Annotated in this window: 62 protein-coding genes and 1 pseudogene; 31 read left to right on the forward strand and 32 right to left on the reverse strand. The window is 39.7% G+C overall.

What is annotated here, in order from left to right:
* Window positions 1-498: 498 nt before the first annotated feature.
* The 7 genes from IEY42_RS13425 to IEY42_RS13455 form a co-directional block, all read right to left on the reverse strand.
* Window positions 499-3612: an HsdR family type I site-specific deoxyribonuclease gene (locus tag IEY42_RS13425; RefSeq protein ID WP_188925713.1), complete on the reverse strand. Its 3114-nt coding sequence runs from the start codon at window positions 3610-3612 to the stop codon at window positions 499-501.
* A gap of 63 nt (window positions 3613-3675) precedes the next feature.
* The gene (locus IEY42_RS13430; protein ID WP_188925714.1) at window positions 3676-4677 is read right to left on the reverse strand and encodes a Fic family protein; all 1002 of its coding nucleotides are present in this window, start codon (window positions 4675-4677) and stop codon (window positions 3676-3678) included.
* An 88-nt stretch (window positions 4678-4765) separates the two neighbouring features.
* Window positions 4766-5974, reverse strand: coding sequence for a restriction endonuclease subunit S (locus IEY42_RS13435; protein ID WP_188925715.1), 1209 nt, complete (start codon window positions 5972-5974; stop codon window positions 4766-4768).
* Window positions 5971-7545: a type I restriction-modification system subunit M gene (locus tag IEY42_RS13440; protein WP_188925716.1), complete on the reverse strand. Its 1575-nt coding sequence runs from the start codon at window positions 7543-7545 to the stop codon at window positions 5971-5973. Before IEY42_RS13440 ends, IEY42_RS13435 begins: the two co-directional genes overlap by 4 nt.
* A 55-nt stretch (window positions 7546-7600) precedes the next feature.
* Window positions 7601-8095, reverse strand: coding sequence for a PIN domain-containing protein (locus IEY42_RS13445; protein ID WP_011637413.1), 495 nt, complete (start codon window positions 8093-8095; stop codon window positions 7601-7603).
* On the reverse strand, window positions 8076-9179 hold the full coding sequence (locus IEY42_RS13450) for a helix-turn-helix domain-containing protein (protein WP_188925717.1): 1104 nt from the start codon (window positions 9177-9179) through the stop codon (window positions 8076-8078). Before IEY42_RS13450 ends, IEY42_RS13445 begins: the two co-directional genes overlap by 20 nt.
* A 162-nt stretch (window positions 9180-9341) precedes the next feature.
* Window positions 9342-9935 carry a tyrosine-type recombinase/integrase gene (locus tag IEY42_RS13455; protein ID WP_188925718.1) on the reverse strand — a complete coding sequence of 198 codons (594 nt, stop codon included), beginning with the start codon at window positions 9933-9935 and terminating at the stop codon, window positions 9342-9344.
* 383 nt (window positions 9936-10318) lie between these two features.
* Here IEY42_RS13455 and dnaN point away from each other — a divergent pair, with 383 nt between their 5' ends.
* Entirely contained in the window at window positions 10319-11407 is a 1089-nt protein-coding gene (gene dnaN, locus IEY42_RS13460; protein WP_188925719.1) for a DNA polymerase III subunit beta, read from the forward strand.
* Between the two features lie 60 nt (window positions 11408-11467).
* Here dnaN and IEY42_RS13465 read toward each other — a convergent pair whose 3' ends face one another.
* The 4 genes from IEY42_RS13465 to IEY42_RS13475 all read right to left on the reverse strand — a co-directional run bounded on the left by IEY42_RS13465 (window position 11468) and on the right by IEY42_RS13475 (window position 15661).
* The gene (locus tag IEY42_RS13465) at window positions 11468-12988 is read right to left on the reverse strand and encodes an EAL domain-containing protein (RefSeq protein ID WP_188925720.1); all 1521 of its coding nucleotides are present in this window, start codon (window positions 12986-12988) and stop codon (window positions 11468-11470) included.
* Window positions 12989-13306: 318 nt separating this feature from the next.
* Window positions 13307-13441, reverse strand: coding sequence for a hypothetical protein (locus IEY42_RS22600; RefSeq protein ID WP_268244272.1), 135 nt, complete (start codon window positions 13439-13441; stop codon window positions 13307-13309).
* Between the two features lie 85 nt (window positions 13442-13526).
* Window positions 13527-14462 (reverse strand): ParB/RepB/Spo0J family partition protein, encoded by a 936-nt coding sequence (locus IEY42_RS13470; protein WP_188925721.1) that lies wholly within the window; start codon window positions 14460-14462, stop codon window positions 13527-13529.
* 2 nt (window positions 14463-14464) lie between these two features.
* On the reverse strand, window positions 14465-15661 hold the full coding sequence (locus IEY42_RS13475; protein ID WP_188925722.1) for an AAA family ATPase: 1197 nt from the start codon (window positions 15659-15661) through the stop codon (window positions 14465-14467).
* A gap of 297 nt (window positions 15662-15958) precedes the next feature.
* Here IEY42_RS13475 and IEY42_RS13480 point away from each other — a divergent pair, with 297 nt between their 5' ends.
* The 9 genes from IEY42_RS13480 (at window position 15959) to IEY42_RS13520 (ending at window position 21865) form a co-directional block, all read left to right on the forward strand.
* Window positions 15959-16183: a hypothetical protein gene (locus tag IEY42_RS13480; protein ID WP_188925723.1), complete on the forward strand. Its 225-nt coding sequence runs from the start codon at window positions 15959-15961 to the stop codon at window positions 16181-16183.
* A gap of 334 nt (window positions 16184-16517) precedes the next feature.
* Window positions 16518-18227: a PRTRC system ParB family protein gene (locus tag IEY42_RS13485; RefSeq protein ID WP_188925724.1), complete on the forward strand. Its 1710-nt coding sequence runs from the start codon at window positions 16518-16520 to the stop codon at window positions 18225-18227.
* Between the two features lie 88 nt (window positions 18228-18315).
* Window positions 18316-18660, forward strand: coding sequence for a hypothetical protein (locus IEY42_RS13490; RefSeq protein ID WP_188925725.1), 345 nt, complete (start codon window positions 18316-18318; stop codon window positions 18658-18660).
* 11 nt (window positions 18661-18671) lie between these two features.
* Window positions 18672-18893, forward strand: a complete 222-nt coding sequence (locus IEY42_RS13495; RefSeq protein ID WP_188925726.1) for a PRTRC system protein C — start codon at window positions 18672-18674, stop codon at window positions 18891-18893.
* 2 nt (window positions 18894-18895) lie between these two features.
* Window positions 18896-19045, forward strand: a complete 150-nt coding sequence (locus tag IEY42_RS13500) for a hypothetical protein (RefSeq protein WP_188925727.1) — start codon at window positions 18896-18898, stop codon at window positions 19043-19045.
* 121 nt (window positions 19046-19166) lie between these two features.
* Window positions 19167-20381: a hypothetical protein gene (locus IEY42_RS13505; protein ID WP_188925728.1), complete on the forward strand. Its 1215-nt coding sequence runs from the start codon at window positions 19167-19169 to the stop codon at window positions 20379-20381.
* Window positions 20382-20431: 50 nt separating this feature from the next.
* Window positions 20432-21172 (forward strand): hypothetical protein, encoded by a 741-nt coding sequence (locus IEY42_RS13510; protein WP_188925729.1) that lies wholly within the window; start codon window positions 20432-20434, stop codon window positions 21170-21172.
* 4 nt (window positions 21173-21176) lie between these two features.
* Window positions 21177-21488: a hypothetical protein gene (locus IEY42_RS13515; RefSeq protein ID WP_188925730.1), complete on the forward strand. Its 312-nt coding sequence runs from the start codon at window positions 21177-21179 to the stop codon at window positions 21486-21488.
* Window positions 21485-21865 carry a hypothetical protein gene (locus tag IEY42_RS13520; protein WP_188925731.1) on the forward strand — a complete coding sequence of 127 codons (381 nt, stop codon included), beginning with the start codon at window positions 21485-21487 and terminating at the stop codon, window positions 21863-21865. Before IEY42_RS13515 ends, IEY42_RS13520 begins: the two co-directional genes overlap by 4 nt.
* Before the next feature lie 5 nt (window positions 21866-21870).
* On the opposite strand, the gene IEY42_RS13525 is transcribed toward IEY42_RS13520, so the two are convergent.
* Window positions 21871-22122 (reverse strand): hypothetical protein, encoded by a 252-nt coding sequence (locus IEY42_RS13525; RefSeq protein WP_188925732.1) that lies wholly within the window; start codon window positions 22120-22122, stop codon window positions 21871-21873.
* A 275-nt stretch (window positions 22123-22397) separates the two neighbouring features.
* Here IEY42_RS13525 and IEY42_RS13530 point away from each other — a divergent pair, with 275 nt between their 5' ends.
* From IEY42_RS13530 to IEY42_RS13595, 14 genes are all read left to right on the forward strand, one after another.
* Window positions 22398-24266 (forward strand): BRCT domain-containing protein, encoded by a 1869-nt coding sequence (locus tag IEY42_RS13530; RefSeq protein WP_188925733.1) that lies wholly within the window; start codon window positions 22398-22400, stop codon window positions 24264-24266.
* A gap of 56 nt (window positions 24267-24322) precedes the next feature.
* On the forward strand, window positions 24323-25090 hold the full coding sequence (locus tag IEY42_RS13535; RefSeq protein ID WP_188925734.1) for a hypothetical protein: 768 nt from the start codon (window positions 24323-24325) through the stop codon (window positions 25088-25090).
* A gap of 252 nt (window positions 25091-25342) precedes the next feature.
* Complete coding sequence (locus tag IEY42_RS13540) at window positions 25343-26128, forward strand: PRTRC system ThiF family protein (RefSeq protein WP_188925735.1); 786 nt, start codon at window positions 25343-25345, stop codon at window positions 26126-26128.
* On the forward strand, window positions 26125-26313 hold the full coding sequence (locus IEY42_RS13545; RefSeq protein ID WP_188925736.1) for a hypothetical protein: 189 nt from the start codon (window positions 26125-26127) through the stop codon (window positions 26311-26313). Before IEY42_RS13540 ends, IEY42_RS13545 begins: the two co-directional genes overlap by 4 nt.
* Complete coding sequence (locus tag IEY42_RS13550) at window positions 26310-26534, forward strand: hypothetical protein (protein WP_188925737.1); 225 nt, start codon at window positions 26310-26312, stop codon at window positions 26532-26534. Before IEY42_RS13545 ends, IEY42_RS13550 begins: the two co-directional genes overlap by 4 nt.
* 81 nt (window positions 26535-26615) lie before the next feature.
* Window positions 26616-27170, forward strand: coding sequence for a hypothetical protein (locus IEY42_RS13555; RefSeq protein WP_188925738.1), 555 nt, complete (start codon window positions 26616-26618; stop codon window positions 27168-27170).
* A gap of 93 nt (window positions 27171-27263) precedes the next feature.
* The gene (locus tag IEY42_RS13560) at window positions 27264-27626 is read left to right on the forward strand and encodes a DUF3085 domain-containing protein (RefSeq protein WP_188925739.1); all 363 of its coding nucleotides are present in this window, start codon (window positions 27264-27266) and stop codon (window positions 27624-27626) included.
* Between the two features lie 99 nt (window positions 27627-27725).
* Entirely contained in the window at window positions 27726-28040 is a 315-nt protein-coding gene (locus IEY42_RS13565; protein WP_188925740.1) for a hypothetical protein, read from the forward strand.
* A gap of 62 nt (window positions 28041-28102) precedes the next feature.
* Window positions 28103-28357 carry a hypothetical protein gene (locus IEY42_RS13570; RefSeq protein ID WP_188925741.1) on the forward strand — a complete coding sequence of 85 codons (255 nt, stop codon included), beginning with the start codon at window positions 28103-28105 and terminating at the stop codon, window positions 28355-28357.
* A 66-nt stretch (window positions 28358-28423) separates the two neighbouring features.
* The gene (locus IEY42_RS13575; protein ID WP_188925742.1) at window positions 28424-28798 is read left to right on the forward strand and encodes a hypothetical protein; all 375 of its coding nucleotides are present in this window, start codon (window positions 28424-28426) and stop codon (window positions 28796-28798) included.
* A 230-nt stretch (window positions 28799-29028) separates the two neighbouring features.
* Window positions 29029-29598, forward strand: coding sequence for an adenine nucleotide alpha hydrolase family protein (locus IEY42_RS13580; protein ID WP_188925743.1), 570 nt, complete (start codon window positions 29029-29031; stop codon window positions 29596-29598).
* Window positions 29576-29884, forward strand: coding sequence for a hypothetical protein (locus IEY42_RS13585; RefSeq protein ID WP_188925744.1), 309 nt, complete (start codon window positions 29576-29578; stop codon window positions 29882-29884). Before IEY42_RS13580 ends, IEY42_RS13585 begins: the two co-directional genes overlap by 23 nt.
* A 38-nt stretch (window positions 29885-29922) precedes the next feature.
* The gene (locus IEY42_RS13590; RefSeq protein WP_188925745.1) at window positions 29923-30147 is read left to right on the forward strand and encodes a hypothetical protein; all 225 of its coding nucleotides are present in this window, start codon (window positions 29923-29925) and stop codon (window positions 30145-30147) included.
* Window positions 30148-30211: 64 nt separating this feature from the next.
* On the forward strand, window positions 30212-30691 hold the full coding sequence (locus IEY42_RS13595) for a hypothetical protein (RefSeq protein WP_188925746.1): 480 nt from the start codon (window positions 30212-30214) through the stop codon (window positions 30689-30691).
* 52 nt (window positions 30692-30743) lie between these two features.
* Here IEY42_RS13595 and IEY42_RS13600 read toward each other — a convergent pair whose 3' ends face one another.
* The gene (locus tag IEY42_RS13600; protein WP_188925747.1) at window positions 30744-31826 is read right to left on the reverse strand and encodes a coiled-coil domain-containing protein; all 1083 of its coding nucleotides are present in this window, start codon (window positions 31824-31826) and stop codon (window positions 30744-30746) included.
* A 252-nt stretch (window positions 31827-32078) separates the two neighbouring features.
* Between IEY42_RS13600 and IEY42_RS13605 the strand changes: the two genes are divergently transcribed.
* From IEY42_RS13605 to IEY42_RS13635, 7 genes and pseudogenes are all read left to right on the forward strand, one after another.
* Window positions 32079-32366, forward strand: coding sequence for a hypothetical protein (locus tag IEY42_RS13605; RefSeq protein WP_188925748.1), 288 nt, complete (start codon window positions 32079-32081; stop codon window positions 32364-32366).
* Between the two features lie 198 nt (window positions 32367-32564).
* Window positions 32565-33034 (forward strand): annotated as a pseudogene (locus IEY42_RS22390) (transposase); the annotation flags it as partial.
* A 59-nt stretch (window positions 33035-33093) separates the two neighbouring features.
* Window positions 33094-33471 (forward strand): hypothetical protein, encoded by a 378-nt coding sequence (locus IEY42_RS13615; protein ID WP_188925750.1) that lies wholly within the window; start codon window positions 33094-33096, stop codon window positions 33469-33471.
* 17 nt (window positions 33472-33488) lie between these two features.
* The gene (locus IEY42_RS13620; RefSeq protein ID WP_188925751.1) at window positions 33489-33896 is read left to right on the forward strand and encodes a hypothetical protein; all 408 of its coding nucleotides are present in this window, start codon (window positions 33489-33491) and stop codon (window positions 33894-33896) included.
* A 128-nt stretch (window positions 33897-34024) separates the two neighbouring features.
* The gene (locus IEY42_RS13625) at window positions 34025-34420 is read left to right on the forward strand and encodes a hypothetical protein (RefSeq protein WP_188925752.1); all 396 of its coding nucleotides are present in this window, start codon (window positions 34025-34027) and stop codon (window positions 34418-34420) included.
* A 271-nt stretch (window positions 34421-34691) separates the two neighbouring features.
* Window positions 34692-35042 carry a hypothetical protein gene (locus tag IEY42_RS13630; protein ID WP_188925753.1) on the forward strand — a complete coding sequence of 117 codons (351 nt, stop codon included), beginning with the start codon at window positions 34692-34694 and terminating at the stop codon, window positions 35040-35042.
* Between the two features lie 302 nt (window positions 35043-35344).
* Window positions 35345-35596: a hypothetical protein gene (locus IEY42_RS13635; protein WP_188925754.1), complete on the forward strand. Its 252-nt coding sequence runs from the start codon at window positions 35345-35347 to the stop codon at window positions 35594-35596.
* A gap of 764 nt (window positions 35597-36360) precedes the next feature.
* Here the strand turns inward: IEY42_RS13635 and IEY42_RS13640 are convergent.
* From IEY42_RS13640 to mobI, 19 genes are all read right to left on the reverse strand, one after another.
* Complete coding sequence (locus IEY42_RS13640) at window positions 36361-37443, reverse strand: replication initiation protein (protein WP_188925755.1); 1083 nt, start codon at window positions 37441-37443, stop codon at window positions 36361-36363.
* Window positions 37444-38345: 902 nt separating this feature from the next.
* A complete protein-coding gene (locus IEY42_RS22605; RefSeq protein ID WP_188925756.1) occupies window positions 38346-40616 on the reverse strand; it encodes a TraC family protein in 2271 nt (756 codons plus the stop codon).
* Window positions 40601-40945 carry a TraC family protein gene (locus tag IEY42_RS22610; RefSeq protein ID WP_188925757.1) on the reverse strand — a complete coding sequence of 115 codons (345 nt, stop codon included), beginning with the start codon at window positions 40943-40945 and terminating at the stop codon, window positions 40601-40603. Before IEY42_RS22610 ends, IEY42_RS22605 begins: the two co-directional genes overlap by 16 nt.
* Window positions 40946-40947: 2 nt before the next feature.
* A complete protein-coding gene (locus IEY42_RS13655) occupies window positions 40948-41721 on the reverse strand; it encodes a TraV family lipoprotein (protein WP_188925758.1) in 774 nt (257 codons plus the stop codon).
* Window positions 41722-42627 carry a hypothetical protein gene (locus IEY42_RS13660; protein WP_188925759.1) on the reverse strand — a complete coding sequence of 302 codons (906 nt, stop codon included), beginning with the start codon at window positions 42625-42627 and terminating at the stop codon, window positions 41722-41724.
* Window positions 42624-43346 carry a thioredoxin fold domain-containing protein gene (locus IEY42_RS13665; protein WP_188925760.1) on the reverse strand — a complete coding sequence of 241 codons (723 nt, stop codon included), beginning with the start codon at window positions 43344-43346 and terminating at the stop codon, window positions 42624-42626. The genes IEY42_RS13660 and IEY42_RS13665 overlap by 4 nt, the downstream gene beginning before the upstream one ends.
* Before the next feature lie 531 nt (window positions 43347-43877).
* Window positions 43878-44396 (reverse strand): hypothetical protein, encoded by a 519-nt coding sequence (locus IEY42_RS13670; RefSeq protein WP_188925761.1) that lies wholly within the window; start codon window positions 44394-44396, stop codon window positions 43878-43880.
* A gap of 2 nt (window positions 44397-44398) precedes the next feature.
* Window positions 44399-45727 (reverse strand): TraB/VirB10 family protein, encoded by a 1329-nt coding sequence (locus tag IEY42_RS13675; RefSeq protein WP_188925762.1) that lies wholly within the window; start codon window positions 45725-45727, stop codon window positions 44399-44401.
* Window positions 45727-46821 (reverse strand): TraK domain-containing protein, encoded by a 1095-nt coding sequence (locus tag IEY42_RS13680; protein ID WP_188925763.1) that lies wholly within the window; start codon window positions 46819-46821, stop codon window positions 45727-45729. Before IEY42_RS13680 ends, IEY42_RS13675 begins: the two co-directional genes overlap by 1 nt.
* Window positions 46818-47498 carry a TraE/TraK family type IV conjugative transfer system protein gene (locus tag IEY42_RS13685; protein WP_188925764.1) on the reverse strand — a complete coding sequence of 227 codons (681 nt, stop codon included), beginning with the start codon at window positions 47496-47498 and terminating at the stop codon, window positions 46818-46820. Before IEY42_RS13685 ends, IEY42_RS13680 begins: the two co-directional genes overlap by 4 nt.
* Window positions 47498-47782, reverse strand: a complete 285-nt coding sequence (gene traL / locus IEY42_RS13690; RefSeq protein WP_188925765.1) for a type IV conjugative transfer system protein TraL — start codon at window positions 47780-47782, stop codon at window positions 47498-47500. Before traL ends, IEY42_RS13685 begins: the two co-directional genes overlap by 1 nt.
* Window positions 47783-47917: 135 nt before the next feature.
* The gene (locus IEY42_RS13695; protein WP_188925766.1) at window positions 47918-48253 is read right to left on the reverse strand and encodes a hypothetical protein; all 336 of its coding nucleotides are present in this window, start codon (window positions 48251-48253) and stop codon (window positions 47918-47920) included.
* A gap of 129 nt (window positions 48254-48382) precedes the next feature.
* On the reverse strand, window positions 48383-49294 hold the full coding sequence (locus IEY42_RS13700) for a S49 family peptidase (protein ID WP_188925767.1): 912 nt from the start codon (window positions 49292-49294) through the stop codon (window positions 48383-48385).
* A gap of 127 nt (window positions 49295-49421) precedes the next feature.
* Window positions 49422-50078, reverse strand: coding sequence for an IncC plasmid conjugative DNA transfer DtrJ family protein (locus tag IEY42_RS13705; RefSeq protein ID WP_188925768.1), 657 nt, complete (start codon window positions 50076-50078; stop codon window positions 49422-49424).
* Between the two features lie 9 nt (window positions 50079-50087).
* Window positions 50088-50648: a hypothetical protein gene (locus IEY42_RS13710; protein WP_188925769.1), complete on the reverse strand. Its 561-nt coding sequence runs from the start codon at window positions 50646-50648 to the stop codon at window positions 50088-50090.
* The gene (gene traD, locus IEY42_RS13715; RefSeq protein WP_188925770.1) at window positions 50648-52552 is read right to left on the reverse strand and encodes a conjugative transfer system coupling protein TraD; all 1905 of its coding nucleotides are present in this window, start codon (window positions 52550-52552) and stop codon (window positions 50648-50650) included. The genes IEY42_RS13710 and traD overlap by 1 nt, the downstream gene beginning before the upstream one ends.
* Window positions 52545-55085 carry a MobH family relaxase gene (mobH, locus tag IEY42_RS13720; protein WP_188925771.1) on the reverse strand — a complete coding sequence of 847 codons (2541 nt, stop codon included), beginning with the start codon at window positions 55083-55085 and terminating at the stop codon, window positions 52545-52547. The genes traD and mobH overlap by 8 nt, the downstream gene beginning before the upstream one ends.
* On the reverse strand, window positions 55086-55793 hold the full coding sequence (locus tag IEY42_RS13725) for a hypothetical protein (RefSeq protein WP_188925772.1): 708 nt from the start codon (window positions 55791-55793) through the stop codon (window positions 55086-55088). It lies immediately after the preceding gene.
* Between the two features lie 12 nt (window positions 55794-55805).
* Window positions 55806-56276 carry a conjugative transfer protein MobI(A/C) gene (gene mobI, locus IEY42_RS13730; RefSeq protein WP_188925773.1) on the reverse strand — a complete coding sequence of 157 codons (471 nt, stop codon included), beginning with the start codon at window positions 56274-56276 and terminating at the stop codon, window positions 55806-55808.
* Window positions 56277-57189: the final 913 nt, after the last annotated feature.

Consider the following 57189-nt stretch of genomic DNA (forward strand, 5'->3'; position numbering starts at 1 on the left):
AGATAGAATTGTGAAACATATTAACTAAATTGCAGTTACACAGAATCTGTTACACCCTCTTAATGATTACATTTTCTAGTAACATAACGCAGAAAATTTTGCATGTTTATAACTGTTAAAGTGCATTTTTCGCGTGTTTTAGCGCTTAATCAACGTGTTTTGTGCATGATCGTAACAGATTCATGCAAAACTAAGTTTATGCAGCACAATATGCATAAATAGTCACATATCTATCAGTCTTTAATGTTTCACTCTTAATCAGCAAAGAAAACGCAATAGTATGGCTAAAGAGTAAGTAACTCGCTTTTGGACAGAAATCATTTAGTAGCTTTATTTATTAGCTCCATTTGTGGGCCAATGACCTATCCAGAAAATGCATAATAATTAAACTAATTTGAATATTCATATCTGCTATCTCGAAAAAAAAACAGCACTAATTTAAAAATATCGAGCTCTTTTCATCAAGCATTAACTACGTGAAAAGAGCTCTTCATATCACTACAACTGCCCACCCACACCTTTGAATTTTTCAACAAAAGCGGCAATTTTCTGAAAAACCGTTTGCTTCTGGGTTCGGTACTGTGGGTTCAATGGGCTAAGTTTGGGCAGTGCCTCATTAAGTGCTGTGCCATTTTCAGAGGCGTACTCACGTTTGAGTGATGACGCAATATAGCGTTTGGCAGCATCGATATTGAGCTTTTCAGAGGCAATAATGGCATCGGCTTCGCGCTTCTGCTCCGCCTGGGCGAATTTGAAGAAAGCGTCGATAATGCTGGCTTTGTCATTGATCTCATCTAGGTTTGTCTGGTTAATAAAATCAACCACCAAGCTCTCTTTCGCTCTATTGCCAAGGCTACCGCGGATCATACGACGAACTTCTTCAATCAAGCCTTCTTTGCTCTTGTTCTTCTTATTGTGATCAAAAATCAGTTCAAGAATGTAATCGAGGTTGATTTCTTGCGATTTAAGCAAATCAATTTCAAAGACCACATCGTCCCAGTCTACCGTTGACTTATCTTTATCCTGACCTTCTTTATCGCGTCGCAACCAGTCGCGGGTATCGTTGTAGGTAGAGCGATAATCTTGGATAGCACGTTCGCTCGGCATATCGATTGTTTGCATTGCCTCGATGTCAGCATCGTCCAGATAGTACTTTGACTTAAACTCTTCAACCGCTTGTTCATCACTGGTATCAAGGCTTTGCAGTGCTTTCAAGCCAGCAAATTCATCGTAGTTTTGTAAAATATTTTCTGCTTTGAGGTATTCACCAAATAGCTTGGCAAACTCCTTTTTATCTTGTTCTTTTTCAATATTTTCTGGGTTTGGAAAGCGTTCTTGCAGCTCTTTGACGATATCAACAAAACCTCGACGCGCCTGCCCAGTCGCAATATCGTTAAAACCTTCCATGTATTCTTTGTAGCTCTTCTCCAACACCACGTTTTTGGTGTTTTTGTCACCAAACAAAGTAATGGCATCAATGGTTGCCTGCTCCAAATCACGGAAGGTAACAATATTGCCAAAGGTCTTCGTCGCATCATAAATGCGGTTAGTGCGAGAAAATGCCTGCATCAAGCCGTGATAGCGCAAATTCTTATCAACAAACAGGGTATTAAGCGTAGGCGCATCAAAGCCCGTTAAAAACATACCAACCACTATGAGCAGATCTATTTCTTGATTCTTCACTCGTTGGGCAAGGTCACGGTAGTAGTTCTGAAAGCCATTACTGTCCACGCCATAGTTAGATTTAAACATGGCGTTGTAATCCGTAATCGCGGCGCTCAAAAACTCTTTTGCGCTGCTGTTCAGGCTACTTACTTCAAAGCTCTCATCTAAAATATCACCAATGGCATCCTGCTCTTCATTGGCAGCAAATGAGAAGATAGTTGCAATGCGCAGAGGTTTACTTGTGGGTCCATTTTCGGCCTCGGCCTGCAATGTTTTAAAGGTTTCATAGTAGGCTTTCGCCGCATCAACACTACTGACCGCAAACATGGCGTTAAACCCTTTGGCGCCAGAATAGGCTCGATGCGTTTTCTGGTTAAAATGGCTCAGAATATACTGCGAGATTTCACCAATGCGCATTGGATGTAAGAAGGCTTTCTTATTCTCGGCGGCACTAAGCTTCTTATCATCCTGCTCAGTCTCAATGCTCTTAAATTGCGGACGAACATCGTTATAGTCCACTTTGAACTTGAGTACTTTTTCATCACGAATGGCATCGGTGATCACATACGTGTGCAACTGCTGGCCAAACACGCTGCCCGTGGTTTCAGCACCCAAGGCGTTTTCAGGGAAAATTGGCGTACCGGTAAAGCCAAACTGGTAGTACTTTTTGAATTTCTTCTTCAGGTTTTTCTGCGCTTCACCGAACTGGCTTCGATGACACTCATCAAAAATAAAGACAACCTGCTTGTTGTATATAGCTAAATCGCTTTCGCTTTTGATTAAGTTGTTGAGCTTTTGGATTGTGGTGACGACAATCTTGTTATCGTCTTTATCTAGGTTACTCTTAAGCCCTGCGGTACTGTCTGAACCGTTCACACTATCAGGCGAGAAGCGCTGATACTCTTTCATGGTCTGATAGTCGAGGTCTTTTCGGTCCACCACAAAGAAGACTTTATCGATACAGTCTAAATCGGTGGCCAAACGTGCCGCTTTAAAGCTGGTGAGTGTTTTTCCTGAGCCTGTGGTGTGCCAAATGTATCCACCGCTCTCGGTGTTGCTCCAGTTCTTAGCGTTAAAGGCGCTCTTAATCTTCCATAAAATGCGCTCAGTAGCCGCAATTTGGTAAGGGCGCATTACAAGTAAGGTATTGCTGACGTCAAACACCGAGTAACGCAAGATCACTTCAAGCAAGGTCTCTTTCTGGAAAAAAGTGGCGGTAAAGTCTTTTAAATCCTTGATCAGCGTATTGTCTGACTTCGCCCAGTTCATCGTAAAATCGAAGCTGTTTTTGTCGCGCTTGGTGGTATTGGCAAAATAGCGCGTGTCGGTGCCATTAGAGATCACAAAAAGCTGCAAGAACTTGTACAAAGAGTTCTCAGTATTAAAGCTTTCTTTGCTGTAGCGATGTATTTGGTTAAACGCCTCACGGATTGCCACACCACGCTTTTTCAGCTCGATTTGCACCAAAGGCAAACCATTAACCAAAATCGTCACATCGTAACGGTTGGCATGGCTTCCCGTTTGCTCAAACTGCTTAATGACCTGCACTTTGTTACGAGCAATGGTTTTCTTGTCGAACAGGTAGATGTTTTCTATATGGCCATCATCAAAGACAAAATCGAAGATATAGTCGCTGTGCACCTTACGGGTTTTATCAAGAATAGTATCGCTTGGGGTGTTTAAGTATTGCTCGCAAAAGCGCGCCCACTCGCCATCAGTAAACTGGACCTTATTAAGGGCTTGTAGCTGCTTGCGCACATTCGCCAGCATGGCATCGGGTGTCGTTAGCGCAGGTAAATACTCATAGCCCTGGTTGCTTAGGTCCTGAATCAGCTCACGTTCTAAATCACCTTCACTTTGAAAGCTTTCTGCGACTTGCCAATTTTTGACGTATTTATCTAACACAATAAAGTTGTTCGATTCTGCCACCGCTTTATAAGTCGTCATTCGTTTACATCCTTTTTTGTTAGCCGTGGTGTGTTCCAATATGGAAATAGCCACGGCGTCGCATTATTCAGTGACTTGCCAATGGCCGGTTTTATCTGAACCTACCCGAGTTAACCTGCCTTCTTTTTGTAGTTTGCTAATGGCGCGACCAATGGTTCTAACGTCTTTATTCAAGGTATCAGCGAGTTGTTGTCGGGTTAGCTCGGGCGTGTTACTGAGCAATGCTAAAATAGCTTCAGGCGTTTTAAGGCCCGTTACATTGATAAGGGTATTTACAGGGGCGTTTTTACCTTCCTTTAGAGGGGCGTTCACAGCGGCGTTTTGTGCTAGCGTTTGCTGAATAACCGACAACATAAAATGAATAAACGGCGTACTGTCTGCTTGGTTATCGGCCTGCTCAAGGGCGTGATAATAGGCTTGCTGATGGTCTTTAATCACACTTTCTAGCGGCAAAGATAAAAACAACGGATGCCACTTGGATAAAATCAGTGTTTGCCATAACCGCCCCATTCGGCCGTTACCATCGGCAAAGGGGTGAATAAACTCAAATTCGTAATGGAATACACAACTGGCGATCAATGGATGATCTTTTGTTTGCTTGAGCCATTGGAGTAAATCTGCCATTAAACCGGATACCTGATGCGCAGGCGGCGCAACATGGTGCACCACACCACCTTTATGGATACCCACGCCTTTACTGCGAAATTCACCGGCATTTACAAGAATATCTGACAGCATTAAACCGTGAGCCGTGAGTAAATCGGAAATCTCGCTGGGTGTGAATGCAGGCAGTGCATCATAAGCGGCAATCGCGCCTTTTACCTCGGCCAGCTCACGCACGCTGCCCAACACAGGCTTACCCTCAACAATGGCGGTAATTTGTTCTTCAGTTAAGCTATTGCCTTCAATCGCCAGCGTGCCGGTGATGGTTTTGATGCGGTTTTGCTTGCGCAGTTGCGGCGAGGCATTGAGCTGGCTGGCATTTAATTCACCCACCTGCTGGCTGATTTGCGCCACCAAGTTCAAAATATCGGTGGTGATGGTAAAAGGTGGTTGATAGGCCATTAGGCTGCCTCCTTATACTTACCTTCGTTGACAGTTATCCGGAATTTCCGGATAACTGACTCTGCTATTTCCGTTAGCGTGTTACTCATTAAGCTGCCTCATCTGAATGAGATTTCGGGAAGCTCAACAACAGGTCACGATAATACTCGTATTGCTTTTGACGTAACTCAATTTCGCGGGGGAGACCTTCTTGAATTGACGTTGTTAAGGTTTCGAATTTTTCTAAAATCTCTACAATTCGACTTTGCTCTGAATGAGGTGGAACTGGTATAGGGAATTTAAGAAACATAGGTCTGCGAAGCGATGTTACCGATGAACTCACGGAAGCTTTTTGAATATAGTCGTTAAAATAAGCCGAGATATAATGGTATACGAATCTTGGGTGCATAGAATCATCAGGTACAATGCGATAAGCTCTTTGATGCAAAGCATATTTTCCTTGAGCATAATGATAAACTTTACCAACACCTGCGCCATCACCAGCGGTAATAATTGCTGTTTCGTCAAAGTTAAAAGTATTTAGTTTTAAAGGCTCACGACCACGGGCATAAAATATATACTCTCCATCTTCGATTGCATCTCTGGTATCATGCTTTCCCGTTCCAATTTCAGCAATATCGCCTAACGTCTTCCACTCAACATCACCTTCATCAAAACTTAATAAGTGTTCGCGGTAGTAGTTGTATTGTTTTTTCCGCATGTTAAGCTCGGCGGTCAGCTCGGCGGTCAGCTCGGCGGTCATGGCGGTAAATGCGTCCAGAATGCACACTATTTCAGCTTGTATTGCCAGCGATTTTTCTGGGTTATCTGGGCATGGGATGGGGACAACTATTTTTGACAAATCACCGCTAGAAACTCTGCGAACCTTAGCCCCTGTAATGTATTTTCTCTTCTGAGCTTGAAATGCTTCCGTTAAAAAATAGTGAGCTAAATACTTAACATTTTGCTCGTGTCGGAATAGCATCATATCGCCAGAAATTGCGGATTGATTCCCTAGCCATGCAAGAGGTTTCACAACGTCATCGTCATTTTCTGAAGTTGTGGCAAGCAAGAGGTCGTTCCTTTCCGCTTTTCTTAATTTTTTCGCTAGCTCTTCTGATATATAGGTAAAAGTTTCATCAGCCGACAAACCGTATTTAGTATAAATCTGGCCGTAATGAATGGCTGGAAATCCCGTTTCGATGAAGTCCTTTTTTTGCAAACCATTACCGCGTATGAATTGGCCAATCTCACCTAGTGGCAGCCACACCACCTCAACTCCATCTAGCAGTTTTTCCATATAACTCAAATGGCTCATGCCTCAACCTCCTCACCGTCAATCTCCGCCCCTTCTATTTCTAAAACGATGGCGTCAATATCACTGCGAAGTGCATCAATTTTAGCAACGGTAGTTTTAAGTTCGGCATTAAGCTCTGCAATATCCACTAACTCGCGATTATCTTTCGCTTCCACATAACTGCTCACCGATAGGTTATAGCTATTGGCTGCGATAACATCCAAATCAACGGATTTAGCAAAGTGATCTACGTTTTCTTTGTTGGCAAACACCTTGATGATCTGCTCAATGTGCTCATTGCTTAGGGTGTTGTTATTGGTTTCTTTTTTAAACAAACCGCTGGCGTCAATAAACTGGGTGGTGGTGTCGGTTTTATGTTTAGACAGCACCAAAATATTTACCGCAATGGTGGTGCCAAAGAACAGGTTAGGTGCCAGTGAAATCACGGTTTCGACATAGTTGTTATCAACCAGATATTGGCGAATTTTTTGCTCAGCACCACCACGGTAAAAAATTCCGGGGAAGCAGACAATGGCTGCACGGCCTTTGCTTGATAGGTAACTGAGCGCATGTAATACAAAGGCAAAGTCGGCTTTTGATTTAGGCGCGAGCACACCAGCGGGCGCAAAGCGGTCATCGTTGATTAGGGTTGGGTCGTCGCTACCCATCCATTTCACTGAATAAGGCGGGTTAGAGACAATCGCATCAAAGGGTTTGTCATCTAAAAAGTGCGGTTCGGTTAAGGTATCACCCAACTGAATATTAAACTTGTCGTAGTTAATGTTGTGCAAAAACATATTCATACGCGCCAAGTTATAGGTGGTGTGGTTGAGCTCTTGACCAAAAAAACCATCCTCAATGATATGTGCATCAAAGTGCTTTTTGGCTTGTAATAGCAACGAGCCCGAACCCGCCGCAGGGTCATAGATTTTATTGACACTGGTTTGGCCGTGCATGGCCAGTTGCGCAATGAGTTTTGAAACGTGCTGAGGCGTAAAAAATTCGCCACCGGATTTACCCGCATTGGCAGCATAGTTTGAAATCAGGAACTCGTAAGCATCACCAAACAGATCGTTTTCGTTATCTTCAAATTGGGTGATGTTCAGCCCAGCTACCCCTTTTAATACCGCCGCTAACCGTTTGTTTTTTGCCTCTACCGTATTACCTAAGCGATTACTGGTGGTATCAAAATCCGCAAACAAGCCTTTGATGTCTTTTTCTGAATCATAGCCATTGGCTGAGTTTTCGATTGCAGCAAAAATAGTAGCTAAATCGGTATTTAAGTTTTCGTTTTTGTGTGCATTAGCCGCCACATTGCTGAACAGCTGGCTAGGAAGAATAAAATAGCCTTTTGTACGAATAGCATCATCTTTTGCCGCTATGATATTTTCATCGCTGTCGTCCATTGCTGTATAGTTAACGCTTTCGTCACCACCAGTAATGTAGACTTCAAAGTTCTCACTGATAAAGCGGTAGAACAGCGTACCCAATACATACTGCTTAAAATCCCAGCCATCCACTGAGCCTCGCACATCGTTGGCAATCGCCCATATTTGGCGTTGAAGTTCGGCACGTTGTTGTAAACTTGTCATTATTAGAATTCCTGATCGTTCTAAATTGCACTTTATGAGGGCAACCTATTAATTATTAATTTACTTGCTCTAGTTCTACTAAAGCTTGTTCTGCGATATGCCAAGGTAGACGCCTGCCATTGGCTTGCATCTGCTTATAGGCTGCTCGCGCTTGTTCGGTATTGATTTGCTGATGAACCACCAGTTGGCTTACTAGCCAAACTGTGCCTTTAACAATGGCAGCTTCTTTTTCTGCTGCTTTTCTCAGTGCCATATCACCGGTCAGTAAAGGACACTGTTCTTGCTTTGCTAAAGCAAGGGCAAAACAATCGTTTCGGCTCGCTTGGGTATAGGTCCCCGTTAGCTGCATGGCATACATCATTGATTCTGCAGAAACCTCTTTTAGCGCTAACCCTAAATCCAGAAGGTGGGGATGATCTTCTTCAAGTTCTTCAACAAAAAGAATATCTGGCGTTGCAAAGTCATAGGGCAACTGAAACATTGCTTCCAGTAAACCACCTTCTTCCATGTCAATGAGGATATTGGCATCACTAATTAGCAGCTGCTGCACGGCTAGCCTCCTGAGCTAACTGTGCTTGAGTCGGCACCTCCAACTTTCGTTCTTTACGAAAGCTAGAAACAGACATGCCAAGTAACTCTGCAGCTTTTGACTCCCCTATGTATTCTTCACCTAAAGCACGATATACCAACTGCTTATGTAGATAAGTCGATTCATGAGGGTATGCTTTTCCTGGCTCCTCCGTTCGCCAGCCATTTTTGCTAAACAGCATAAATAGGTTTTTCTGAGTCGCAGGCGTAATTATTCCACATTGGCCAGCTCGAAACAGTGCCGCTAGCATGCTAATACCGTATTCGTGCTTTAGCATCAGTAATTCACGCGGTTCAATATGACGGCGCTTTTCACCCAAGTGTTCAATAAGTGATTGGGTAGGTAAAAGAAATGCACCAGCAAAGGCATTACAAGCCTTCTCCTCATCAATCCCTTCAGCTAAACGACCATGCACGACTAAGTGCCCAAGTTCATGGGCCAAGGTGAAGCGCTGACGGTCACCACTTTGGGCGGTAGAGATCACCACTACAGGAGTGCTACCAATCTTGCCCGCTAAACCGTCAAACTTCTTATCTGTTTCCACATCCGTGGTAATAATCATCACGCCCTTAGCTTCGAGGGTATCGATCATATCGTGAATAGGGTTTAGCCCTAGCTCCCAAGCATGGCGCATCTGAATAGCCAAGTCTTCCGCTTGTTCTAAGCTAAAGATTTGTTCTGGAAGTTCATCAGGTAGAGCAAACTCAGGGATCGGTTTTACCGAGTCCGGATAAAGCTCTAAGAGCTCCTGCCAGCGTTCAGCTTGGTCTAATACGTCACCATTGATTCGGTCTAACACTTTCTTTGGTGTGCTCGCACGCTTGCGGTACTCAACACCCTCTAACTTCACCTTGGTCGGCCGAAAGAAGTACTCGCTGCGCACATCTAGCGCTTTTGCAAGCTTAAGTAGATTTGAAGAAGAGGGCATAGTCGTGCCATGTTCGTACTTTTTAATGGCGTTAGCGGATAGGCCAACTTCGCTGGCTAATGCATTCATTGATAGCCCGGCAGCCTTGCGGGCTCGTTCTAGGCGCTCTGCAAACATGGTATCCTCTCAGCAATGGCTTGGTTTATAAAATTGAAAAAACTGTGATTAATATAAACCGAATTGCCTTAATTTGCTATCTAATTTGCAGTCCCGAACTCTCCATTTTGCTCATTATCCAATCTACCACCTGCTCGTGCGCATGGCTTTAACACAATAATGTTACAACTCTATATCCTCAGATATATTAAGGGCATCTTCCATCTCTACCCCTAAATAACGAATTGTGTTATCCAACTTGGCGTGACCAAGCAATAGCTGTACGGCTCGGATGTTTTTCGTTCGTGCATAGATCAAGGTTGCCTTTGTTCTTCGCATAGAGTGAGTACCATACAGGTAATAGTCATAACCAAGTTGTGACGCCCAGCGACGAATTATAGTTGCATAGCAGCTATAGCTCATAGGTCTCCCGTTCTTACGAGGGCTAGGGAATATATAACTTGATGACGATAAGCCACTTTGCATTAAATACTGTGTTAATGATTGAGCTGTACGAGAAGTTATTTCAAATTGAACCTCACGTTCCGTTTTACTCTGTTGATAAAGAATTCTATTTTGAATAACACCACCCGATGAAATATCTCGAACTTTCATTCTGAGCAAATCACATGAACGTAATTTACAATCGATGGCGAGGTTGAGCAGAGCCAACTCCATAATATTACCTTCGATTTCGAGCCTAGTGCGAATACGCCAGATATCTTCGAGCTTGAAGGGCTTTTTCTGCCCAGTTAGGTGACCTTTCTTCGTCCACATAATTGACCTCCAGAATAATATGTCTTTAGAAATAGCCTTATTAATTGTAGCTGGGAATTAGAAAGGATAGGTTGAATGGTTATGCAGTTAATGGGTGAGGAAACATTGAAAGCTTGAAGATATTAGTGCATTTGTTCTAGCTGATTTTGGGGCAGAAATGTGTTAGTCCTTAACCGACTTCCTCACCAAAATAGCCAAAAAATATCAAACTATATTATAAATGATCAAACATTATTAAGAATTACCCAATCCCAAACTAAACATTCAATCTTAACTTGAATGTATTTCTGTAACGCGCTTCAAGACCATCCAATTATCGGAGGTTGCCAGTCCAACAACTTGTGCAACGATTAATGTATACCAAGCAATAAAAGGTTTGCCACATGTTCACAATGAGTTTAGATAACAAAAGTCGTATTCAAACAATCTGCAATCACGCTAACAGTAAAATAAATCCAATATTTGAGTTAGTTCTGATTGAAGCTAAGAATGATGAAGTGACATTCAGCGCCTCCAATGGCGCTCAGTACAACTCTCTCACCCTACCAGCACAAGTGACAACTCAAACTTCGTTTACTCTCTCAGGAAAGCGTTTAAGCGCTGTATTGAATGCATTGTCTGCTAATAACGCAAAACTCGAAGTTAAAAACCAAAGTCTATTCATGAAAAGTGGCAGAAGTAACTTAAAATCACCTATTTTTAACGCTTCTGACTACCCATCTGCCCCAGTGATAGCTAAACCCATAGCCTCAATCAAATGCACTATTGCACAACTAGCAGCCCTGTTTAATTCCGCTTCTTATGCTGTAGCCAAAAATGACGTTCGAAATTATTTGTGTCATGTTAATCTGTCGATTGATAATCAAATCGTTACTGTATGCGCAACAGACGGACACAGGCTCAGTCGCCTTGAGCACACTAATTTAACCTGTAAAGGCAGTGGCAACTACTTAGTTCCAACCTCATTAATGTCTGCCGTGTTATCTCAAAATCTTGATGATAAAGAAGTCGTGCTCATTGAATTTGATGAACAAAAAGCAGCCATCACCAGCCGAGACACATCAATAATATCGGTCTTAGGTGACGGCCAATATCCAGATATTGCTCGTGTCATTCCAAGCAGCAAGCAACATGGCGTTACATTTGATCTACAGGAGTTACGCGCCACCGTAAAACGTTTTCAAGCTGTAGCATCGTTAGAGAAAGCGCCAATAATTCGATTTGATATCGACTCAGAAGTGAATATGTCGGTATTTAGCTCAGACAAGACAAATGAATTTTCAGAGATTATCGAAGCTCAACTGGAAGATGGTGAACCGATTTCAGTTGGTGTGAATCCCATATATTTAGCCGATGCCTTAGCAAAACAAACAAGTGAAACGGTCACAATTTACTTTAATCAAAAATCCGCAATTTTAATCACTTGCGACATTATTGAGTTGGTCACGTTAGTCATGCCAATCCGAGTCTAAACATACCTTTTCTAAAGAGTGATAGTGACAACAAGTCGCTATCATTGCCTCATTACAATGTCAGAGAACTTTTTGGGTTAGGAAGGATATTAATGGTTCTGGCCGATGAAATAGATATCCTTGGAGGTTTTGCACACCATTCATCACCAGTTGGTCTGCTTGATGTTGAGTTTCAACACCTTCTGCAATGATTGGAATATTGAGTCTCTTTGAAAGATCGAGGATATTGGAAACGAGATTAAAACAATGTTCATTCTCTGGGTAGCCATCGATAAACCGCTTATCAATTTTGAGCGCATTTGCATTCAAGTCTCGTAAGTGCTCTAAACATGAATATCCCGTACCAAAATCGTCAATAGAAAACTTAACACCCAATTTTTCTAGCTCAGAAATTGCATTCAACGTATCTTCATCATTCGTGATAATTTGTCGTTCTGTTATCTCTAATACAAGCGTTATGTGGCTTAATTGTGGGTCTTCGGTAAAACGAGCACATGATTCAATGAGTTTGGCCGAATATTTTCTGGATAATTGAATCGGGCAAATATTAACACTGAGATAAAAGTTCTTTTTGTTAGCTATCAGGCACGTTTCGACACATTCTTGATAGATCTTATCCATTAACATCAACGTCATTGGGACGATATATCTTGATTCTTCAGCAGTTGGAATGAACACATCGGGATTTATTAGTGCCTTACCATATTGCCAACGCATTAAAACCTCACAGCCTGATAGCTCACCATTTGTGTCAACAATGGCCTGTGCGTAAGGGATGAACTGTTTTTTCTTTAAACCCATTCGTAACGCGCTTTTTAGCACGATTTTCTTGCTGTGAAGGTAAAAACAAAAAGGCACAACCAGTGCAAGAGAAAACAAGAACAAAATTAACAGTGAATTACTCTCTAAAATGTCAATAAATGGACCTGTTCGGTTTATATACGCACTCACTGTAAAGGGATATGAATTTGAGCTACGGTGTAAATTAACTTCATTTTGCGGTGGTTGCGAATCCATATTTAAATTCACATCAATCTTTGATGTAGGAAAATCGACAGTAAAATACGTCTGTTCATTGAAGAGCTTGATAACTGAGAAGAGTGTCGGCCCATGCAACGTTGAGATAACCGTAAAATCGCCGCGTTGAGACTTCGTTATCAAAATTGGTTTACCTGGCACAATAGTCCGTGACATCAAGAGATCTACCGGCAAATACTCTCCTGGATTTGCAGGCTCGCCAACATTAATAGCCGATGAAGAACAAATAACCTTATTATCCGCTATCAAATTCACTGTCTGAATGCTTGGCACTTCTAAAATGACTTTGTTGAATAAGGGCTCAGACGAATGACAATCCATAGAGGCTGAGGATAAAATAAATTCGTTAGCCGTAAACGAATCGTTTATTTTTGAATTTATGAAATTAACGGCTATTTCTAAACTGTCTTCAGTTTTAACTATATGTGCCGCATACGCTTGGTAAGCGTAAATAATTAATCCACCGAAAAATAGGAGCATAAATAGCAACACACAGTGAACTATTTTTAGGAATAAAAATGGATCTGTAACACGTAGAGTCATATTTTTTTGAGTTTATCTATCCAGAATCAAAAACTATCACGAAGAGAATTGATTTCAAACATATCAATACAGTATGCAACATACTAAACACCATCTACAGTTCAACAGGTTAAGCGTATTGAACACTATACGAAGAAATAAATAGGTAGTCACAAACCCTACAATCCCTACAATCCCTAAATCTGTCACCATCACTGCCCCACAATGACACTGACAGTATAAAATCAGTTTGTAACGTTGCCTAATAGACTGTATAACGACACCCCTAACGATTTGAAAAAAAAAGCGATCATCACGACCGCTTTTCATTCTAATTAACTAGTGTTTTGCTAGTTCAGCTTCCCTTAAACAACGACAAAATAAACTCCAATCTGAAAATTTCATCGCGGGCATTTTCACTTTCTGCCCCTTTGCAATCGCGTCTGCAACTGATAGCATTGTCTTAATTGACATTATAACTCTCCTTAAATATTTATAGTGTTGGTTAGGCGGCGAACATGGGCTTCTTGGCGGTTGAACATGTTCGTCGCTCAGTTTTTTAAGCTTTCACTTCCTCACCCTTCATCACTTTCATAATGTAGGCTTCAATCAACGCATACTCTTCATCAGTCGCGCGACTTAATGTAATCGTTGTTTTATCTTTAACCTTCTTACTTTTAGCCCACTTCTTGGAATTAACAGCAAGAAACTTAGAATCTTTCTCAGATGTCTTTTTAATTTTTTTAAACTCTGCTGCGTCTTTCAGAAATTCAATCACTTCCTCGTTCAATGTTCCCGGCAACACTTCAGTTAATTCGATCACATCGTCTAATGGCATTTTGCTATCAAGAACATGATTATAAATTTTTGATATTTCAGCAAATTGCGGCAATGTTAAATCGCTGGGGTACTCGAATAAATTAATGATTTCTTGCGGGATAGACCAAGCATTTAATGCCTTTGAAACATAACCTTGGGTGAACCCCTCTTGCTCTGCAATATCAGCTTGGGTTTTACTAGGATCTTCCTTTAAAAGAAGCTCAAAGGCTCGGCCATTGTCTCTGATTGAATGCTCTTTCGCTGTCTGTAGCTCTTTAGATAGTGCTTTGACTTCGGCCCGAGTTAATTCTTCTTCGCAATATAAAACGTTCAAACCTACACCAGCATAAATAGCTGATTGACGACGGCGTGTGCCATCCAAGGTCGCGTACTTTCCATCGACCAACTGGGCTATGACAGGTTGGTATTGCTGTCTTGAAATTGAGCTGATTACATCAGCAAGTGACGCTTGAGTTAATTCCTCAGCAATTCGCTTATTCATCGAATGAGCATAGGTCAACACCTCAACCTGGTCGGCTGGTACATTTTTTCGTTTAAACGTGACCTTACGGCCATTGTGCAAAGTGTACTCTTCAGCATCGTTTGCCGCACTCTGATGAGTAAGAGGCCCAAGGCTGCGTCCGATAGGGGCTTTACGTTTTTTATTAACGTCCATAATTAATTAGCTCTTAAATATAATTGAACATGTTGAAACACGGATAAAGCAAAATCTTCAATCGCTTCTTTAGCAACCTTCAAAGATTTTAGATCGCCAGCGTATTCCTTCGGGTTGACTGAAATGACGGTATCGAATGTTTCAGCACAACGTTGAAATGCGATTGAGTTTGGAATACTGCAATCTAGCATTTCTTCTCTAAATACCGCCTTTGCTATCGATAAAGCATCTTTATCTTGAACTGATTTCGAAAATTTTGTCATGAATGCAAAGTGATGCTCGGGTAAATGCGTTACGCCACTGGCAATGAGCTGTTCCATAATCGATGGCAAGCGACCTATATATTGTAAGGTCGAATGAAGATCGACTTGAGCGGGAGGTAATGGAGTGGCTAATACATCTGATGCGACGATGCCATTACTCAAAAATGCGTCAAGATGTGGGCCAGTATCAATGATGATCCAGCTGAAATCCTTTTTTAGCTTATCAATCACATTTTCTTTTAATACCATATTAGGGTTTTGACCAGGCAGATGTTCTGCACATAACGCTTCCCAATTAGATGCAATAAACCCGTCTGCTATTGAGGCTGGCATAACGAATACATTTTTTACCTTAGACTCAACGATATAGTCTTCTAAAAGCTCTGCTCTTGTGGGGTTTTGCAAGATAGCTTGAGCACTGGTGTAGTTCTGATCACCAATAGAGTAGCGATGATTTAACATCATAGTAGAAGATGCTTGAGGATCTAAATCAATCACTAAAATTCGTTGGTCATACTTTAGTAGCTGTGGGTGAGTTCGTAATGCTTGAGCAGTAGTGCTGGCCGTTACTGATTTTGTAACTCCCCCTTTTAGATTTGCAAGAAACCATACCACTGCTTCCTCATGAATATCGCTTAACTTTGGTACGCCTCTGTGTTCATAAATAGCAACCACTTGCTCTATGGTCAGATCATAACTTTCGACTGTTCCAGTAAGTTTTTTATTGAAAACGTATCCGTCTGATTCCATTTCATCCATAGCTTTATCAACGATTGCGCGTGAAAAACCAGATAGTCGGGATACAGCAGCTTTGTTGTAACGAACATGGAAATCGTCGAACCCAAACTCGATTTTATGATTTGCCTCGTTTTCAGAGAGTTGTTGTAACGCTTGTCTGGCGTAGGAACCAGTTTGTAAGAAATTTGATAAATCCATAAATCCTCGCTGAAAACGCTTTAGTGCCTGAAACAATAAAGCCAGATTAATCCAATAAAAAGCCTAAATCAATGCAACAAGCACTGTTTTGCGCATTTATTTAAAAAACACTGCTTACCCCAAGATTTGAAGTTGTTTCAACAACAAAATTCGGACATTACAAAATAAGCCTTAAACTATTGTTTTAAAATATGAATTAAAGAATTATTCCTAAGGAATAAGACACCGCTTTGACAGTTGCGGATTTTTAGTGAAATGACAAAATAAAACTTCAAAAAAGTAATTTACGAGGTTTTTATGTCATACGAACAGCTTATCAAACACTTCAAAACGGTTACCGACATCGATTTGGCAATCGATCATTTATCAAAAAAAGTAAAATCGATGCGAAAATCCGCTATTAATGCAACAACATTAGCTGAAAAATTGGCAATAAATAAAGAAATAAAAGCGATTAACGAGATAAACTTCAAGTTAAAAATGAACTATTTTGCTTTGGAAGATGAGCTAAATAATGCTTAACGTAAATTGAATCTGATTGGAGTTCTGGACATATCTTTGTCTGGCCGCAGAGAAATCAAAAGGTATTTCCCGGCTTGCGCTTAAAACCACACTATTATCCCGTCATGTTATCGAGCCAGTGAATGTCTGAAACATTGGGCATGATTAAAAACACATTTTTATGGGTATTGAATGTTGATCTATAACATTCAATACCCCCTGCCCTCAATAATGAATACCAACAGTCATCGTTGATTTATGCAAACATAAATGCTTTTCCTGCTTCGGTTGCGGCTTGGAAATACTGTGCGAAAGTAATTCCTATCAAAGCAACCTTACGTAAACGGTGAATACTATGGAACAAGCTCAACACTTATCAGCAAACAATACAATGTTACCTCTGAGCATGATTGATGACCTGCCATTTGGTAACTCAAGACGCTCACGTAATGAAGCCAAGTATAATGAAATGAAAAACAGCGTGATGAAACGTGGCGTTATTCAGCCAGTCTTAGTTCGTCCAGCCGCAGACCGTTTTGAGATTGTAGCGGGTTATGGACGCTTGTCTGCAAGTCGTGAATTAGGGCTGACTGAAATCCCTGTATTGATTAAACCTTTATCGGATGCCGAGGCACTAGAACACCAAATAGAAGAAAACGTTAATCGTGAAAGCCTATCCATCATTGATGAATGCAAAGCGGTTCAACAACTCAGTGCATTCTATAATGGCGATAGACAAGCAATCGCTGACCGCTTGGTGTGGAGTTCAAAGAAAGTGAATGAGCGCATTGAGATATTAAAATGTTGTGAAGAAGTGCTTGATGCCGTCTCTTGGGGTTCCATAACCGTTGGTCACGCACTTTTGTTGGCTCCGTTCTCAGTCAAGTTGCAGCAAGGTACGCTTAAAAAAATTATCGCAGAAAAGTGGACAGTATCTTATCTACGCCAACGGGCGTCTAAAGGGCAGCAATACTTAACCCTAGCGAAGTTTGATACCCAAGATTGCAATTTATGCCCACATAATAGTGAAGCACAATCAGGCTTGTTTGGCCTTGATAGCCATAAAGCCGCTTGCTCTAATATCTCTTGTTTCAAAGAGAAAACAAATCAGTGGTTAGAAACTCGCAAAGTTGAATTATCCGAACAATACGGCACAGTGCTTTTGGTGCAACAAATCAATGAAGCCGACAGAAATAGTGTTGACGCTTTGACTGTTGGTGAAACACAATTTTTGACTGGGTGTCAGGCGTGTGAAAAGAGAGTGGTGTTAATTGATGATCGCTTAGGGCGCTCATTAGGTTCAACGATAGATAATCAATGTATTGACCAAATTTGTTTTAACAAATGCATAGAAGCACTGACAACCACACCTCCCCTTGTGAGTTCAGTGAGCGAAAAAAACAATGAAGAATTACCTGAATCTAGTGTGACAACAGAAAAGGCTGCCCCCCAAAAAGGTGCTAGTTCAAAAACAAAAACGACTAACAAGCCAGTAAGTTGTGCTGTTCCCAAAAAGGTTGTGGAAACTAACAAGGCGATATTAAGAGAAACATCGGCAGAGTTGTTGATGCCAAACGAACACTTTCAACTCGCAATGAGCTATGCGGCTTTAAAACGCTTGTGTACGGGTTATACAGCAACAAGTAGTGAATTAGCGAGTCCGACTCATTTTGAAGAAACAATTAAATCCGCTCTACGGGTCAGTGTTGAGGAGCTAAAAGCAGAAATTATCAATGCCACACTTCACCTTGCTACCAAGCAAGATGCTCAGAATTTCAGTATGACCGACATTATGATTAATTGTATGTCTTTTGCTGATAACGCTCGACAGGTCGCTGTAGCAAAATGGAACCCTACCAAAGCACTGTTAGCAGAATATACCGTAGGTTCATTGACCGCTTTATGTATCAAGGCAGGGTTAGATACCGCAATGAATAATCATGAAGCTGGCAGCTTCAATAAGGCCGCAGCTAGCGGTAAGGGTAAGTTTATCGACACAATTATTGCCACTGAGTTTGATTGGTCTGATTTTGCGCCAGATGAATACTTAGCATTAATTAAATAAGGCCATTGATAAACGGGCAAGGGAGTTGCCCGTTTATCAATATATCGCATTATATCGGTAACTAACCAATACATAGAACGAGGCACAAATGTTAAATCAATTAAATCAACTTAAAACCATTGGTGGAGCTGAACGCATCAATTTCTCTATTCAATTTCTGCCGTCAAATAAAGCCAGAGTTGTGTTAACGTCACAGGTTGACACCAAGGCAACAGGTGAACTCGCAGACCTTTTACGTACTCCTATCGTGCTTACTGGGAGTCTTTCAGATATTGATACCATGTTAACCAATGAACTGTTCAATTTGGCCGATCAAGTTGAACAAGTCCCTACATGTACAACAGCAACGCCCTCCCCTGACACACCAACAGAAACCGTTGTAACAGATATTCCATTGGATGAAAATTTTGAAGATGATGAAGAATCGCTTTAGGGGATAAAGTTATGTTAAACATGAATACATTGACAAGAAAATTTAAGATTGGTGCGGCGATTATAAACGACCCATCACCACAAGCTGACTTGGATGAAGTACAGCGAATATTAACCCAACAATTCCCTATGCTTAGGCATACACGGATCTATATCGAGGATGGCGTATTAAACGATACTGCGACCGAAATCACTTATGACTATCCGCTAATCCCTGTAAAGGTTAAAGGTTAACAATGGAAGAAATAAAATCACAATTAGAAAAATGGGTTCTAGCCGCCAAGCAAGAGCCTGAACGAAACGCAAAGGCTGTAGTCAGACGACTCTTGAAGATTGAAACTAAGTCGCATTATGTTGAATCGAAAGACTTGCCTCCAATCGGTTAAAATAGCAAAACATGAAACGCCCCAAAAGTTACTATATATAACTTTTGGGGCGTTTTTATTGGTGGCGCGATTTACAAACTGGGTTAACGTTATTGCATCACTTGAACAAAGAGCCAACGGAATGAGTATCAACCCACCTCGCCTATCAACTCCTTGGTATGCCAGCATGAATAATGTTGAAGTCCCAAATTTTGAAGCATCAATCCAAGGGCAGTTAACCTCGCGCTACACACTATACGAAAATAACAAAGAGGCTATTGCACCAATACTGATGTTTGGTCTTGAAAGGGGATTTATTACTAAGAAACAAGTGACCGCTGCGATTGGTGAGCAAAGCCAGTTTGCTCAGATAAATGCCGTGTCACAGCTAATCACAGAACAGTGCTGGAAACCATTTATCAAAAGTATATCGGAGATAATGAACACGCATTCTAACGTAATCAGAACACTAATCGTTGACGCTGTGAGTGATGCACCTGCCCCCTTAGATGCTGATTCCCTTTTAAATGTGTACGATGCAATTCTTAAAAATCGTGAAGATATGACAAACCTAAGCTTGTCTGTCGCAACCAGCGATATGTGTTTGGGTGATTTCAATACGGATACATTCGCTGCAAGATTGACCTTTTCAGATGCATACCTCACCGAATTTGATCTATCCAAACTTGCCTTAGAAAATAGGCTGCAAAATACTTTTTATCAACTAATTAACGCTGTTATACCTTATCAATTTGAATGCAGCACACTCGAAATCAATGAACATTTTAATAGCTGGCTAACGGATGAAATCTTCGATGAACATCAAGCTACCTTAATTGGAGAATATATTTTCGCTCGTAACGGTTCGTATGATACCGATGAACTGTGTAATGATTTGGAATTAGATGATGAAGCGCGAATGGCTGTCGATGATTATGGTGTTGATGGTGTTTACGATATTTGGTGCATGAATAAGCTCGAACAGGAAGTAATCAAACAGAGTTACGCATCAAACCAAGAGATCCAACAATCATTACAAACATTGGCAAATAAATCACCAGAACTGAAGCCTTTACAAGCCGTATTTGATTACCTAATTACCAACATCAAAAAAAAACAATTCCCATTTGAAATTGGATCTGATGTTGATGTGTCTGAACAACTTATCTATTCATATGGGCGTCCAGAAGAATCTATGGTGATTGAAGAAGCTACAGAACGGTATTACTGTCAGGGTGAAGAAGCAGCACTAAATTTGAGATTTCAAGATGAACATTTGGAAGATTTTTTTGAAAATTTTGCGATTTCAAATTGCATGGTCAGTTTGATGATGGCGGTACTTGAGTTGCGGCATTAATGTCTTGAATTAACCTGTTTGTAGTCACTACGCAATTGGAACTGAGAGTCATGAATATTAAAGAAGTATCAACAAGCAGTCTAATGGAAAGCTTTATGCAATCAACGATTGAGGATGAAAAACACATCACGAGTAGACTCGCATTGGTCGTCCACTCTAATAATTCAGGGTCAACTTCATGTATCACTCGACACCCTATTGAGAATTGGCGCTTAGGTCTTGGCGAAGTCATTTCAGTCAGTGATGTGGTTAACGAGCTAAGTAAGATAGACGATTTGAGTGAGGCAAATGACAACGACTGGCGTGAGTCATACACTGATGAAAACATTCTTGTTAAAAACAACAAAACATTAGTGTGGCATACCCCAAGACAAAGCCGAAAGTTGTATTTGACCAAAGATAGCGTCACCGTCACTGTTCCACCACTGCTATACATCTATAAAACGCCTAATCGCAGCGGAACACCATGGTTACAAGTCTTTGCGCTTGCAGCCAATAAACGTCCCAAATTGACCGCTAAACTCTATCACGCGCCACTGATGAACATCTATAGCGATGGACGGTTATGCCTTGGCAACATCAAGCTTCCTACAAAAGTCACTTCACAAACTATTGAGCAGGTAGAAAAAGAATTTTTTTATTCACGGTTCACTCACCCCAATCACAGTCACTTGACCCGTAAGCAAGTCAATATAGAGGCGTTTTATAAACAGAAAGAAAAAACGGGTAAAAACATATTAACCACAGAATTAATGCCAACGGGCAAACATTTAGTGGATGTTATAGGGTAGGTGTATGATGGAACTTGACCAAGATATAGTAGAAATTGCGAAAAACATTAACGATTTAAAAGTCGCAAACCTTGCGTTTCGATACATTCAACTTGAGTGTGCGTACCGACAAGTTTGTGAGCAATGGAATCAGGATACGATTAACTATCGGATCATTGAGGCGCTGTTTCATTTGGCTATGCTGGCAAGAAAAGAACGGGTACACCCAATATATGCGAATATGCCAGTGAGCGAATGGACTAGAGCACCATCGCATACTCAGACCCTTTGTTGGTTTAACCAGCTTCGTTCAAGCATGAATAAGGCAGCAATATGACTGAACCGATAAACCATCTGATTACAACGAACTGCTTTGGGCACTACCAAAGACAACAAGAACGCGCATACCAATATCAAGTGAAACCACCGTTAAGAACGTTAATTGAATCTATCCCGCCAATGTTATGGCATGACATTAAAGGGATTACCTTGCATCCAGATTTAGGGTTTACATCCAGGGCGAGGTTTAACAATCTAGAACAACTCTATCAATGGCTTGGTGGACGAAGCCAAACCTATAATACTCATAACTTGCCATACCTAAATTGGAAAATTGCGCGTTTTAACAAAACACTCAATATTGAAGATTTACGACCTCATTGCGCTCAATTTCCCGCGCCACAGTTATTAAAGAAATTTGGTATTAATGAGTAACAAAACTAATTCGTTTGCATCCAATCTTCAAAACTCTTGGCCGCACGTAGTTCCCATCCAGGGCTGAACTCAATAGCACTAAAATCGCGAATATAGCTCAAATGTGTACAACTGTCTTTAGTTATCAATTCGCCATGTTCCGTACTGTGATAACCCACATCAACATCGTTTAAGCTGTAGACGGAGTATTGCTTAGTGTCAAAATTTATCAACAGCCTCACAAATTGGTGATGACAGTCAACTCGATTTTCTTTCATATGACTAAGCGTCTTTGCGAGATCTCCTTGAATACTGATAAACCACGAACGGAAGCGTTCTTCGCAGGGTTCTATATGCATAATTTATGTTCCTTAACTTTAGACGCTTCAACATAACCAATTTTCTGCTTCCTGTAAGCTAAAATAACCTTAGTTGTATGACTAATAACTGAATTACATAGTAAATTTATTTTTAAATTTTTCATTTGGCTTGAGTTGCGGCTTAGGAACCGTATGAGAAAGTAGATGCACCTCAAACAACAAGAGTAGACCCCATGCAAAATTTAATGAAAACCCCAACCCATTTATTAACTGATGAACAATTATCGCAACTCATGACCTATTTCAATGAGCAATATCGTTCTGGTTCCCCTGTTGTCTCTGATGCCACATTTGACCTGATTTATATGCCAGTCCTTAAAAGTCGCTTACCCCATCACCCGTTAATCACCAAAGTACAACCAGAGGCAGTAAACGTCATCAATGACCGCTATCAACATAAAACACCTATGCTTTCAACGTTGAAAGCGTATGAACATGATGAAATACAGTCTTTTGTCGATCGTTGTCAGCAAGCGGCTAATGAATTGGGTATTACAGAAGAATTACTCTATAGAGTATCCCCCAAACTCGACGGCCTTGCGGCTTCATATATTGCAGCAGATGAAAAAATTTATACCAGAGGGGATGGTACATATGGCAATGACATTACGCATCTTTATCGCAATGGATTAAAACTCATTGGCAATAGCAATATAAATAACATCGGTGAAATTACAGTGCTTCAAAGTTATTTTGAAGAAAAGTTGAAAGGTAGTTTTGCTCACCCACGAAATTTTGTCGCAGGATTGGCCAATTCGGATAATCTTAATGATGCGGGAAAACAAGCGTTAGAAGATAGAGCCATTCATTTAGTATTTTTTAACTCAATTAATTGTCCTCACATAAGCGCAGCAGAATTATTAACTAACTTGGAGTCGTACTGCGAGCAAGCCAAACAAAATTCACCTTACTTGACCGATGGAACCGTGATTGAAGTGGTTAACGAATCAGTTAAAAAGCATATGGGCAATAATGAACATCATCACCATTGGCAGATCGCGAAAAAATCAGTTGGAGAAGTGGCTGATGTGCGAATAAAAGGGATTGAGTGGAACGTAGGCAGAAATAAAATCACCCCCGTTCTACTGATAGAACCCACGTGGCTATCTGGCGCGATGATACAACGAGTCACGGCGCATCATGCAGGTAACGTGAATAATCTGGGCTTAGGTGAGGGCGCATTAATCTCTATAACACGCTCTGGCGAAATCATACCTAAAATTTTAGGCACTATTGAAGCGGTTAACCCCTCAATACCAACACATTGCCCTTGTTGCAATCAACCTGTTCAATGGGTCAATGATGCGATTACTTGTACGTTTGATGGATGTTCAGAGCGTCAAGTGAGTGCGATTGAATACCACTTCTCATTGCTTAATGTTGACTTATTTGGTCGTCAAAGTGTTCGTAAGTTAGTCGAAAATGGATACCAATCATTAGAATCTATTTACTCTCTTTCAAAAGGTAAACTTTTAAGTTGTGGCTTTGGGGCAGGGCAATCAGATAATTTATTCAACCAAATTCAAAAAGCCAAAACAACACCGATTAATGATTATCTGATTTTGGCTTCATTGGGTATTCACTCCCTTGGTCGAGGATCAAGTAAAAGAATATTGAAGCATTTTACATTATCTAACATCAACACAATGACGGACAAACAACTTGAAGATATTGATGGATTTGGCGAATTGACAGCTAAAAGTATTACGACGGCCATATTCAACAAATTAACATTGATAATGTTCCTGAATAATACCCTGAATGTCATTGACACACTGAAACCACAAACAGGCATCGTCAATGAAGATGCATTACCGTTAAGCGGCTTGTCGATTGTGTTTACAGGTAAAATGGAGCGATCAAGAAGCGACATTTCATCAGAAGCAGAACGTTTTGGCGGTGTAGTCCAATCAAGTGTCACTAAAAAGACAAGTTATCTTGTCATCGGTGAAAATGTTGGTGCAAGTAAAATAAATTCAGCCAAAACAAAAGGGGTGGAAATTATTACTGAAGCAGATTACATGAAAATGATTGCTGCTTAGAAAATCAATTTAAACCGCGTCGATACACTTGGCGCGGTTAATTAAGGATGTTCATCATGTACAAAGTGTTCAAGTTTTTATTGTTATTTATTGTGCCTCTAGCCATTGTACAAGCATTTAATAATGATATTTTAGCCATGAGCTTGCTAATAATTTTAGGTGTTTATGGCATTTGTAGTAAATGGTTGTTAAATCTTAACAATGTTCCCAGTGCAAACGATAAGTTGAGACTTGTGGGGTTTATGGCGTCTGCACTTGCCTTGTGGCACTGGATTATATTTCAGCACTGGAGAAGCATCGAGCTTTACTACATAAGTGATTTGACGGCTCTACTTTGGGCGTTATTTGTTTATCTGGGATTCATATTGTATTGCTTCATTTTGTATCGAACAGGCTGGTGCTTAACGCTGTTTAAACCTAATTCTAAATTATCATTTGCATACGAAATGACTGGGAGAAAAGTACAGTTACATTTTTCTGGAACAAAAACTAACTTAATAACAGCATTAAGCTCATTTAAACTGTTGCTGCACAATGCGACAGTGAATGACAGGATTAATGTGATTGAACTCATATCCCCAATACTTTCAAGCGAAAAGTCTCGAAAAAAATTGTATAAGATAATCGATGATGTAAATAATTCAGGTGCATACGATCATTTGCTCACGCCCATGTTAGACAGCAACTTTTCGCCTAATCAGTTACAAAAATTTGGATACTTTTTGACATTTACAATCCAAGCCCCTAAAAGCTATAAACAGTATTGGCGTAACTCAAAAGGTGCTTGGTCAAAGATTAATATTGTTGTCACAGATAAACATTAGATACATAACATACAGGGATGTTGATATGGATACTAAACATAAAGGACTTTTCGGTTTTTCTCAGTGTATCGCTATATTGTTAGCGATAATTCTACTTTTTAGTCAACATACGTTACTCGCATCGCTAGTGATCGTAGTTCCTGTAATGTTGTGGGGATTAGGGATCGTAATTCTATTGCCTTTGTAGTCCAGTTGCCGCTTAAAGCTTATGGGTTAATCTTAATTTATTGATTAGCTACAAGGCACGAACCTATGGACTTTTATATCCCACAACATCTACTCAACAAACCACTCAATGTACTTCTAATTGGCGCTGGCGGCACTGGAAGCCAAATTGCGACTGAACTATTCCAAATGGATTCATTGCTGCGTCAAATCAGTCAGGACAGCGTGTGTATCAACCTAACGATTGCAGATGGAGATACGGTTTCGCTTTTTAACGTTGGTCGTCAAGCGTTCTATCGACAAGATATTTCATCCAACAAAGCCGAAGTGCTTGTCAGCAGGTTTAACAACTTTGGCGGCACAGCATGGACTTCTATCCCAGAGTATTGCGACCCCAAAACCATTCAATTCAAAAAATACGATTTTATTATTACGGCAGTGGATAAAGCTGAGTTCAGAGTTAAATTAGGCGAGGTGTTTAACGCAAGTCAACAATCAAGTGATTTGTTATGGATTGATGTGGGGAATGGTTTGAGTGATGGCCAAATTATTTGCGGGCACGCATACAGAAAAACAATGAGTACGGGGATACGATTACCGAATGTCTATGATTTGTATTCGGAAATGCTAAAGCAAGTTGATGATAATAGCGAAGATATTCCCTCATGCAGCACCGAAGCGGCATTAGCTAAACAAGACTTTGGATCTAACAGGGCGGTAGCAGGGCAGGCGACTCAATTGATTTGGCAGCTAGTTCGTCATGCGAAGATTTCACATCATGGCGCATTTGTTGATGTTGCCAATGCTACGGTTCAACCATTAAAAATTGACCCGCAGATATGGGCAGTTTACGGCTATGAGGCACAGCTATGAAATTGTCTTACATAGATAAAGCGCACCAAGTAGCAAATGAGGTAGCACGAAAATTTGGATTTGATGATTATAAACATTTAAACCAAAGTAATGATGAAACATTAAAGCAACTAGCCAGAAATGCATTTGATGAGTCGCTGTATGATTTTAATGGTGAATGTTGTGCAAACGGAGTGAAGAAATGAAAATTGATTGCTCAAAAATGGCTAATAAATCCGATTTGATGGCATTAATCTTAACGTTTATCTGCATTATTGGATTTTGCATCATTGCCTTTATTGCTTCATATAATCATTTTATTGCTGGATTTTTTTCTGCTTCATTAGTTTGGAATTGGAGGCGTTGGCTGTATATGCCATTAGATAAATTACTTGATAAGCTTTGGCCTGAGCAAAAAAATAGTTAATTGCAACTTCGTGTATTGAGTGGCGCGATCTTACTCCTGTGTGAACATTGTTTTATCTCAACTCACACAAGGTGCAGTTACATGCGATTAACCGATTCAACAATGAACAAACTCTTTCATCTTAATTTGGACGACCGAAGCCTCCTTAAAGCCCTAAGACGAGAAGTGCTTAAAGCCAACACTGTATTTGGCAAAGAAGCAGTTACTGAGTTTTTAGCCGAGCTGTATCCATTTTACTCAGACTCTAGTGAACCTCTTAGACTGTATCTCTTAAACAAATATGAACAGCATTTTCACCATAACCCCGTTGCTAAGTCGATTGAAGTTGCATACGAAAAAATGGGGATTGCGGTGTTATCAGATGGCGATGGTAAATTCAAAGTCATTCATCCTAACGTCAAATCGAGTTCACGGGTTAAATACCCGATTCAAGTTAGCACTTGGTACATTTCTCGTGGTGTTTGCGGTGACTCTCTTCATTGTTCCATATCATCAGCCATCACTGACAACGCACTTACCTCATTGAGCATTGTAGATGAAAATCAATTTGATGAGATAGAAGACGCCCTGGTCACTTCTGAAGCCGCATTTCAGTCGCGGTACAAGGCCAACACTGGCGAATATTGTTTGAATTAATAACGCAACAAATCTGCTTAGTTGCGGGATTTTCATAATATTTATAATAGATTTAAGTTCATCAAGTCATCACTCAAAGAGGGTAATAAGCATATGGCCACAGCATCAATTACACGTAAGCAAGCAAAAGCTTTATACGATTTTTGTCAGGAAAACAAACAGGGTGAGTTCGGTTTTGCAAAAGATCATGGTGCATATTTTTACGCAACAACTGGAAATCAAGAAGATGGAAATTTTAGCAATTCTATTCAATACATCAAAGGGTGTGACCCGGAACAGGACGAAACCAAACTGGGCGATTGGTATGATAACGCACGAGAAAAATTTGGTGGTGATGATTTTGGTGAATCATTCCCAATCGAATGGCTGCACGTATTTTTTACCAATGAACATTTTAGCAATAAACGCACATTTAGCGTCCGATTTAATAAAAACTCTATCTCATTAGTGAGTTAATCCATTTTCAGTTGCGCGCAATTGTTATATTGCGCGTAACTGGTACTTTGTCTCACCAATCAAAAAGACACTTACCGGGATACATGACATGCAAAAAAAGTGACACACTCTAAATCAGCCTCCAATTGTGCAGAAATTCTTGCATTGATCACTCAGCCAAATTCAAAGCCTTTCTATGATGCTGTTCTTACGTTTCTTACCGATGAATATCAGTCTGTTTCATCATTTACCCAGTCTGCAATAATCGCCCTTAATCAAATACCCAGCCAAGTCAGTGTTGATTGCTATGCAGATGTCATCAGAATTTTAGATGGATTAGTACAAGCCGGTTTAGCGAAGTCTCGTATGACGACAATTGTGCAGGGCGAGTTCGAGACGGTTATAGGCTCTAGAGTAGATTATGCTTTAACGTGAAATCTGCTTTGAGTAAGAGAGTAACCTTAAATATCACTGCGGTTTAACTTGTGGAGAGAGTAATGACTGAATTTATTAATCGTCGTGGAAGTTTTAACTACACGAATTTCGTTAAATATATTTCTGAAACATTAACAGCAGGGCAGGTTATCCATCCTCGTTGTGTCAGAGAAACACGGAGTTTTGGCAATACCGATACCATCGAAAAGACAGAGAAATCATTAAGAATGGCGTTCGACCTTCACCTGGGTAGTGCTAATCCTGACTTTAAACGCAAGCGTTCTCAACATGGTGGCTACGAATACCTGAGACTTTAAACCTAAGTTGCCGGTTATGAACTTTAAAGCATAATTTTTGTATTCAAGCACTAATGGACTCGACAAATGAATACAGCAATAGACTTTAAATACCTTGATGAGATAGGTCATAACCATGCTCTATTTGAACAAACAGTAGCTCGCGCACAACCGTTGTTCTTAGACGGTTGGATTGCGACTATCGGCTTGTCAGGTAAAGATTCCGGTGCTGCAAGTATTTGTCTCGTTGAAGCACTACGAAGAGCTAAGGCTATTAAAGATGATGTGGGGCCATTACACGTTGTCACCACGAATACCACATTAGAGAACATTGTATTACATGATTATATTATGTCGTTACATAATGATGTAGTCGAATACGGTGAACGCAATAACCTACCTATTTTCAGCCATGAACTAAGACCCTCTTTAGCGGCTCAACCAATTGTCGAATACATTTGAGGAAAATTACTTAGAACCCCTGAGACCACCGCTAGAGCAAGAGACTGTGCTGTATCTTGGAAAGTTGAGCCAATGAAAGCATTCTTAAACGGGTTAACTAAACAGTATCAGACAGATAAAATCCTTTCAATTTCAGGTTCTAGAGACGATGAGAGTGCCGCGCGAAAACCAATTTATCAAAGCGAAACGAATCGTCCTGTACACCTGTTCAAACAGCTCTAGGTTGGTCGTTGGCATTAATTAAAGACTGGTCACTTAATGATGTATGGCAACTGTTTTCTATTGTTGATGATGGTGATATTGAAAGTTACAGCGACAATTTCCATTATATGAAAAAGCACTATTCAGCTGGAAATGCCGGTGTTTGTGATTTGTTCGCGGGTAATTTAGCTCAAAATAAAAGCTGTGGAAGTAGGTTTGGATGTTTTCTTTGTGCGTTAAACAAGGAGGATTTATCACTTGAAAATCAGATGGATACAGACCCAAAAACATACGGTTTCATGCGACCATTGAACGATCTTAGAACCTATATGATCAACACACTTTTTGACTATAACAACAGATCTACACTCGGCCGCAAATTATCAAAAGATGGATATATCAAAGTAGGGTTAAATCAGTATTCATTACCCTATCGAATGAAACTATTAAAAATGGTCCTTACCATTCAACAAGAGGCGTATGAAACATCAGGTAATCACACGATAGATCTTATTGATTACAAAGAATTGCTGGCTATTCAGTTTGCATGGTCTAGAGAGGGCGGAGAAAGCTGGAATGGCACTCAAGATTTGGCATGATGTGGTAAACAACGGTCAACGCTATCCAATACCAAAAACTGTCTATCAGGAAAAGCAATTTACGCCCGAGTATACCTACTTCCCATTAATGAAGTTTGTTGAAAGTAGTCAACCCGAAGGGTTAGACGACGCAGGACTCGATGATAAATTTAAATCAATCGAACGAATGTTTAAGCGTAAGGGTGAGAAAAATAGGGTGATCAGATATACAGAATCACACTCATTTGATGTGATTACTCAAAATGCCTTTGCCATGACTTTGTGGAAGATTTCTATCTCGAATTGAAAGAAGAGGGTCATTTAGAAAATAAGTGCCCTACAGTGATGCTCAAACAACTTTTAGAATCAGGTGTTGTGACACTAGCAAAAGGGACAATTGGTCGCGTTCACGACGATGCAAGACGAGCGCAAGCGTTGAACTGTCTACGCAGCACAACCGGAATTCCAACCGCTGAGGCTATCATGATGCTGTCTGTATCTGAAAAGGTGATGAATGCAGAAATCGCAACTAGACAGCTATCACAGTCTAAACAACAACGTTTATTTTAACCTTTACATCAATAAGATAGCGATTATAAAATTAATTTTAACATCCCAAAATAAGGAGTCTCAATTGAAAAGGATACTATTACTATTATCGCTAGTGCTTTCAAATAACGCATTAGCTGAAGAATCAATTCCACTTAAACATGCTACAACTCATGGAATAAAGAAATGTCTACCTGCTGTTAAGAGCATTGCAGAATTCCTTGCAAAAGGGAATCATGGTGCCAATAGCTTGTGGAATAAAAATACTCCTGATGAATCTGCCTTTACATCGGTTATTGAACAATCATTTAAAGATAGCCCCATCTTATCGACTATGACTGTAACCCGAACAAAATCAGACGACTGTTATAGTGAATATGAGAAGATCTTTTACTTTGAAGAAAATTGCATGGCAACGGCTCAGACAACGTTCAAAGGTGCTGAATACGAAGGCATGGTAAACAAATATATTACGTTTTTAAATCATGAGGGTATCGATACTTACTTGATGCCTGCTGGCCCAGGCTGTGTCGTCATAAGAAGAGAAGCCTACATGAATTTGTAGTTCACTAAATATAGAATTGGAGGTTCCATACCCTCCAATTCTATTGGATACATTATTTGGCCGTCAATGCTTGTTGCATTTCGGCTATTTGCTCATCCCGATAAACTAACATTTGTTTTAACTCGCCTTGTTTCTCAATCAACTTCAATAATTCTGCCTGAGCACTAGCATCATCTTGTGTGACTCGATCTAGTTTAGAACGTAGTTCACGCTGCTCACGGTCTTTCTCTTCAACAAGCCGTCTTAATGCCGATTCATTTTGTATCGCTTGCTCATACTGATTTAAGCTACTTAATACCAAATCATCTTTCGATTTCAGTTTCTCTTTCGTTACAGCTAATTCACGTGTCAGGTTGTTATGCTCAGTGCTTAACTTGGATAATGACTCTTCAAGCTTCTGAACCCTTAACGTTGATTGTTCTTCCGATACAGCGGCGCGTTCTTTTATTTCGACAACAAGTGAGGCGTTACTTTCAAGCTTCAACTGAGCTTTGGCCAACTCCGTTCGTTGATTCTCATTTAGCTCACGCAATTCATTATTTTTCGATGTTAGAGAATCGATTTGATTTTTTAACTGCTCAACAACCAAACTTTTTTCATTGTTTAACCGTGACTCCAAATCGCTCATCTGGCGCTCTAATCTATCAATAGCCGCCACTTTATCTTTTTCTAATCGTTCTGCGTGTTGTTTTGCTTCTCTGGTTAGTAAAGTAATTTCATTTTGTAACTCTTGCACCTGGTCGCTTAGGCTATCAGCTCTTTCCTGGTGAGAAACCAAATCACTATCTGCTTTTTCTAAACCTAAAACAGCGGCGTCACGCTCTTCTGTTAATTCGATTAATTTATCACTGTATTCATTTTTAGCTTCAGTATGAAAACGGGCTATCTCAGTGACAAATGCATTTTGAAACGTGTCACTAAATCCGAAGGCATCAAAAAGCGTTTTCTTAGAGCTTTCTAGGTCTAACCGCCACTCTTTATGGTATTTGTGAATAGTCGATGTACTTTTTACGTCGGGCAACAGCGATAAGACCGTTCGGATCTTTACCTTTGTATTCTCTGCGTATAGCTGATTGCAAATTTTAAAAACCCGCTCTCTGACTGATAACTCAGTAGAAGGTGTATCGATGCTCATAGTGTTTACCTGCCGTAATGTTCAACTGAGCAAATAATACTTCTTTCGAAAAATACCGTCAATTGATTGTTTGTTCGCGAACAATGTTCGTTCGTTCTTATTCATATAAACATAAAAACGTTCAAAAATAAGGTTTAATAATAAAGTGTCATAGAACATTTTTCATTTTTGTTCGCATGTTTTCGGCTAAGTTGCCCGTTCTGTTCGCCATGTTCTTATATGGGTATCGAACGTTATTGGTAAGGGTGTCAAATGGAAGCGGTTAAAAATCTTGAGTATGTTGGCGGTCAAATGGGATTCTTTTTTGGTTCCGAAGCCGAATTAACGTCATATATCGAACAAACTCAAGAAAGTAAAAAGTTGACAGGTCGCGTTCAAGTCAAAGCTACCGACTTCTTTCATCGCTTCCCACTGTCTAAAATGGGGATGGTGGCACGTTATAATACCAACGTGAATGCCATTAAAACGCTAATAGCATTGAATGAGGCACAAGCTGAGGCAACTCATGCAGAACAACTCACAATGGCTAAATATGTATGATGTTACATATAAGTTAAATATATCGTAGGCACTAGCCTTCTATATAAATCATAAGGTTAAATCAGGTTGTTTTAATCATTATGTCCATTTATTTACTATTTAGCAGCCGGTATTCTAAGGCGAATGTCGATATAATGACGTGGTTTAATTGATACGACTAACCCAGTTAAGACATAATTGATTTAACTGGAGATTAAAATGAAAACACGTAAAACCTATTCCAAAGAATTCAAACTTGATGCTATCGCATTAGTTAGAGAGCAAAATTACAGTATTGCTGAAGCTGCTAGAAATTTAGAAGTAACACCTCAGCTTCTTGGTCGATGGATAAAAGAAGCAGAAAATGATGATGGCAATGCTTTTAGAGGTAACGGCAAGTTAACGCCTGAGCAGGAAGAGATCCGCAAGCTAAAAGCACAAGTTAAGCGCTTAGAAATGGAGCGTGAAATACTAAAAAAAGCGACGGTCTTCTTTGCCAAAGAAACGAAATAAAATACGCGTTTATTGCCCAAAATAAGAAGATCTGGCCAGTGATATTAATGTGTCACGTGTTGGGTGTGAAAAACAATAATTACTACAGTTATCAAAAGCGGAAGTCTCAGGCCCCTGTTGATACAGAGCATCAAGAAATGTTGCAGTGGGTGAAGAATATCGCCGAGTTTAGCGATAACATAATGATGTGGCCTCCTATATAAGTGCCTTGAGCAAAACAAGTACAGGCCATGAAATGCTAACAGCGTTAGCGGAAAGCGGTACTGGGTTAGCGATCTTTGAAAATATTGGACAATCAGCGGCTACTGGCAGGGGGTTCTTTGATTTTTCATGGGATAAAACAATTATTGCACTAGATCCCAGAGCTGTTAGAGCGCCTGCGGGTTTATTCCAAACTTTAAGAAGGACAGCCGCAAGACCTTATATACCAGCCCAACATTCTTTAGGTCATGAATTAGTTCATGCATTGCAAAATGCCTCATGGAACAACGGAGCACCTAAAATTTCTCACAATATATCAGGTAGTTCTGCTTGGGAAACTCAAGCGGTTGCTTATACGAACTTAATACGGCAACAACAAGGATATCAATATTTTCGAATGAGATATGATTAATTTTTGGAGTTTTCGATATGAAAATGAATAGTATTAGAAATCCACTTATACTGTTTTCTCTAACAGTAATTGGTTTTTTAATAGGTATTTGGTTGGCTCCTCATGAGCCAATTACATCCTTTTTACCGACTCAAAGTGAGAGCGAAGATTTTAAACAAGCCGTGAATACTATTGCTCTTGTTTCAGGGGTTTCGACTTCTATTTTTGCATTTGTCGCTGGTTATTTTATTAGTGCACCCAATGTACAAGTAATTGCATCTGTTGTAATTGTAGGTCTACTCTACATCAGCCTCGATTTTATTCGGTTCGGACAATTGACCACTAGCAACTTAATTTGGTTATCTATTTTTGTTCTAGGAATGTTACTAATTTGGGGGTTGGAAAGACTTTCTGTTCTTTATTTTAAAAGAAATCTAAAACGCTAAATCTTTGTAATTTATTAAAATAACTAAAAAAACAGTCTCGGGAACAAATGGAAGCCAGCAGCCGCTGGTTTTCTTTTATCTGGCGTTTGGCTTTGTTTCCTAAATCGACTGAACTAAATCTGTAACGATTGATCAGAACGGCATTTGGATTTAGTAAGGGAAATTGCGGCGATTGTTACGTAAAAAATGCAGCTGGTCAGCTTACAGATACCTTAAAAACAGGCGCTAGAATTGGAAAAATTGCAGCTCATGCCATAGCCGGTGGTATTAGTAGCGTGTTAAATGGAGGTCAGTTTGGTCAAGGGTTTGCTAGTGCTGGATTAACTCAGGCTTTAGCGCCCGCAATTGACAGAATCGATGCGGGATGTCGGTTTAGTGCTGGCCGTGTTATCGCAGCGACAGTTGTTGGAGGTACTGCTTCGTATTTAAGTGGCGGGAAGTTTGCGAACGGAGCTATTACAGGTGCATTCTCAAGGTTATTTAATGATGAGGTTCATAATGAAAGAAAAATGGTTACTGCGTAAGTAAAAGCTGGATTGAAAGGAATTATTGAAGCTGGTTATGATGTTGGCATCGACTAGAGCAAAAATGGTGATAGTTCCTTGTACTTTGAAATGTTCCTAGTGGGCTTAGTTAATATATACTGTATATAATTACAGTGCAATTGTTATGAGCCTGTATATCAATTGCCGTTGTTCATCTGCAACATTGATTTATATTGCCTTGGCTTAGTAGCGCATTTGGGTTCTCGTGTTGAAGTGATTGTACTTAACGCAATCAGGGACCACTGAACACATGAATACAACAATGAACCAGGCGATGAGCCAATTTTATATTGACCAGGAAACAGCCATTAATATCCAAAAATTCTGCTCTGAAGAACTGAAGACGGTTCGATTAGCTCGCGTTATTCACAAAGTCATGATGAATATTCTCAGTAAACAAACACTTGCCCGTTTAGATAAAATCTATGCCGCGAAAGGATTTTCTGCATCTATTCAAATTAATCAGATCAGCAATATTGCTATACGTGAAATGCTTGATCGGGAAGTGGTTCATGCTTTCGATGATGCACTGCTGAGCAATTCTTGGAAGAAAGTGTATTCTGCTGGCCTATGCCCAACAGATACAAAAATTAGTCATTAATCGATATGTTTGAATTAAAAGTCTTTGATATGACAATGATGATGTCAATGGTGCACTCCATTGCTATTGGCCTAATGACGATGTTTATCATTGTATTTATTCGTAATCGTATTGCATCTATGACCAATTAAGTTCTGTATAAATCAATTGGTGTGGTTGGCATACCCGTACATGAATTATCTCATTTCATTGTTTGTTTGGCATTTATGCCTTTGGGTTACCGAGTTCAGAAACTTGAACTGTATAAACCGTCTAATGATGACACTGTTGGGTATGTTCAGTATTCATATCAAAAGACATTCATGTCGCCAATTTGTAATCTCTTTATTGGTATTGCACCATTATTGGGTGGAACCTTAGCATTTGGATTTGTGACATGGATTTTAATGCTTGATGTATATCGGTTTGTTTTAGATAATTTAGTCAGCCTAAACGCTGTAGAATTCGATTTAAGCGTGTTTTTAAGTAATGTTGGCACGATGTTGGGATTGATCCTTTCTGGTCAACAGAGCGTCATTCAGACACTTTACTGGTATTTGTCAGTTACTCATTAACTGTTTTCTCTGTGCCGAGTAGAGCGGATTTGTTTCAAAGCAAATTGGGAGCGCTATATTTAGCTATTCTACTTATTGGCTTAGCAATTGTATTACCCGGACAGATATTTAAAGGACTTGAGTTGTTAAACCAATTTAACCTTGTTTACTTAGGCATTGCTGTTTTGCACATTCTATTTTTTTGCTCATCCTGGCTTATAGTGGTTTGGTTACATTCATTCGAAGCAAGTAGATCCCTTCTTTAAGAAACTTCAAAATAAGCTCTTCTATAATACTTATAAATAAATATACAAGATCTAAAAGATATAAAGACTATAGGGATATGACGATAAGTCAATATTGTTATTGTTTTTCAATGGGTTAATTGCAACATAATAATGTTGTTTAATCATAAACCTGTCAATCGAGATCTTTTAATTGTTGAATAAGATCAAATACATGGCTTTAAAGATCTTTTCTCCGTCATTAAGGATCATTATGTTGTCAAAGAAGATCATTTTTTAGTTCCGATTTATCCACAGGACTAAATATTAAGCATGTAGGCTGTTCTTTGACCGAATCACTCCCTTGAATTACATTTTGTTGTCTTACCGGATCATTAAATCGTTATCTCAGTAACTATTTTTTGTTATTTAGTGCATTTGAAGTGGCGACGGGAGAGCGAGGCGAAAACATCAGATCATTTAGTTGGTATCCACATAAACATTTAGTTGGTATCTATAGATCACTTTTTGGGCGTTATAGTGATCATTTTTTGGTGCTAATTAGTCGTAACCAACCTTGGATTTCGCTTTCATTTGCTTAATTTTCTCCAAGAACTTTTGCTTATCCTCTTTTGCCTTTTGCTCTGGCTCTACGACGAGAGCTGCCTCACGCTGATTAATGACATCGTAAATCTCATTGGCCGTATCCGTATCATCAAACACCATATAAGCTTCTGCTAGTAGGTTGAGCTCTGGTATGGTCAGCTTCTCATTTTTTAGACTCAGTTTAGTTTCGAGTTCCCTGATTGTATCTTTAGCTGTGTCTTCACTCATAGAGACCTTACTATCAATCCATTTGTAATGGAATTTGATACCAGTGGTCACTCTACCTTTCTTGATTAAGCTGTAGCCTAATTCACCTTTATCACTTTTGAATAATACGAGTTCATGCTTGCATATTTCACTAATTTCTTGAAATGAATCAGATATACAGCGCTTTATAAATACGCCTGTTGGCCCTAGGCTTTGGTTGCCTTTGCTCAAGTTACCGTTTTCATCAAATAGCCCGAAATAACCTTTTAATTCGTCAATGGTTAAAGGGCGTTGATAACCTTCTTGCTTAAATCGAGATAGGATCTCATAAAGCCTTTTACTGTATGACTTCTTAAGCTTATACAATGGCTTTCTGTTAATTAATGCGTAACCTTTTTTCGAATAATCAATATACTGCTCTTTTAACTCAGGATTAGGGATGATTATCAGCTTTGCATTTTTGTATTTGATCCTGGCAAGGATAGGGATGTAATCCCACTCATTTGTTTCTGTATTAGTAAAACCAACGGTACGAGTTGCCAACCTGTCTGCTACTGGGCTCAGTGTGGAACTTAAATGGCTCGATTCGATATCAAACCAATCTGATAGGATTTGTGCCGGGAATTCATAAGATGGACCGGATTTTGACTTCCAATGATCTTCTCTCATATGAGCGACCATTAAATTGAAAATGTTTTGTTCATGTACAGAAAGGCGCTGGCGCGAGAAGATGAGTTCATGTGACTTTTTAAATACTTCAGGCATTGATTCCTGCAAGCCTAAATCAACATGTTTTTGTTTAGGTGCGCTGTTGTTACTGTTGGATGTCATCTTCTTACCTTATTTCCCTATCCATTGATAAGTATTGAAGTCTTAGCAATAGTACATAATTCTGGCATATCAGCAAACAATTTTACGTTGCAGAAAGTTACAAGAACTTGTTGATCAATAATACAGGTTATTGTTGTGTAACGTTGCAAATTATTGTTGTGTTTAACACTGAATCTTGTTGTTCTTGATTACTAAACATTGGCATTCAGAATATAAAAATTTGTCATGGTTCTCGCCGGGAGTTAGTGCATGTAAAGAGATACAGCAATTCTTAGCCTGATTAAAATATCGACACGTTACTAACGTCTCCAGTAATTACAAAGTAAATTTTAGTTAAAACACAAAAAATCAATTCAGCATAACTCACTGTAAAATAACAATAACTACTGTTAAACATACTAATAGATCATTATTCTGTTGTTTAAGTTACATTATTTTGGTTTCATCAATATATATTTCTGTTATTTACCTCACAGATTCTTGGCCAAATCATGTGTTCAACACTCCTTTCTTAAAAAATAATTTAACCATAAACCATTGATAAAAATAGACTTGTTTGGTAAACCCTTTGTGTTTTTTTCATAATATCTTAAATGTTACCTAAATAAGAGAGTTTGTATTTATACCATAAAAAACAAGTGGTTAGCTTGAGTTGGTATTCTGTACAACAAAAAAATGATCCGTAAACTTAAACAGATCATTTTTATGGCACAACAATTTGTAGCTAATTATAATTAAGTTGTTGAATTTAAAGCGTTAAATATCCCAGCTTAGACTTTAAGTAAAAAATATAACAACAAAAAAGTGTATTTTTAGCTTTGCTTACACCTGAAAATTGCAATTTAGGACCAAATAACAACAAAAAAGTGATCTTTTGATGTTATTTACCAATATTATGTCATCTAATACAGGCTCCGCTTTCTCTCTTCTACAGCATATTCGGCAGCTTTTTTAACACCATAGCCTCTTCCTCTGTATTTTTTCATGAGTTCTCGGTCATCAGCATCAGTAGAGAAGATCATTAGCGTTTCTGGTTCCAGCTCTAAACGGCATATTTCACTCATCTGTTTATGGAATATCATGATTTCTGAATACGACCCTTTCTTGGTGTGTACAGACTTCATTTGTTTGAATTGAGCGTCAGTAGCAGTGAATGATTGCGTGTTCTTAATTTTATCTACTAATGATGGATCTTGACCTAAGAACAACTTCCAATCCGTGTTTGCAAGAATGGCTTGGCCAACAGCATTACCTGTTGCATCCATTAAGTTTTGTGTGATTACCCCACCAGATGCACGTACCTTACGGAATTTACGAAATGCAGCTTGGAGAAACTCGCCTACGAACTCGATAAGCGCACCTTTATCACCATCTTTGTCACCCGCCATCCATTGCCAAGCTTCTTCAAGTAAAAACAGACTTTTACGGGCAGTACCACCTTGGAAAATTTTATGTTGAATTTGGTTAATAATGCCGAGAATAACCACCAACTGTAGATGTAAATCGTTCTGCAGTTCTTCAAGCTCTACTACGACTAATCTGCCGTCAAAATCAATGGCAGGGCGTTGATTAGTAAATAAATGCCCGTACACGCCGCCCTCAGCAAAAATCATTAGCTGTTTGCCAATCTGCCTCATGTAATCTTCTTGATGCTGTAAACAACGTTCAACAAAGAGAGTTACAGTGGATTGTTGACCTAATTCATTCCACATATCAGTCAACATCGTCATCATTTCTGCGCGCTGCACTTCTGATACGCCATGTTTTGGCGCAGCCATTGCTTTAAACATCGTTAAAATCATTGGGCCTTGACCATCATCACCTGTCCACTGGTGAATTGATGGAAATGGATTCAACGAATATTTAAAGTTGCCATCAAAAGAAATAAACTGACTGTCAGTGAACATTTCTGCCAAGTTTTGGTAAGAACGTCCACTATCCAGGATGAAGACTTGAGCACCATCATCAAATGGTTCAAGTTCAAAGTCTTTTTGATGTGGTTCACGTAGAAGGGACCCACCGGTTTGAACGCCTGAGTTTAAATAACAGTTCACGATAAAGTTCATTAACACTGACTTACCTGAACCTGTTGCCGCGCTCAGTAGGAAATTGTAACCACCGTCCGTTTTAAATAAATCCCAAGAAAATACTTGGCCGTTACGGGTCACTAACGGGACAATGGGCAGGTTAGTATTACCTTTCCAATTACTCATATGCGGGGTTAAGAAGACTAATGCTTCTGATGTGTAAATCGAGTGGCGACGGTAATTGGCATACCCCTTATCCATCATGCATGGGATATTTTGTAAGAATAATGGCCCGGTTAACACTGATTCAGTTGTGAATGTAATCCGTTTAGTTTCGAAGTAACGCTTCATTTTTGCCACTGAACGATCACTTCGTTGTTCAGATTCGGAAAAAATAATCACATGTGTACCCGAATGCGCTATTTTGGCACCTCGTTGATCTATTTCATTCCATAGCTGGTCATAGTCGCGCTTTTGGTCGGCTAAGCCCTGAAACCATTCTAGAATTTTGCCTTTCGCTTGCCCTAATAACCATTTGCGCCCGGTTGCTATGTCACTTTTTGCCTTACCTTGTTCGGGATAATGGATCAACGTTGAAATCATGAAAGGGTCACCATGAGCCACGGAACCCGTTTGCCATTCACCCGCCAAGTCGAACATCTGGCCATAATAAATTTCTTCAGGCAATGAAGATAACGACATGATTTTTATGTGTGTTTGATTTTCAGGGTCAAACTTTAACTTTCCATCTGAACTCACATCCTTGGGCTTACCAGTGATAATGCCATTGGGAGTAAAATGGATAGTGTTCCCATCTTCAATAATCTGTTCTGATAATGTTTTACTGCCATTGGGTTTCGCATTCATGTTCCGCCATACCGCGTCTTTAGACGAATTAAATAACGCCTGAAGTCGCCATAACAATGCATTTGGCTTGAGCTTATGCGGAGCAAAACCAACACCCTTTAAGCTTTCTTCAATATCCAAAATTAACGCACGAAATCGTTTTTCTTCTCGCTCATTCGCTAATAACTCTGCCGTTGGCACTCTAACGGTGAACCAAAATTCAAAATCTCTTAAACGCGCGCCATTATGCATATCCTTGAAAACCTTACTCTCAAGGTCAATGGCTAATGACTCGGCCATCGAGTGGTTAATTCATTGTCATTACCCATCAATCTATTACCACGAGTCGTCTCGAATTGATTAATGAAGTAACTAATGTCTGGCAAACCGACTAATTGGGCTTGAATCGTCGTATCGGCAGGAAAGTCTTTTTTAAAGATGGCATCCCAAGTATTTTTTAACTCTTCATTACAACCCGGAGTCGGTTGGCAGCAAAACATAACCGCCATCCCACCCCCTTCCATGATGTAGTAGTCTGTTTCAAACCCAACGAAGCCGAACATTTCATCTACTTTGTCGTAATCAGCTAGCTTGCGAATTTTATTAAAATAACTTGAGAATACACCCATAATTAGTACCCTTGTTTTTCTGTTACACCCAAACTGTTATAACCAGACTTTGAGTGTGATTGTCGGCGTTCTTCTTCTTGTGTGACTTGTTGTATTTGCAAAGGAACAATGCGACCAGGACGGTCATTGGCTTGTTCACCAACCAACCATTTTTTTGGCGCAACTTCGACATATACAAACCCCGGCATATGCAAATCGCCATCACTGTCTGTCCATGAGGCAACTAAGATCCTCATAGTCTTAGGTTGTTGCAATACCGCTAAGGGCTCTGGTGCTAATGCCATCGGTGCTTGTCTATGCACCATTAGCTGACCATGCTCATTTTCTAACCCTTCTACTGCACCAAATGTCCTGTTGACTGGCTCTGGCACTAATTCTGCCGCTGGTAAGGTGTCATGCCTGATATGTGGTACTGGCTTATAAACGCCGTTAGCTTCAGTCGCTGTTGGGGCCATTACCGGTGTGGCAGCTTGAGTTTGTAACGCTACTGATCCGGAAGGCGTATCGATGTAACTTGGGTTAAGCGAGTCAGGGTCGAACTCTACTTGGTTATTTATTTCACTAGGTTGTTCGGTCTCGATTTTTCCCATAGACACATTCAAGCCTTCGAGACTTGTTCTACTGTTCGTTAAATCATGTATTTGGCGTGCTGATGAGCAGGTTGCGCCTTTTGCGTCATTTGGACATGCAAATTCATTTTCACCCATTTGCATGGAGCACCCCGATGCCAACATGCTTAGCGCGAAAGGAAATACCAATAAGGTTAATTTATTCATTTATTGTTGCTCCGTAACTTCGGACATTACTTTTGCCATTTCTTCATCAAGAGCGGTTTCAACCACTTCCTTTGGTACTGAGGCAATAGTGGGTGTATCAGATGATTTATCAATAACGGTTTGTGCATCTGGCTTAGGTTCATTTTTCAGCCACTTAACAGGGTCTTTGGGTAACCCCGCGTAACGCTTACCATCGATACGAACAAAGTAGGGTACTTTTGAGATATCGAGATATGTCGCCATTAACATAGGGGTCATGACTTTCTTCAAATCAGCTTCAGTACATTCTCGTTGCCCGACATTTTCTGTGTCACCAGTCATCAAGACTTGCAGAGAATCCGTTGTTGAGTAACCACACCAAGCTTTCATCGAAGGGGTAATAGAGCCCTTGTCGTGAGGCATAATAATTAAATCCAGGTTGACCTTGCTTGGATCTAAATTAGCTAAAAATTCTTGGGATTCTGCGACGGTAGGACTGACAAACACTCGACCTTGTTTTTCTATCGCGGGATTGCCAAAGGGGATCACTGCTAATTCGTTCATCAGCGTTCCGTTGGCAAACGAATCAAGATGTAGCAACCAAGACTCTTCAGCTTGCTCTACCGTTTTTACCGGTGTCATAGACCACAAGTCTTTAATCTCGCCATCAATTAAAAAGCGGCCATTCGATGAAATAAACATGGGCTGCTTACCCTTGATTTGGATTAGCATTACGTCCTTGATTGGGAGCATTCGGACATTTTCTACATCACCCAATTCATTCATCATTGCTGTGACATCATCCGAAAAACTGGATTGAATTTCTGTCTCGGCATCTTTCAATTTGGCTTCTTTCTCAAGGTCTAATGCCAATAGGGAAGGGCTGGCGAATAACATCGCTAGCGCCAAACTAGCTACGTATTTCATCCTGCATTCTCCAATGTTTTTAATAATTGCTCAGGAGGTCGGTATCCAGGAACCATTTCACCGTTGGGTAGAATAATCGCCGGTGTGCCGTTGATACCTAATGACTCACCAATCGAATACATTTCATCTACCGGTGTTTCGCATGAACCACGAGCAATGGCTATGTCATTTTTGGAGTCGGTTAACGCCTGATTTTGGTCTTTAGAACACCAGACATCTTTTAATAGCCGATCCATGTCCGAGTTAATTCCACCCCGAGGGAAGGCCGCATATGCAATCGTTATCCCCAATGCGTTATAACCTTCAATTTCGGAGTGAAGCTTTCTGCAGTATCCGCAAGTTGGATCGGTAAACACCGTGACACGATATTTTTCATCTTTAGCCGGGAACACAATCAACTCATCTTGAATCGCTTTCATCTGGTCATTGGCAAGAGCACGCTGCCTCAACGCAGTTAAATTCAATAAACCATCTGAAAACTGATGCAATGAGCCCGAAAAAATATATTCACCATCACGTGAAGCGTAAAAAATGCCTTTCTCTGACTCTAATTGGTAAAACCCAGACACAGGGGCTTCTGAAACCTGCTTAATTTTAAAGGGCAACAAGGATTCAAATTTACTTTTAGCTTGCTCTGCCGAGATATCAGCTGAAACGGCGGGAAAAGCAAATGTGATTGCAAGTGCAGTAGCGAGATAATTAATGCTTGGTAGTCTCATATCAAAACCCTAGTTATGGAATTAGGGTTAATTATGCCGCACTGTTTTTCTACTTTTTGTCGTTTCAGGTGCCGTTTGGGACGCTGAACGAGAAATTTTAAAAATAACAGTGTGGCAAAATGAGTTGAATGGTTTTAATTATGAGGTGCAACTATGGCACCAGCTGTGAAATTTAATGTAGAACCTGTGGTCATTAATAAAGAGATTGTATTAACCGAACCATACTTGAACGTGATGCATATTTATTTCATCAATCTTTCTGCCTTTCTGCCTTTCTGCCTTTCTGCGTTTTGTTGTGAAGACACGTACTCGTAAAGAGTTGAAATACAATATTAAGTTGCTCACGTTGCGTAACAACGAACTGTTCTCTTTACAGCGAAGTCCACTCCAACTGCAAGCCGATAACCTCACGCTTATCAAAATGGCCGAAACACTACGCAATAACGATGGCCTGTAAAATTGAAATGCTTAAAAAGAAAAACCCAACATGAAAAGTACCTACCATGTTGGGGCCGTTGAAAGTGTTGCAGCTTACTGTTGGATGCTTATTTGCCCGGTAAGCTTTCTAAATACTTCTCGCTGTAAGTTCTCGCGCTCCGCATACTCGGCTTCATTATTAATCCTTGGGTTCTCTATCCCTAAGTCAGCCAGCGATTGTCGCAAAGTTTCTATATCATTCAATTTCAATTCGTATTTGGTGCCTTTGAATTGAAGCGAGTCTTCCTTTATGCCAATGATGTTACTCTTATCAAGCAATATTTTGAGGATATCAATGTACTCAAGCTCGGTTCGAGTATCATAACCGGCTTGGGCAAAATGCTCTGCCATTGCTCTTGTATTGATAACTCTCACATCTGGCTTGTTCACATTCGATTGTTTTAACGACGCGATTTCATCGAGTAGTGGCTGCATTTTGTAATCAATAACGATATCTACAATCACCAGAGTGGTTAAAAGGAACATAACAAATGTGATCGCTTTTTGCCATGTGAATGCAGACTCAGATTTAACCTTGACCTTAACCTTTACCGTTTCCGTTTCTTTATTCATAGTCATTTACCTATTTTTAATGCAATGCCACGCTGAACAATAAAGTCCACTTCGCGCCCACCTAGAACTTCAACCACCGGCCAGCTCGCATCCACCATTTCTAAATAGTATTTTGCAATCATATCAAATGATGTACTCGCACCGTTTAATGCTGCTGATTGACCCATGCTTGCCCAGTTAGTGCTTTGAAATAACGATTCTTCACCAGGGCTTGTATTCACAACGTTAACTGCTTGTGGTGATGCCGCTTTTGATAAGCCTGATAAAAATCCTGCTGCCATGGCATTGCCCATTAACCCGCCAGATTTAGTGACCAGTGTTCCATCAATGCCATTTTTACCATCACGACCTACTGCATAAGCGGTCAGTGGCACCTCAATGGCTTCGTTGCTTTCCGTGATACATGACAATGTTTCAGCTCGTATAAACGCTCGTGACGTTGCCAAGTCACCAATTGTGGTACCGATAACAAAACACTCTCGTATATCTAATGTGTAGTTATTTGGCATTAAGGCTTCTTGCTTCAATCTAATTAAGATTGGCATTGGCATTTTACTTTGCTGTCCACCAGATGTCGGGGCATCGACACCGTTGAGTAACGTTCCCGTTAAGATAGAACCCGCAGATAACCATGTTGAGTTATCTTTCTTCTCTTCAGGTTTGGTATCTCTATCTCCAGCTCTGGCTTTAGCGTCGTTTTGTACTGTCTGGGAATTTTCTGAAACAGTGACCATTTGTACATCTTGCTCTTCAATATGGCCTGTCTCTTTCACCGAACGCACTTTACCCTGGGTTACCGTCCGTAAAATGTTGCCTTTTACCAATGGCTGACGAGTAATTATCTGCGTTTGTGGACGTTCAACGATTTGGGCGACGTTACCATTTGTATCATGACGAATAACATTATCTGCATTGGGATTTCCATCAGCGCCCCCTTGTAAGTCACGTTTATTCAATAACTCACTTCGTAGCTGATTAATGAGGTTCTTTTGTTGATTGATTTCATTGCGGAATTTGGTCATTTCCATTTCAATCTTCTTTTCGCGCTCTTTAAGACGGTTTTCCTGTGCAAAGGCCGCCACTTCACGATTTTGAGCTTCAGCAGATAATTGGTTAAATAACTCTTTCGTTTTCTTCTCTTCCATTTCGGAGACTTCTTCAACGGAAAATAGCTCGGTACCATCATTGCTGTTGTTTATTGCCTCTGTATTTTTAGACTGAGTAAAGAAAACGGGTAATAAAAAGTAGGCAGAGGCAAGCACAACCCCCCAAATGATTATCTGGCGTTTTTTAGGATCACCCCAAAACTCTTTAATTAAGACCTTTGACATTAGTTAACCTCCCTAGTGAGTCCAAGTTCTTCTGCACTAATTTGTCTGCGGCGGTTTCCTTTTTCCATTTTCTCTACATATAACTTATCTCGTACAATATAAACTTCAGTTGACTCACCAGGCTGCAGAATAGATTGGTCAATAAACGCAACAGCTAAGGCGTCACGACTTAAGCACTGCTCTTCTTTAATCTGGTAGGCATAAGATGTTTGGTTATACATCACTACCACATCGATATATTCACGTGAGCCAGCGTAACGCTGGGCAGTTTTTTGACGTATGGCAACAGAACATGGCTTGCGTTGGGTTTTTGGGATCTCAACTGACTCAGTAAAACCTTTAGGTATGCCATTTTGAGCAATCGGCAATAACATCGATTTTATCCGAGTGATATGTGATGCTGTATTTAAATTCTCATCACGCACATTCGCTAAATCTTCAATTTTCTTTAGACGGTCTCGTTCTCTTTTACGTTCAGCCATCAAATAGCGTTGTTGACCCGTCAGTTTTACGTCTACATTGACCATAGCCGGCGGATTATTGTCAGGCTGAAGCACTAATGAGATAGCTGTCTCTGGTAAACCTTCTTCATATACCATGATGCCGACAGGGTTCATCGAATTTGTAGTGAAATAAATGTAACCGTTTGAAGCTTCAATAATCGATTCTTCATCTGATGTGCGAATGGCTACCATAGAAAAATTCGTTTTAATTCGATTCATTAATCCTGCCGCAATAGCGACTGCGATATTCTCACCGGGCTTTAATGAATAATTCTGCACTGGTTTGTAACTGGCTTGTAAGGCCGACGCAAACCCAGAAGGGTTACTCATCCCAACAACTCTTCCATAGGGGTCAACCTGTGGCGCCTGTTCAACTTCCTTATCATCTGGAACGGCTGATTTGAGAGAGTTAAAAATATATGAAACTGGACTCTCAATCTTATTGTTTTTGATGGCTTCAGGGGTAAGCCGTTGATTAGAGGTTTGCACCGGTAATGTGAACTCATTCACTGGATCTGATGGTTCAGCGCATAAAACAGAATGACTCATCATTACGCTAAATAAGACCGAGAGTTTAAAATATTTTTTCATGGGTTTACGTCCTTAACTTCTGAGCCTGATTCGATAAGACCTTCACGCATTTCTTTAGATAATTCAGGGATAGTTTCTGCAGCTGGAACTACACGTTGTCTAGTGTTTGGTTTACCGGGATATTGTTTAAAGTATGAGATTTTCGGCATACCACTGGATACACCAATACGGAATTCATACGTCCACGTCTTGGTCATTGGAGATTGACCCGGTAAAGTAATTTCTCTTGCCCCCCAAATCCAGACAACATCCTGATATTCATCAAAATATATATCGTCAATAATGAAGCGTTGTTTTAATTTTCTCGCACTAATAATGGCGATTTGACGGTCAATTTCTTCTTCAAATTGATCGCGTAAATTGGGTGTCGCGGCAGATAGAAATCGTTCTTTGACGAAATTGATATTGCTCTTACTGATATTGCCAATCAGTTCAGCAAAAGCGATAGCATGTCCTCGTTTAAAGGAGGCGTTGGCCCAATCTCCCTGTACTTCTATGACTTCGGTTATTGGGGCATTAGGCAATACAATTGAACCAGGCTCAAAGAATGCAAACTTCAATGCAAAAATCAACAATCCCGAACTTAACAGTAAGTTTGATAAGAGAATGATATTTCTTGTGGTGACAGCATCCACCAGCGACTTTTTAATGTCTTCTGCACTATTTAATATTCCCATTATTTAATGAACTCCCGTTTTAATGGATCAGGCACAGTCACGCCCAGTTTGAGTGGCATAAGCCCCCAATACCAAAGTACATGCTCAACAAACCCTCTTGGATGGTTCTCAGCAAAGTAACTGGTGATTTTGAAATACATAATGGCAAAAATGACCGCTTCAGGAACGGCTCTAAATGTATATCCAAGCCCGAACGCCGTAGCAATTGGGATGAATTGATCAAGTGTGAAAAATAAAACCAATAGAGGCTTGTTAACTCTGTGGGGTATACGATAAGTAGCCATCAGTTGCCGTTACATGATTAGTTAAAGATGACTTATTGTTGCATTCAATTTTTATAGATTAGGGCGTTTCAAGTGCCGTTTGGGACGCTGAACTAAAAAAAGGCGCAATTAGCGCCTTTTTTGATGGTGTAACAATTAAATTGTGCCAGTTAAGAAGATGTTGATAATAGCCACAGACTGACTTAATAACATTCCACCAATAAATGCGCCTACTGCCATGTAGTAATTTTGTTTTAGTACGTTAAACAGGGCTGCAAAGAAGGCTAAAAGTGTAATAATTTTACCAGGTGCACCATCTGCCCATCCAGATAACTCTGTCCAGATGGAGGTAAACGCTGTACCCCCTGAACCTGCAGTAGATTCAAATGATAGTAATACAAATAGAAAACATAATGCTGACAAAGCTAAAATGCTCTTCTTGCTTAAAAGTTTTTCACCTTTTACTTTCGGTAAAGTTAATGCGTGTTCCATGTTTTATTCCTCAAGGTTGGTTATTTCAAATACATCGTACAATCATTTTTTGCTAGTTTTAGTCGTTTCAGCGTCCCAAACGGCACCTGAAAATATGTTTTTGCCTGTTTTTGCCTGTTTTTTGCTTATTTATAGATACCCCATCGATGCGAAAGGGTTCTTAATGAAGGCCCCTAGACTGAAACTTTCTATTGAATACTCTTTGTATTGCGCTTTGCTTATTTTTTCTAAAGCGGATTTAACCGCTACCGGATTACTTACCCCATCGATCAGGCCAATCCGTTGAGCTTCATCGCCGGTCCACACTAAACCTGAGAATAATGTGTCTAACTCAAGTTTGAACTTTTCTGCGCGAGCAGCTAAAACATCGGCTTTAAATTGCTCAAATACCGGCTCAATTAGTGTTGTCTTAGCGATGTCTAATTCTTCAGAATCGATAGCGTGCCATGGGTTTAACATTGCTTTATATTGACCGCTGGTGATTGTGGTATTTGTAACGCCAACATTTTTAGCAAAATCACTGAAATTAATTCTGTCCAGACGAACGCCAATGTTGCCAATAAGCGACGCTCGCTGACCAATGATCACATCGGCATTGATGATGGCTTGAACACACGCAGATGCACATTGTTTAATCACAACGGCAACGATGAGTTTTCTTGGCAATGTCTTTAAATCAATGCTCGAAGTAAAATCCTCTTGGAACATCATTACAGGGTTCTCAATATCATTGATAATTTGTTCACTTATGCCTTTGGGAAGTGGACTTTTCCATTGTTTATACTGGACGATGATTTCATTAATGGTCTGTGAGTCTGTTGGTGAACCGCCCGGAGAATTTGCTTTAATGACTATCATTTGAGCATCATCATTACTCATCGCCGTTAGTAGATGTTGAGCAATTTTCTCACCATTTCCTGTGTCATGGTCTGTTCCTATTTCCCCGTTGATCTGGATCATTGCGACATGTGACTTTTCTGGCGTAAACATCGTGATAAGATTACCTAGAAAACCAATAAATATAATCCCACCTAATAACAATAATTTTCCGTAATTTTGCGTTTGTATACTGTTAAGTATTGCTTTAGTACACTTACTGCCTCTGTTTCGGTTTCATTAGAAACCCTTCCTTCTAATGAACTTGTCTTGTCTGACATTTGTAATAGTCCTATGCAACTTTCATAAAATTAGAAATCGTATTTCTGAACGCTAAGCCTGTGAGACATAACATCAATACTGGATACCATGGGGCCTTCTGCCCAAGGAAGTTCGGGATCAATAAATAACAAAACGTAAAGACCAACATGTAAACGATAGAACGTGTCCAGATACGTGAACCCTTTATCGAAATTTGTCTAGGCTCATACATTCGGATTTTTCGAACCATATAACCGTCATAAATTAATGCAAAAAAGAACGGTAACATCACCCAAATCCAAAACTTCATCATCGAAACGCGATATACCATTTGATATGACAAAATGTGAATATTATTCACCACTCTGTTCAGGATGAATTCACCTTTGAACTTTGACACTATCTCCTTAATTTTATAGTCGCTCTTTGGTAGCAAGGAATCTTCTACTGACTGTTGAATACCGCCTTTAACATAGGCGTTTGTATAAATCCGCTGCACTTCGTATGTGAGATTTAACCATTGTGTTTCATTAATCAGCGACGATAGTGACTTTACCTCTGTCTCCATTTCACGCTGAAACACCTGGCTTGGCATTAACGTCAATATCAAAATCACACTGACAGTAAAAATAAGTAAAAATAGTGATAATAATTTGGAAACGCCATGGTCCTTAATAAGCTCAGACATTTGGTACTCCTATGAATGCTCAAGTGCATTATTCAAAGAATAAATCCCTTTACGTGCAGGCAAAGGCAGACCTAACAAGTTCAAAACGCGACGATTAAATACGTGTCGAGCGAGTAACATTGAAATTGATTCATTAGATAACTGCGAATGTTTATCAAGGTGTTCTATTTTGAGGCAGTGGCACTTGCGTCCATTACCCAAGCCTGCTCCAAAACAATCGCACTTCTTGCCTTTCTTCTTCATCGCTAATGAAGTTAATTTAAACTCTTCAAATGTCTGTGAAATACAATCCCAATGGACTGACTCATCATTTGAAATTTTTAAACTCACTTTAAAATGCGTTATTTGATAGAGGTCATACATAATTGACTCTGCAAACTGAGTAAATTGGCCCTCTATACCTTCACCTGCTGACCTATCCCAAGCCAATATTGCCTTCAACAAAATGATGTCAATTATCGGGGTGTCATGAATACGCAAATATTCTGTGCCACCAGCCAACCGGCTTAATGACGATACAATTTCCTTTGCGCCTTCGTGTTGTGAAGTAATTCTAGAAACGTCCATCATTAACCCTTAATTATCGGAAGTTTACATTTTATTTTCTGACCATTGGACAGGCGCGCGACATACTGTAATTTGGGCAAGTCTCCGATCAGAGTTATGGGGAACATATCTTCACGAGTCTTGGTAATGTTTTCTTTATAACCGCCTGAAAATTCGGACAAGGCTTGCCCCGTTCCTGACTGAATAGAGTATTGAACACCAACATCACTGATATTGGTTTGGCCAAACTGTTTGGACACGTATTCTTGTGTTTGAAGATCTGTGACTTTCATACTGAAAAAGTTATTACATAACCCCAAATAACGATCAGCAGTCGCCTGGTCGGTCATGTCAATTAAGTCGGGGATTGTCTGAGTGCTTAATACAAATTGGCATTTTGCCGCACGACCCTGAGCCAAGTTGTTTATTAAACTGTCATTACCGGCAACGGCCGCATGAACTTCATCAACTAAAATAGACACCCTACGTTCTTCACCTGAACCGTAGTTATATCTATCACCTAAACAGCCAGAGATATCAGCAAGTAAAAGCTTTGCTAAATGTCCTGCCGTTCTGGGGTCATTCATTGAGTTCAATGCGCAGTAAATGATGCCTCCATCCATGATGATGCGCTTAATATCAATAATTTCAATATCGTCTTCACCGCGAGTTGGTGAAAGCAATTTATCAAGAGGGTTGCTGCATAAAACTTTAAAAAGAGGGAACACACTGGCTAACATCTTTTGAGCATGTTCATGGTTATGTGTGACAAATTGCATTACATCATCTACAGCTGCGACTTTTTCAACACTTGGTATTGTCTGTGTATAGTAATTTTGCATCCCTTCTAATGGCGTATCACCAAGACCTAGCATCGAACTGAGTTTGGATTGCTTCCAATGTAAGCCGAAGCGCTTCTCGTAAAACGTGCTCAATACTTTTTCAAGTAACTCAGCTTTACCTGAGCGCATATAACGGTAAATCTCAGTGAGCTTTGGACTTTCTGAACAATAAATCATACCGTCAGTGACTTGAGAGATAGTTTGCCAACCAAATTCAATAAAGCTATCCGTCGCTCCACTGCCTGATTTTAATAAGCTTGCAATACGTGTCGGAATTTCTGAAGCAATTGCAAAATTCTTCAAAATATCAATCGCACAGGACTCACTTGGCCTAGCTGGACAAAACTCATAAAACTTATGACCGATCCCAAGAGCTTCTGCTTCACTGCGTAATCCTTCTTTTAAGCTTGCGTCATCTTTTGGATCGATGACCACAATAGAATTACCCATATGAAGAAAGCCTGTACCGAGCATCTTTAACAACGTTGTTTTGCCTGAACCAACCACACCTGTAATAAATGAATGTCCGTAAAACGTTTCCTCGTTGACTATTTGTGGGGTTTCATTGCCAATGGCATGTATCCATGTCTTCCCGCCCATGCTCCGAGTATGCTTTCGATATTTGTAAACCACTGGCTTCAATGCAAACGGGATTTCCATTTCACGTAAATCAATCGACATATCCATGATTTGATATGCTCTTTGAGCATGTTCGGGTCCCCACTCAAAACCGTTCCCAATATAGATTTCACGTTTGTCCGTGTACTTAAAGTTTTCTGATTTCGAATTGGTTTTCCATTTGTTGATGTAACGGACAACATCTATATCGATAAACTCGAGCTTGTTGATGAACAACTTTAATTGTTGCCTCATTTTGGGATACGTAGAAAGTAACTTGAATAATCCCACTCCCATTAAACCACCGGCAATGATTGTTGGCGTGTCTAAATAGTTAGAGTTTAAAGCGCTTACTTGACTTATCACTCCTGTAGCAACACCAGAACCGATATAAACATAGGCGGCATTCAGCTCATAAAGTGGCCTGAAGAGACTTTCGCTATATGTTAAACTACTGCGATTATTCATTGTTTTCCCTCAACTTCCATTTCAACTCATCAAGTTCAATAGACGTTATTTCTACCGTTATTGAGCCATCGGCTGAGATTATCGGTTTAACACCCTCAGCTTTAGTGAAGCCCCTTAATTCAGTGTTCTTCATCTTCGGGCATACTGATTTGAACTCATTTATCAATTCTTCATAGCTCATCGTTTTGACGTTATTTGAATACTCATCATCATTAATAATCGGTTCGTCAGTAACATCCTCAACAGGGTCGCTGGCTTTATCAGCAGATGCGGTTTCTATGTTGGTTAACGTTTCTGAACTCGAGTCAGGGTCGCTGGCCTTTTCGTCACTCACAGGTAAGGATTTCATTTCAAGCACAACCGTGTTTAACTCCAATTGTTCAGGTTCTACCTCTAGACTGGATTCTTGGGCGGCGACGACTATTTCAGCTTGCTTCTGTGTGGCTGTCTCACAAGTGGCAGTATCCACTGGGATAGATTGCAATGTTGGCCTAAAAATATTGGCCACATCATCACTTAATAAAACATACGTCGTTTTCTCACCCGCAATGACTTTGATGGAAATTTCTTTGCCTTTCTCATTTTTTTTAAGCAATTTTAGATAGCTCATGGCATTAATAATTTGCCCGGCATTTTGACTGGCTTGTTCCATTACATAGTTAAGACTAAGGCAAACATTATCAGCTTCTAACCAGAGGTTATCACCAGGGGTAGTGAGCAACGTTGATAACGCATTATCAACAGGCTTTGGCCTTCTCGGTTTGGTTATCCAAGGGTGTTCACCGTTTGGCTGTGACGCTGACTCATTGGGAACCGGCAGTTTTTCTTCCTCTGTTGCTTCAATTGAATCATCAGTAACCTGTGATTGAGCTTCTTCATCATTGGGGTTTGATTGTTCTTTCTTACTAACAGGGATTGTTGACGGTTTTGTTTCAACAGCCTCTGTATTCGACTCTGTATCAACATCATCAATCGCTTCTGGCGTCGAACTAGTCTCCGATTTTACTTTAGGCTTAGGCTTAGGCTTAGGCTTTGATTTGGGCTTGGGTTTGCGCTTTGCCGGGGCTTTAGTGACTGTTTTCTCACTCTCATCAACACTTGCGGTTGGTTGTTTATCAACAGTTGTCGCGGGTTGTTCTACTACTTTGGTTTCTGAATCATCTTGAACAACTATTGCATCACTCGGAGTGATAAAAAACATACCTTCACAATTACATAATTGGTGAACGTTATTATTTTTGGATGTGTTGTAACGTAATGCACCATGAACATTTGCAGGTAGTGGATTGTCACCGACCACAAAATTAGGCCATTCAACCAGTATGACCGTAATTGGTGAAACCTTTGCCATTGGACCTGTTTTGTTTATTGCGAATTGGTTGATGTCCGATTCGGTGAATTCACCAAGGTATAGATTTGCATGTGTACTTTTATCACTAACCATCGATAAAATACGCTTATCTAATAAAATAGATATGAGTGCTTTAGCTGATGTTGGAAGTTTGATTTCGTAATCTAGACACTTTTTGATCACATCATTTATTGGTCTGTCTGAAGCAATATAGATTTGACCATTAAAGACAAATAGGTCGCCCCCAAGCTTGTTGATTGACCAATTGGAGTACAATGACCGCATTGCATTAACAACACCCATTGTTAGGGATTTCTTACGTGAAGAGTCATGCAACCATACACGGGCATAATCATCATAAGTTGATTCTGAATCTGCTTTTCTAACAGCGTTAAACAAATATCCTTTGTAAGAATGATAATGAACGAGCGTTTGCGTGATCATCGAATACAAATCATCATGCGAACCAAGCAAGTAATTTTTCGCTACGTCATTTAAGACTAATGGCAAAAAGTGAACTGAGTTTGTTTCATGATCATTGTTCAATCTGTCTTTTTGATGCACCACAGTGTATGAGTCAATATTATTGCGCTTAGCCCACTCATAAATGTTCTCACTCAGTGGGCGCCAAACATCACCGTTTGAGCCAATCACTTGAACGTTTGATATAATCTTCCCTGAGTCATGTAATAACCCGCAGACCCAAGCGGCAAATTCATACCTTGGTCTACGAGCCTGGTCTTCATCAATGAGACCCATTTCATCTAACATAAAGCTCATAGAAAATTGAAGTGAACGAATAGAAACATCTAATGAATGCTCTAATAATCCTCCGACATATTGATGATGATCCATTTCTGAAGCAGGGATTAAGTGACAGTAACTTAAATATGCTTTGATGGTGCTTTCAACTAAATCAACAAAGTTATATTCACAACCTTTGTATATTAATCCTATATCTCGCTCGATTATTCGAATTTTATCTTGTTGACGGTTTAATAAAGTATCAATGCTAACAAGTGGTATTGATGCTGTTTTCAAAGGATAATGTAAAACAGCATCCAACCTTTTTTTGTCTTTTTGTTCTAGCGTTGAGCCTTCTTTATTCCATGCGGATATGCGTGACAATAAAGAACCTATGTGGACTCTTAATTTATACGCTTGAATCGAAAGACTACTCATTTATACAGCCTCAGTTAACTCAACACTTTCTTCTGCGGTGTTCTTGTCATTAGTTGATTCAATATTAACGACATTACTTTCCTTTTCAGCATCTGGATATAAACTGAAAACACCTTTTTGTAATCCTTCCAAAAAGAAGACAGGTGAGAAAGGTCCACCATTGCGTTTACCAGGCTTGGTAACTTTAAATATTTTTGACGAGATATTATTTAAAATCAATAACGCTTGGTTTCTTGATGATTGTTCAATGTCATCATCGAAAGTTCCTGAAAGCGCAATTGCCTCGATATCATCCATAATAAGGTCAATCTTGGAAATTATATTAATAACCTCAATGTGACTTTTATGAATGATGTTAATTTCAAGGTTCATGTCAGGGTTTTTAATGTCAACGAAGCTATAACCAGGGATGAGCTCACTTTGCAATGAATCAAAGTGAGAGGACAACTTGTCAATTTCATTATCCGCAATAGAAATGATTTCATTTTGAAACCACTCCTTTAACATATTGTATGTTGTTTTGTTTGTGGAACGGTTTGTCATTTTAAATAATTCACCTAAGCGATAAAGTGAATTATTTAGTGCTTCACCAGATTGTCCACGCATATGTAAATACACAGCTTCTGATTTTAGTTCAATTTGCGCTACACCAGTTTTACGACGTACCGGTGATTCATTCGAACCCTTGCGGTTAGGTTGATTTGCCATAATAGTTTCCTCTTAACTTAAAATTTTAATTGTTGATTTAAGCATTGAGATTTGGTCGGCCATTAATGCCAATGCTTTTCTTAAAGACTTAAATAACGGTTCATATTTATCAAATAAAACCTTCTCCCATACGTTTGCCTTCTTTGAAATTGTTGTCCATGTGTAACCTTCACGCTTATTAGGCTTGATGTGAACACCAGAACGAGGATTCTGAAATTTACGGTAAGTTGTCTTTTTCCAATCTAACCACTCCAGATAGACTCGATGTGTGATTTTGGAACGCTTTAGCCTTGGCGCTAACCTACCAGTATTTTGATATCCATCCTCGCCTGGCTTCAATCCAGAACTAAAAATCTTTTTGTTGTGTTCCCTCCATTCATTCCAATAACCATCAACAAGCAGTTGGGCACGATCAACTAACGCCTCATAGCATTCGAAAATGTTATCAAGAGCTACTTGCAAACTAACCGACTCGACTGACATGAAAACCTCCTAATCAAACTGAAGGCATAATGATTACATATAAATTTTGTACTTTTTGCCGTTTCAGGTGCCGTTTGGGACGCTGAACGTGAAATTTTAAAATTTCATAAATAAAAAAAATCAGTACATCTTGTGTTTGTTTTCCAAAGGAACTATCTGTTGGAAAATGCAATGCGTTTCCAACATAGCCTTAAGCAATTTAAAGCATTAAAAAGCGAAGATTTATAAAAAATAATCAAAAAATGTGTTAATTAAGCGAATTTGGATAACCGGTTTTCTATATATGTTGGAAAGTGACTGTCTTTTTTGTTATCCGATGGGTTGACTTTAGGCGCCATTGATCAATTAAATTAATGCAATAATCCTGTCATTTCCTATATATGTTGGAAACCTAATGTCTTTTATTGTCGCAGTTTGGATCTGAATCTAGAAATGAGGGCGAATCACAGGTAATACAACAATCAAAACGATACGAAACATGAAACTTTATAAGTGCGCAGAATTAGAATTAACACCGGGAAGTTTACTTAAGTTGTTGTTAATAGATACCTTAACAAGAATTTTAAATGCACCTTAAGTGTTCATTGGTAAATTGACAAAAGATAAGTTGGAAAGTCATTGCATTTGGCAAGTAGTGAGAAGCATTGCTTTATAACCTTTTGGTTGGAGCGTAAACCAACATTATGCTGAACAAAAATTGAACGTTATTAGTGTAAAAACTCAAAATGTCTTAATTCCTTATGAGACCCTTATCACAAATGGTGGAATTTACAAAATTTACGAACAATAAATGATTTTTTTAAACCTACACAAATACAGATGGTTAGAAATAAATCAGACTGTAAAAGCGCTCATAGACAGGATCTTTAGCGATAACGCTATATTTTAGGTAGAAAAAAGGCCTTATTTATGA

The organism is Shewanella algicola (genome assembly GCF_014648035.1).
Taxonomy (GTDB): domain Bacteria; phylum Pseudomonadota; class Gammaproteobacteria; order Enterobacterales; family Shewanellaceae; genus Shewanella; species Shewanella algicola.

What these genes read in the sequence shown, in the direction of transcription:
- IEY42_RS13495 (WP_188925726.1), top strand. Translation starts at nt 18,672, where the DNA reads ATGTTAAACATGAATACATTGACAAGAAAATTTAAGATTGGTGCGGCG.
- IEY42_RS13620 (WP_188925751.1), top strand. Translation starts at nt 33,489, where the DNA reads ATGAAAATGAATAGTATTAGAAATCCACTTATACTGTTTTCTCTAACA.
- IEY42_RS13540 (WP_188925735.1), top strand. Translation starts at nt 25,343, where the DNA reads ATGGACTTTTATATCCCACAACATCTACTCAACAAACCACTCAATGTA.
- IEY42_RS13455 (WP_188925718.1), bottom strand. Translation starts at nt 9,935, where the DNA reads ATGTGGACGAAGAAAGGTCACCTAACTGGGCAGAAAAAGCCCTTCAAG.
- IEY42_RS22600 (WP_268244272.1), bottom strand. Translation starts at nt 13,441, where the DNA reads ATGTCAATTAAGACAATGCTATCAGTTGCAGACGCGATTGCAAAGGGG.
- IEY42_RS13685 (WP_188925764.1), bottom strand. Translation starts at nt 47,498, where the DNA reads ATGGGAATATTAAATAGTGCAGAAGACATTAAAAAGTCGCTGGTGGAT.
- IEY42_RS13575 (WP_188925742.1), top strand. Translation starts at nt 28,424, where the DNA reads ATGAATACAGCAATAGACTTTAAATACCTTGATGAGATAGGTCATAAC.
- IEY42_RS13550 (WP_188925737.1), top strand. Translation starts at nt 26,310, where the DNA reads ATGAAAATTGATTGCTCAAAAATGGCTAATAAATCCGATTTGATGGCA.
- IEY42_RS13570 (WP_188925741.1), top strand. Translation starts at nt 28,103, where the DNA reads ATGACTGAATTTATTAATCGTCGTGGAAGTTTTAACTACACGAATTTC.
- IEY42_RS22605 (WP_188925756.1), bottom strand. Translation starts at nt 40,616, where the DNA reads ATGGCCGAGTCATTAGCCATTGACCTTGAGAGTAAGGTTTTCAAGGAT.
- IEY42_RS13660 (WP_188925759.1), bottom strand. Translation starts at nt 42,627, where the DNA reads ATGAAATACGTAGCTAGTTTGGCGCTAGCGATGTTATTCGCCAGCCCT.
- IEY42_RS13605 (WP_188925748.1), top strand. Translation starts at nt 32,079, where the DNA reads ATGGAAGCGGTTAAAAATCTTGAGTATGTTGGCGGTCAAATGGGATTC.
- IEY42_RS13545 (WP_188925736.1), top strand. Translation starts at nt 26,125, where the DNA reads ATGAAATTGTCTTACATAGATAAAGCGCACCAAGTAGCAAATGAGGTA.
- dnaN (WP_188925719.1), top strand. Translation starts at nt 10,319, where the DNA reads ATGTTCACAATGAGTTTAGATAACAAAAGTCGTATTCAAACAATCTGC.
- traL (WP_188925765.1), bottom strand. Translation starts at nt 47,782, where the DNA reads ATGGCTACTTATCGTATACCCCACAGAGTTAACAAGCCTCTATTGGTT.
- IEY42_RS13710 (WP_188925769.1), bottom strand. Translation starts at nt 50,648, where the DNA reads ATGATGGACGTTTCTAGAATTACTTCACAACACGAAGGCGCAAAGGAA.
- IEY42_RS13655 (WP_188925758.1), bottom strand. Translation starts at nt 41,721, where the DNA reads ATGAATAAATTAACCTTATTGGTATTTCCTTTCGCGCTAAGCATGTTG.
- IEY42_RS13585 (WP_188925744.1), top strand. Translation starts at nt 29,576, where the DNA reads ATGGCACTCAAGATTTGGCATGATGTGGTAAACAACGGTCAACGCTAT.
- IEY42_RS13440 (WP_188925716.1), bottom strand. Translation starts at nt 7,545, where the DNA reads ATGACAAGTTTACAACAACGTGCCGAACTTCAACGCCAAATATGGGCG.
- IEY42_RS13680 (WP_188925763.1), bottom strand. Translation starts at nt 46,821, where the DNA reads ATGAAAAAATATTTTAAACTCTCGGTCTTATTTAGCGTAATGATGAGT.
- IEY42_RS13590 (WP_188925745.1), top strand. Translation starts at nt 29,923, where the DNA reads ATGCTCAAACAACTTTTAGAATCAGGTGTTGTGACACTAGCAAAAGGG.
- IEY42_RS13675 (WP_188925762.1), bottom strand. Translation starts at nt 45,727, where the DNA reads ATGTCAAAGGTCTTAATTAAAGAGTTTTGGGGTGATCCTAAAAAACGC.
- IEY42_RS13555 (WP_188925738.1), top strand. Translation starts at nt 26,616, where the DNA reads ATGCGATTAACCGATTCAACAATGAACAAACTCTTTCATCTTAATTTG.
- IEY42_RS13450 (WP_188925717.1), bottom strand. Translation starts at nt 9,179, where the DNA reads ATGTTTGCAGAGCGCCTAGAACGAGCCCGCAAGGCTGCCGGGCTATCA.
- IEY42_RS22610 (WP_188925757.1), bottom strand. Translation starts at nt 40,945, where the DNA reads ATGGGTGTATTCTCAAGTTATTTTAATAAAATTCGCAAGCTAGCTGAT.
- IEY42_RS13425 (WP_188925713.1), bottom strand. Translation starts at nt 3,612, where the DNA reads ATGACGACTTATAAAGCGGTGGCAGAATCGAACAACTTTATTGTGTTA.
- traD (WP_188925770.1), bottom strand. Translation starts at nt 52,552, where the DNA reads ATGAATAATCGCAGTAGTTTAACATATAGCGAAAGTCTCTTCAGGCCA.
- IEY42_RS13430 (WP_188925714.1), bottom strand. Translation starts at nt 4,677, where the DNA reads ATGGCCTATCAACCACCTTTTACCATCACCACCGATATTTTGAACTTG.
- mobI (WP_188925773.1), bottom strand. Translation starts at nt 56,276, where the DNA reads ATGTCAGTCGAGTCGGTTAGTTTGCAAGTAGCTCTTGATAACATTTTC.
- IEY42_RS13490 (WP_188925725.1), top strand. Translation starts at nt 18,316, where the DNA reads ATGTTAAATCAATTAAATCAACTTAAAACCATTGGTGGAGCTGAACGC.
- IEY42_RS13640 (WP_188925755.1), bottom strand. Translation starts at nt 37,443, where the DNA reads ATGACATCCAACAGTAACAACAGCGCACCTAAACAAAAACATGTTGAT.
- IEY42_RS13465 (WP_188925720.1), bottom strand. Translation starts at nt 12,988, where the DNA reads ATGACTCTACGTGTTACAGATCCATTTTTATTCCTAAAAATAGTTCAC.
- IEY42_RS13665 (WP_188925760.1), bottom strand. Translation starts at nt 43,346, where the DNA reads ATGAGACTACCAAGCATTAATTATCTCGCTACTGCACTTGCAATCACA.
- mobH (WP_188925771.1), bottom strand. Translation starts at nt 55,085, where the DNA reads ATGAGTAGTCTTTCGATTCAAGCGTATAAATTAAGAGTCCACATAGGT.
- IEY42_RS13530 (WP_188925733.1), top strand. Translation starts at nt 22,398, where the DNA reads ATGCAAAATTTAATGAAAACCCCAACCCATTTATTAACTGATGAACAA.
- IEY42_RS13520 (WP_188925731.1), top strand. Translation starts at nt 21,485, where the DNA reads ATGACTGAACCGATAAACCATCTGATTACAACGAACTGCTTTGGGCAC.
- IEY42_RS13485 (WP_188925724.1), top strand. Translation starts at nt 16,518, where the DNA reads ATGGAACAAGCTCAACACTTATCAGCAAACAATACAATGTTACCTCTG.
- IEY42_RS13500 (WP_188925727.1), top strand. Translation starts at nt 18,896, where the DNA reads ATGGAAGAAATAAAATCACAATTAGAAAAATGGGTTCTAGCCGCCAAG.
- IEY42_RS13475 (WP_188925722.1), bottom strand. Translation starts at nt 15,661, where the DNA reads ATGGATTTATCAAATTTCTTACAAACTGGTTCCTACGCCAGACAAGCG.
- IEY42_RS13480 (WP_188925723.1), top strand. Translation starts at nt 15,959, where the DNA reads ATGTCATACGAACAGCTTATCAAACACTTCAAAACGGTTACCGACATC.
- IEY42_RS13635 (WP_188925754.1), top strand. Translation starts at nt 35,345, where the DNA reads ATGTCGCCAATTTGTAATCTCTTTATTGGTATTGCACCATTATTGGGT.
- IEY42_RS13670 (WP_188925761.1), bottom strand. Translation starts at nt 44,396, where the DNA reads ATGAATAAAGAAACGGAAACGGTAAAGGTTAAGGTCAAGGTTAAATCT.
- IEY42_RS13535 (WP_188925734.1), top strand. Translation starts at nt 24,323, where the DNA reads ATGTACAAAGTGTTCAAGTTTTTATTGTTATTTATTGTGCCTCTAGCC.
- IEY42_RS13615 (WP_188925750.1), top strand. Translation starts at nt 33,094, where the DNA reads ATGCTAACAGCGTTAGCGGAAAGCGGTACTGGGTTAGCGATCTTTGAA.
- IEY42_RS13630 (WP_188925753.1), top strand. Translation starts at nt 34,692, where the DNA reads ATGAATACAACAATGAACCAGGCGATGAGCCAATTTTATATTGACCAG.
- IEY42_RS13725 (WP_188925772.1), bottom strand. Translation starts at nt 55,793, where the DNA reads ATGGCAAATCAACCTAACCGCAAGGGTTCGAATGAATCACCGGTACGT.
- IEY42_RS13600 (WP_188925747.1), bottom strand. Translation starts at nt 31,826, where the DNA reads ATGAGCATCGATACACCTTCTACTGAGTTATCAGTCAGAGAGCGGGTT.
- IEY42_RS13435 (WP_188925715.1), bottom strand. Translation starts at nt 5,974, where the DNA reads ATGAGCCATTTGAGTTATATGGAAAAACTGCTAGATGGAGTTGAGGTG.
- IEY42_RS13525 (WP_188925732.1), bottom strand. Translation starts at nt 22,122, where the DNA reads ATGAAAGAAAATCGAGTTGACTGTCATCACCAATTTGTGAGGCTGTTG.
- IEY42_RS13505 (WP_188925728.1), top strand. Translation starts at nt 19,167, where the DNA reads ATGAGTATCAACCCACCTCGCCTATCAACTCCTTGGTATGCCAGCATG.
- IEY42_RS13515 (WP_188925730.1), top strand. Translation starts at nt 21,177, where the DNA reads ATGATGGAACTTGACCAAGATATAGTAGAAATTGCGAAAAACATTAAC.
- IEY42_RS13705 (WP_188925768.1), bottom strand. Translation starts at nt 50,078, where the DNA reads ATGTCTGAGCTTATTAAGGACCATGGCGTTTCCAAATTATTATCACTA.
- IEY42_RS13510 (WP_188925729.1), top strand. Translation starts at nt 20,432, where the DNA reads ATGAATATTAAAGAAGTATCAACAAGCAGTCTAATGGAAAGCTTTATG.
- IEY42_RS13695 (WP_188925766.1), bottom strand. Translation starts at nt 48,253, where the DNA reads ATGGAACACGCATTAACTTTACCGAAAGTAAAAGGTGAAAAACTTTTA.
- IEY42_RS13470 (WP_188925721.1), bottom strand. Translation starts at nt 14,462, where the DNA reads ATGGACGTTAATAAAAAACGTAAAGCCCCTATCGGACGCAGCCTTGGG.
- IEY42_RS13560 (WP_188925739.1), top strand. Translation starts at nt 27,264, where the DNA reads ATGGCCACAGCATCAATTACACGTAAGCAAGCAAAAGCTTTATACGAT.